Source organism: Streptomyces sp. NPDC048566 (assembly GCF_043199735.1).
In the GTDB taxonomy this organism is placed as follows: domain Bacteria; phylum Actinomycetota; class Actinomycetes; order Streptomycetales; family Streptomycetaceae; genus Streptomyces.
This window is the reverse complement of the sequence record NZ_JBICWL010000002.1, coordinates 225,986-282,181: the sequence shown is the minus strand read 5'-3', so window position 1 is coordinate 282,181 and position 56,196 is coordinate 225,986. Positions and strand designations below refer to the sequence as shown.

Sequence of the window (56,196 nt, the reverse complement as noted above, 5' to 3'; positions counted from 1 at the left end):
TCCTCCCGGCGGGGCCGCGGCGCGGGCCGACGCCTTCGGGCCCATTTTCACCCGGACGGACGCGGTTCGCCAGGGGCGGGCGCCGGTCCCGTCCGGTCCGCCTCAGCGGCTGCGGGCCTGGAGCGAGGCGAGATAGGCGTTGTACGCCTCCAGCTCCTTGTCGCCGTCCCGGTCCGCCGCCCGGTCCTGGCGCTTGGCCTGCCGCTGCTCGGAGCCGTACCACTGGAAGAGCAGGGCGAGCAGCACCAGGACGGACGGGACCTCGCTGAACGCCCAGGCGATACCGCCGGCGGCGGTCTGATCGGCGAGCGCCTCGATGCCGAGGGAGGCGGGCGGATGCTCGTACGTCGCGATCATCGGCTGCGAGGCCATCATCAGCGCGATGCCGAAGAACGCGTGGAAGGGCATCCCCGCGAACAGCTCCAGCATCCGCATCAGGTACCCGGGGCGGTGCGGTCCGGGGTCCACCCCCATGATCGGCCAGAAGAACACCAGGCCGACGGCGAGGAAGTGGCACATCATCGCGATGTGACCGGTCTTGGACTCCATCAGGAAATCGAAGATCGGGGTGAAGTACAGGCCGTACAGGCTCGCGATGAACAGCGGGATGGTGAAGGCCGAGTGCGTGACGATCCGCAGATAGCGGCTGTGCAGCAGCATCAGCAGCAGCTCGCGCGGTCCCTTGCTCCCTCGCCGGGCAGCCACCGGCAGCGCCCGGAGCGCCAGCGTGATCGGTGCGCCCAGCAGGATCAGGATCGGCGACAGCATGCTGATCACCATGTGCTGCACCATGTGCACGCTGAACATGACCATGCCGTAGTCGTTGAGCCCGGTGCACATCACGAGCAGGACGGTCAGCACGCCGACGACGAAGGACACCGTCCGGCCCCACGGCCAGGCGTCGCCCCGCCGTGTGAGCCGCAGCACACCCCAGCCGTACAGCCCGAGCCCGAGCAGGCAGGCGACGAGGAAGAAGGGGTCCGCGGACCACGCGAGTCCTCGTCCCAGCGTGAACGGCGGCAGGTCCATGGTCATGCCGTGCCCGCTGTGATCCATCCACCGGCTCCTGATTCTGGGCTGCCTCCCGGGCCTTTTGGGGCACTGGGGAGGGTTGTGCGCGCTCTGTCCGCACCAGACTAGAACCGCCCCCGGTCGCACCGGCGACCGGGGGCGGTTCTCGGCGCGAACGGGTCAGAGCACGCACTCCGCCTCGGCGTAGCGCTCGTCCGGAACGGTCTTCAGGGTCTCGACCGCCTCCGCGAGCGAGACCATCACGATGTCGGTCCCGCGCAGCGCGGTCATGTTCCCGAACTCGCCGCGGTGCACGGCCTCCACCGCGTGCCAGCCGAACCGGGTCGCGAGCACGCGGTCGTAGGCGGTGGGCGTGCCGCCGCGCTGCACGTGTCCGAGGATCACCGGGCGGGCCTCCTTGCCGAGCCGCTCCTCCAGTTCGATGGAGAGCTGCCGGGCGATGCCCGCGAAGCGTTCGTGGCCGTAGACGTCCCTGCCGCCCTCGTCGTACTCCATGGAGCCGGCCCGGGGCTTGGCGCCCTCGGCGGCGACGACGATGGCGAAGCGCTTCCCGGCCTCGAACCGCTCGCCGACCTTCGCGGCCAGCTCCTCGATGTCGAACGGGCGCTCCGGCACGACGATGGCGTGGGCGCCCGCCGCCATCCCGGAGTGCAGCGCGATCCAGCCGGTGTGACGGCCCATGACCTCCACGATCAGCACCCGCTGGTGCGACTCGGCGGTGGTCTTCAGCCGGTCGAGGGCCTCGGTCGCGACGCCGACGGCGGTGTCGAAGCCGAAGGTCACGTCGGTGACGGCGATGTCGTTGTCGATGGTCTTCGGCACGCCGACGATCGGCAGGCCGGCGTCCGACAGCAGGCGGGCCGCCTTGAGCGTGCCCTCGCCGCCGATCGGGATGACGGCGTCGAGCCCGAGCTCCGCGACGTGGCCGCGGGCCCGTTCCACGCCGTCACGCAGGTGTGCGGGCTGGACCCGGGAGGAGCCCAGCATGGTGCCGCCGCGAGCGAGGATGCCGCTCACCGCGTCGAGGTCGAGCTTGAGGTAGTCGCACTCCAGCAGTCCCTTCCAGCCGTCGCGGAAGCCGATCACCTCGTCGCCGTGGTCGACGACGGCGCGGTGTACGACGGACCGGATGACGGCGTTCAGGCCGGGGCAGTCGCCGCCGGACGTGAGGACACCAATGCGCATAGCCCGAAATACCTTCTCGACGTGGGCCGGGTCCGGACCACGTTGTCCGGCAGGATCCCCGCCACCCTACCGGCGGGAGGGGGCCGGGCAGCACCGTGCGTCCGCCAGCTGGACGCACCCGCTCACCTGTGCGGACGAGGTGTCAGACGGGCCCCCGGCGGCGCGCACCTCCGCCGTCCCCCGTGAACGCCGAGAGGAACCGTTCCGGCAGGGACGGTTCCTCTCGGCCGGCCCGCCGCAGGGCGGGCCGGGGCACTAGGCGGCGGGCTGGGTGGCCGCCGCGATGCGCTCGGTGCGCAGCGCCTCGTACCAGTGGTCGTCGATCGGCGGCAGCGCGTTGACGTCGAGCGCCAGCTTCAGCAGCAGATCGGCGATCAGCGGGTTGCGTGCCAGCACGGGCCCGTGCATGTACGTGCCGAACACGGTGTCGTTGTACGCGCCCTCCGTGCCGTCGCCCGTGCCGTTGCCCTTGCCGAGCCGCACGTTCGCGAACGGGCGGGCGGTGGGGCCGAGGTGGGTGACGCCCTGGTGGTTCTCGAAGCCCGTCAGCTGCGGCAGCCCGAGACGGGGGTCGATGTCCGCCAGCACGTCGCCGACGCAGCGCTCGCCCTCACCGCGGGTGGAGACGACGTCGAGCAGACCGAGGCCCGGCTCGCGCTCGCCGAGGTCGTTGATGAACTCGTGCCCGAGGATCTGGTACCCGGCGCACACCGAGAACACGATCGCGCCGTTGCCCACCGCCCGGTGCAGGCCGCCGTCACGGCGCAGCCGCTCGGCCGCGAGCCGCTGCGGCCGGTCCTCACCGCCGCCGATCAGGTAGATGTCGCCCGAGGTGGGGATCGGCTGGTCGCTGCGCACGTCGAGACGGGCCACGTCGAGACCGCGCTGGCGGGCGCGGCGCTCCACGACGAGGGCGTTGCCCTGGTCGCCGTAGGTGCTCAGCAGGTCCGGGTAGATCCACACCAGACGCAGGCTGTTGTCGCTCATTCTCTTCGTCCTCCGTGGCTCAGTTGCCGACACGACGCCTCAAGTCCTGGAAAGCGGTGTAGTTCGCGATGACCTCGATGCGCCCGGGCGGTGCCATCTGCACGGCCTGATCGAGGTTCTCGCACACCTGGAACTGCTGGTTCGCGACTTCGAGGCGGACGGCGAGGTCCAGCTTCCGGTCGCCGAGGACGAAGATGGGGTGCCCGGTCAGCCGGGTGTAGTCCACGTCCCACAGCCAGGAGGTGTCGGTGCCGTCGGCGCCGCGCGCGTTCACCGACAGGATCACCGGGGTCGGCCGCGGGTCGATCAGGGAGAACGTCTCCAGCCAGCCCGCCGGGTTCTTGGCGAGCAGCAGGCGCAGGTCCCGCTGCATGAACTGCACCACGTCGTAGCGTCCGGCGACGGCCTGCACCTGGTACATGCGCTCCAGGGCGACCTGTGGCGGGACCCCGAAGACGGCGGCGACGGCGGCCGAGGAGGCGGCGTTCGCCTTGTTGGCGCGGCCCGGCAGCTGGAGGTGGATCGGCCAGGCGGAGCCGTGCGGGTCGAGCACGTGGTCCCCGGACAGGGCCCAGGTCGGCGTCGGCCGGCGGAAACCGCAGTCCCCGCAGAACCAGTCGTCGCCGGGCCGCTGCATCACGCCGCCGCAGGACGGACAGGACCAGGCGTCGTCCTTCCACATCTGACCGGCCGCCACCCACAGGACGTTCGGCGAGGAGGACGCGGCCCACACGACCAGCGGGTCGTCCGCGTTGGCGACCACGACGGACTTGGAGCCGGCGAGGCCCTCGCGCCAGTGCTCGGCCATCATCCGGGTCTCGGCCGCCCGGTCGAGCTGGTCGCGCGAGAGGTTCAGCAGCGCGATGCACTTCGGGTCGGTGTCCCGGGCCACCCCGGAGAGGTACTTCTCGTCGACCTCGATGACCGCGAACTTGGCCTCCGATCCGCCGGCGAGCGCCGAGGTGATGCCCGCGGGCATGTTGGCGCCCAGTGCGTTGGACACCACCGGTCCGGCGGCGCGCAGCGCCTCCGCGATCAGCCGGGTCGTCGTGGTCTTGCCGTTGGTCGCCGACACCAGGATCACGTCCAGGTGCGTGGCGAGCCGCGCCAGCAGGTCGGGGTCCAGTTTGAGAGCGACCCGGCCGCCGATCACCGATCCGCTGCCGCGTCCGGCGGCCCGCGAGACGGCCGCGGCCGCCTTGCCCGCCGTCACGGCCAGCTTGGCCCGCGGCGACAGCGGGTCCGAGTTGCCTGACATCGTTTGTCGATCCTCCTTGCGTACGCGCCGCGCCCCTGCCCCCGGCACCGTGTGGGCCTCAGCCTATCGAGATCCACTCACGTGCCCGAATCGCGGCACCACCTGGGTGCCCGCGCGACATGCGCGCGCCTCACAGGACCGTACCCTTGCCGCCATGCGACAAGGCTCCATCCCGGGCACCCGCGGGCGCGTCCGGCCCCTCACCCTGCTCGGCGACCCCGTGCTGCGCACGGCATGTGCGGAGGTCGACGCCTTCGGGCCCCAACTCGCGGCACTCGTCGAGGACATGTTCGCGACGATGTACGCGGCCCAGGGCGTCGGCCTCGCCGCGAACCAGATCGGCGTCGGCCTCAGGGTCTTCGTATACGACTGCCCGGACGACGATGATGTCCGCCATGTCGGACATGTCGTGAACCCGCGGCTCGTCGCGGCGGACGGTGTGGTGCTGCGCGGCCCCGAGGGCTGCCTCTCGCTGCCGGGGCTGGAGGCCGCCACCGAGCGCTTCGACCGGGCCGTCGTCGAGGGCAGGGACGCCGCCGGGCGGCCCGTGACGGTCGAGGGCACCGGCTGGTTCGCCCGCTGCCTCCAGCACGAGTGCGATCACCTCGACGGCCTCGTCTACGCCGACCGGCTGGCCGGCCGGCGCAGGAAGCGGCTCCTGCGCCAGGTGGGCCGGGCCCCCTGGAGCGGGCGGGGGAGCGGGTGAGGCGGGGTCAGAAGCCCGGGCCGCCCGCACGGTCGCCCGCCGCCGCGAGCCGGCCCCACAGCAGGTCGGCCAGACTGCGCACCAGCTCGGCGCGCTCGCAGGGCCGTTCGCCCAGCCACCAGTCGCCCGCCGCGTGCATCATGCCGACGATGCCGTGCCCCCAGACGCGGGCCAGCTGCTGACTGCCCGGGCCGAGGTCCACGCGCTCCTCGATGACCTCGGCCAGTTCCTCGCCCATGCGGCGCAGTACGGGCGCCGAGTACTTGCCGACGTCGAACCCGGGGTCGCCCACGGGCCCGCCCTCGGACGGATGCATCAGGAAGCGGTACACCTGGGGGCGCGCCTCGATGGCCGCCAGGTAGGTGTCCAGCGTCGCCTCCACGCGCTCGCGGCGGGCGGCCGGGGCGTCCAGCGCCGCCCGCAGGGCGCCCAGCAGGGCGTCGGTGTGCCGCATGGCCAGCGCGGCGTAGAGGCCGCCCTTGTCCCCGAAGTGGCGGTACAGGATGGGCTTGGTGATGCCGGCCTCGGCGGCGATGGCGTTCATGGAGGCGCCCGGGCCGTCGCGGAGCACCACCCGGTCCGCGGCCTCCAGCAGCTCGCGCCGGCGGCGGTCGGTGGACCGCTGCTGGTCGGTCCGCTGTGTGGTGTCCATGTGCTCTCCCCACCCGTGGTGATTCGGTGACGCCTGCGCAAAGTAACACTGTCCCGTACCCGGGGATCGAACGGGCTGCCGAGCGCGAGGCGGGAGTTGACTTTTCCTACTGGGCGGTAACAGACTCCAGTTACCGCAAGTAACATTCAGGGCAGCGCTGGAGGGGACATGGCCGAGTTCACCATGGAGCTCAACGACGAACAGAAGGAGGTCCGGGACTGGCTGCACGGCTTCGCCGCCGATGTCGTCCGCCCCGCGGCCGCCGAATGGGACGAGCGTGAGGAGACTCCCTGGCCGGTCATCCAGGAGGCCGCGAAGGTCGGCATCTACTCCCTGGACTTCTACGCCCAGCAGTACTTCGACCCCACCGGCCTCGGCATCCCCATGGCCATGGAGGAACTCTTCTGGGGGGACGCCGGCATCGCGCTGTCCATCGTCGGCACCGGCCTCGCCGCCGTGGGCGTCCTCGCCAACGGGACCGAGGAGCAGATCGGCACCTGGATTCCCCAGATGTACGGTGACGCCAACGATGTCAAGGTCGCCGCCTTCTGCTCCTCGGAGCCCGACGCGGGGTCCGACGTCGCCTCGCTGCGCACCCGCGCCGTCTACGACCAGGCCAAGGACGAGTGGGTCCTGAACGGCACGAAGACCTGGGCGACCAACGGCGGCATCGCCAACGTCCACGTCGTCGTCGCCGCAGTCGACCCCGACCTCGGCTCCAAGGGGCACGCCTCCTTCATCGTGCCGCCCGGCACCCCCGGTCTCTCCCAGGGCCAGAAGTTCAAGAAGCACGGCATCCGCGCCTCCCACACCGCCGAGGTCGTCCTGGAGGACGTGCGCGTCCCCGGCTCCTGCCTGCTCGGCGGCAAGGACAGGCTCGACGAGCGGCTCGCCCGCTCGCGGGAGCGGGCCAAGGCGGGCGGCGAGCGGGTGAAGAACGCCGCGATGGCCACCTTCGAGGCCAGCCGTCCCGCCGTCGGCGCGATGGCCGTCGGCACCGCCCGCGCCGCCTACGAGGTCGCCCTCGACTACGCGAGGACGCGGGAGCAGTTCGGCCGCCCGATCATCGACAACCAGGGCGTCGCCTTCCAGCTCGCCGACATGCGCACCTCGATCGACGCGGCGCGGCTTCTGGTGTGGCGGGCCTCCTGGATGGCGGTCAACGGCAAGCCGTTCACGGCGGCCGAGGGATCGATGTCGAAGCTGTTCGCCAGCGAGACGGCGAAGAAGGTCACCGGCCAGGCCATCCAGATCCTCGGCGGCAACGGCTACACCCGGGAGTACCCGGTGGAGCGCATGCACCGGGACGCGGCCATCTACACGATCTTCGAAGGCACCAGCGAGATCCAGCGCCTGGTGATCGCCCGGACGCTGGCCGGGATGCCGATTCGCTAGAGCCGTGACCGGAGGTTCGCCGGACGGCTCGCGGCGTCCGGTGCGGTGCATCGCACGGCGGAGCGTCGCCCGCGTACGGGGATGTACTCGGGTGATGCGGCGACGCGGCGAGGTGCCGTGCCGGACGCCGGGAGCCGGTGAACCCTTCCGGTCACGGCCCCGGGGCGCCCCGGACGGAGCGGACCCGGGCCGGGCACGCGGGCGGGACGGGCCGCCGGTCAGCCGCCGGCCGGCCCGCTGCTGTGCGCGATGCAGGCGACGTCGATGCGGTCGGCCAGCTTGGCCAGCTCGATGGTCAGAGCGGCCACCGTGTCCTCGTCCAGCCCGTCCTGCCCGGCCTCCACCAGATGCAGCCACCGGCCGCCCACCGTGCGCAGCAGCTTGCTGACGTCGGCGGCCGCCACCTGCAACGTGCCGCGGTCGTCGACGATCAGGGGGAGGGTCACTTCGCGGTTCACACAGGCGATCGTAGCTGCGGAACGCTCACGCTCCGTGCCATACGGTGGTGATGTTGCAGAACTCGCGGATTCCGTGCCCCGACAGCTCCCGTCCGTAGCCGGACCGCTTCTCCCCGCCGAAGGGGAACGCCGGGTGCGAGGCCGTCATCCCGTTGAAGAAGACGCCGCCCGCCTCGATGTCCCGAACGAAGCGCTCCGTCTCCGCCTCGTCCCGCGTCCACACGTTCGAGCTCAGCCCGAACGGGGTGTCGTTGGCGAGGGCGATCGCCTCGTCGAGGTCGGCGGCGCGGTACAGCGTGGCGACCGGCCCGAAGGTCTCCTCCTGGTGGACGCGCATCGCGGGAGTGATGTCCGCGAGGACGGTCGGCGCGTAGTACCAGCCGTCGGCGAGACCCGCGGGACGTTCGCCGCCGCACAGCACCGTCGCGCCGTTCTCCACGGCGTCGTCGACGAGTTCCTCCAGATCGGCGCGGCCCTGCTCGGTGGAGAGCGGCCCCACCTCCGTGTCCTCGTCGAGCGGGTCCCCGACGGTGAGCGCCCGCATGCCCGCGGCGAAGTGCTCCGCGAAGGCGTCGAAGACGTCGGTGTGCACGATGAACCGCTTCGCGGCGATGCAGGACTGCCCGTTGTTCTGCACCCGGGCGGTCACGGCGGTCCGCGCCGCGCTCTCCACGTCCGCCGACGGCATCACGACGTACGGGTCGCTGCCGCCCAGTTCCAGCACCGTCTTCTTCACCTCGTCGCCCGCGACCGCGGCGACCGCCCGGCCCGCGGGTTCGCTGCCGGTGAGCGTGGCGGCCTTCACTCGCGGGTCGCGCAGCACGTCCTCGACGGCTCCCGAGCCGATCAGCAGGGTCTGGAAGCAGCCCTCGGGGAAGCCGGCGCGACGGAACAGCTCCTCCAGGTACAGGGCCGTCTGCGGCACGTTCGAGGCGTGCTTGAGCAGGCCCACGTTGCCCGCCATCAGCGCGGGCGCGGCGAAGCGGACCACCTGCCACAGCGGGAAGTTCCACGGCATCACGGCGAGCACCGGTCCGATCGGCCGGTAGCGCACCAGGACACGGGAGGCGCCCGAGTCCTTCGCGTCCGCCGGGTCCGGGTGCTCGTCGGCGAGCAGGCCCTCGGCGCGGTCGGCGTACCAGTGCATCGCCTTGGCGCACTTGGCCGCCTCCGCGCGGGCCTGCCGGACCGGCTTGCCCATCTCGACCGTCATCACCCGGCCGATCTCGTCCCGGTCCTGCTCCAGGAGCTCGGCGGCACGGTGCATCAGCCGGGCGCGTTCGGCGAAGGACGTCGTGCGGTACGTGCGGTAGGTGTCCTCGGCGACGGCGAGCCTGCGTTCGATCTCCTCGGCGCCGAGGGCGTCGTACGTCTTGAGCGTCTCGCCGTTCGCCGGATTCACCGTTGCGATGGCCATGGGCCGACCTCCTGGGAGCGTGCTGTTCCCCGACCCTCCCGCGCGGCGGGGTGCGGCGCAACGCGGGGGGCGGCTGGGCGAGCCGGCGCGTCTGTCCGAACGCCGGCTCTCAGCCCGAGTGCTCCGTGAGCCGGTCGAGAAACGTCGTCTGGGCGGACACGATCAGCGGCCGGGCCCGGTCCGGGGTCATCCACTCCACCCGGTCCAGCTCGGGGAACTCCTGCCGCCGCCCCGACCTCGGCGGCCACTCCATCGTGAAGGTGCCGGGGACGGCGGCCGCCGGGTCGAGGTCCGCCTCGATCCCCCAGGCCGTCACGATCTTGCCGTTCGCCTGGGTGACCTCACCCAGCGTGACGGGCTCGCCGTCGGGCGGCGGCAGCCCCAGCTCCTCGCGGAACTCGCGGCGCGCCGCGTCCCAGGCGGTCTCATCCGGCTCGTACTCGCCCTTGGGGACCGTCCAGGCACCCGCGTCGCGCCGGGCGAAGAAGGGGCCGCCCATATGGCCGAGCAGGACCTCCAGCCCGTGCCCGGAGCGCCGGAACAGCAGCAGGCCGGCGCTGCGCGCGGTCCGTCCGGAGCGCCGCGCGCTCACCGCCCGACCTCCGGGTGGGCGGCGAGCAGCGCGTCCACGGTGTCGGCCTCGGCCGGCCGTTTGTCCTCGCGGTAGCGGACCACGCGCGCGAAGCGCAGGGTGACGCCCGCGGGGTAGCGGGTGGAGCGCTGGAGACCGTCGTAGGCGATCTCCACGACCAGTTCCGGCCGCACCGTGACCACGTGGCCGTCGTCCCCGGTCGCCAGTTCCCGGAGCCGTTCGGTCTGCCAGCCGAGCATGGCGTCGGTCATGCCCTTGAACGTCTTGCCGAGCATGGCGAAGGCGCCGTCCGGCGTCCGGGCGCCCAGATGCAGGTTGGAGAGCTTGCCGGTACGCCGGCCGTGTCCCCACTCGGCCGCCAGCACCACCAGGTCGAGCGTGTGCACGGGCTTGACCTTCAGCCAGGCGGATCCCCGCCGTCCCGCGCCGTAGACGGCGTCCAGCGCCTTCACCACGACGCCCTCGTGGCCGCGGGCCAGCGTGTCGGCGAGGAACCGCTCGGCGCCCGCGGCGTCCTCCACGCCCGCCACCAGCGTCCCGCGGACCCGCATGGGCTCCGGGACCAGCCGGGCCAGCGCCGCGTGCCGCTCGGTGAACGGCAGGTCCAGCAGCTCCCGCCCGTCCACCGAGAGCGCGTCGAAGAAGACGGGGGAGACGGGCACCGTCCGGGCGGCCGCCGCCACGTCCACCCGCGAGCCGACCCGCCCGGCCGTCTCCTGGAAGGAGCGGGGCCGGCCCTGCCCGTCGAGCGCGATCACCTCGCCGTCCAGGATGAACCGCTCGCCCGGCAACTTCCGCGCCGCGGCCGTCAGCTCGGGGAGCCGGTCGGTGATGTCGTCGAGGGTGCGGGTGTACACGCGCACCTCCGGGCCGTCGCGGTGCACCTGCACCCGGATGCCGTCGAGCTTCTCCTCGACGGCGCAGGCGCCGAGTCTGCCGACCGCCTCGGACACCGACGCGGCGCTGTGCGCCAGCATCGGGAGCACGGGGCGGCCGACCGTGAGCCGGAAGCCGGACAGCGCCTCCGGGCCCTCGGCGAGCAGGCTCCGCGCCACCGTCTGGAGCGAGCCGGCGAGCATCACCGCCCGCCGCACGTCCGCGGCGGGCGCTCCGGTCGCCCCGGCGAGCCCTTCCACCGCGATCGCGTCGAGGGCGCCCTGGCGCACCTCGCCGGTGAGCAGGCCGAGCAGGAACCGCTGCTCGTCCTCGGTGGCCGCGCCCATCAACGCGCGCACCAGCCGGGCCCGTTCGGCCTGAGAACCGGTGCCGGACACCGCGCCCAGCGCGGTGAGCCGGGCATCCACCTCGCGCACGGTGAGGGTGGGGCCGGCCGCCGGGGGCACCCGGTCGCCGAGCACCTTCCAGCCGACACCGAGCCGGCCCTGCGGCAGCCGGCCCGCCAGATACGGGATCACGATCGGCACGTCCTCCGGCTCGGTCTCCCGGAACAGCTCCGCGAGCAGCGCGGTCTTGCGGGACCGCGCCGAGGTGGCGGCGACCTCCCGCGACACGTGGGCGAGCCGGCTGAGCAGCATGCAGCCATGGTGCAACGCCGAGGCCGTGTCCACACCCGTACGGCGGCGCCGCGGCCGGCGCGGCGGGCACCGGCGACCTGGCCGCGGCGCAGTCCGAGCCGCCGTTCCGGGAGGTCAGCCGCGCGCCACCGCCGCGTCGAGGTCGGCGAAGAGGAGTTCGCCGTTGAGGGTGGCCGCCGCCCGGTACCCGGCGCTCGCCGCGTTGACCACCTGTTCCGCGAAGCCGGCCGCGTTCCCGGCCGCCCAGACGCCGGGCACGCTCGTCAGCCCGGTCGGATCGGTCACCGGATAGGAGCCGAACGGGGTCTCGGACAGCTCGGCACCGAGGCGTTCGAGCAGCCCCGTCCGCGGCACGGCGCGGGGAGCGGTGAACAGCACCGACCGCGGGTGCACGGACCCGTCGCGCAGCCGGACCCCGGTGAGCCGGTCGTCCTCGACGACCAGCTCCGCGACCTCGCCGGGCACCACGGCGACACCGGCCGCCGCCAGGCGGCGCAGATCGGTGTCCGACAGCTCGGCCTCGGCGACCGTGTGGAGGAACAGCGTGACGTCCTTCGACCACTGGGTCACCATGAGGGCCTGGTGCACGCTCAGCGGCGTCGCCGCCAGCACGCCGAAGGACGCGTCGCGGACCTCCCAGCCGTGGCAGTAGGGGCAGTGCAGCACGTCGCGCCCGAAGCGCTCGGCGACGCCCGGCACGGCGGGCATCTCGTCGGCGAGGCCCGTGGTGACGATCAGCCGTCGGGCGTGCACCGCGGTGCCGGACTCCAGGGTCGCGCCGAACTCGCCCGCGCCGTCCCGGACCACGTCCACCACCCGGTCGCGGACGATCTCCACGCCGTAGCCCTCGACCTCCCGGCGGCCCGCGGCGAGGAAGGCCGCGGGCGGCATGCCGTCCCGGGTCAGATAGCCCTGCAGGTGCGCGGCCGGCGCGTTGCGCGGTTCGCCCGCGTCGACGACGAGGGCGCGGCGCCGCGCCCGGCCCAGGACCAGCGCCGCGGACAGTCCGGCCGCGCCGCCGCCGACGACGAGGGCGTCGTATGTCTCGGTCATGGTGACCACCTCCACCCCGAACGTCGCCGACGACCGGCCGGATTGACAAACGGTGTTGCCGAAACTGCAATGGAGCGATGAGTGGGCGACGGGCCGCGGGGGCCGACGACGGGACCGGGCGGGGCGCCGCCGGGGAGATCGCGACCGACGAGGTGCTCGCCGCGGTCGGGCCGCGGCTGCGCCGGCTGCGCAAGGAGCGCGGGGCGACGCTGGCGGGCCTGTCCGAGACGACGGGCATCTCGGTGAGCACCCTGTCGCGGCTGGAGTCGGGCCTGCGCAGGCCCAGTCTGGAACTGCTGCTGCCCCTCGCGCGGGCGCACCAGGTCCCGCTCGACGAACTCGTCGGCGCACCCCCGGTCGGCGACCCCCGGGTGCGCGCCGAGCCCGTCGTGCGGGGCGGTCGCACGCACTGGCCGCTGACCCGCCGGCCCGGCGGGCTCCAGGCGTACAAGGTGGTCGAACCGCAGCGGTCCATGGCTCCGGACCCGCGGACCCACGAGGGGTACGAGTGGCTGTACGTGATGTCCGGCCGGCTGCGCCTGGTGCTGGGAGAGCACGACGTCGTGCTGGGGCCGGGGGAGGCGGCCGAGTTCGACACCCGGGTGCCGCACTGGTTCGGGTCGACGGGGGAGGGGCCGGTCGAGTTCCTGAGCCTGTTCGGGCCGCAGGGGGAGCGGATGCACGTCCGGGCCCGGCCCCGCGGGCGCGACCGGGAGGACTGACCGGTCGCACCGGGCGTGGTGAAGACGACGGCCGTCCCCTGTTCCCAGAGGGGCAAGCGACCGCTTAGTATGCGATCGACCCCGGTCCGACGACGCAGTCCCCTGGAGGCCCCGCATGCAGGCATGGCAAGTGCACCAGAACGGCGAGCCCGCGGAGGCGATGCGCCTGTGCGAGGTGGACCGGCCCACGCCCGGTGACGGCCAGGTCCTGCTCGCGGTCCGCGCCGCCGCCGTCAACTTCCCCGACGCGCTGCTGTGCCGCGGCCAGTACCAGGTCAGGCCCCCGCTGCCGTTCACCCCCGGCGTGGAGATCTGCGGCGAGACCGAGGACGGACGCCGGGTGATCGCCAACCCCGTGCTGCCCCACGGCGGATTCGCCGAGTACACGGTCGCCGACGCCGCCGCCCTGCTGCCCGCCCCCGACGCCCTCGACGACGCCGAGGCCGCCGCCCTGCACATCGGCTACCAGACCGGCTGGTTCGGCCTGCACCGCCGGGCCCGGCTGGAGGCCGGCGAGACGCTCCTCGTGCACGCGGCCGCCGGCGGGGTCGGCAGCGCCGCCGTCCAGCTCGGCAAGGCCGCCGGCGCCACCGTCATCGGGGTCGTCGGCGGCGCCGACAAGGCGGCGGTGGCGCGCGACCTGGGCTGCGACGTCGTCGTCGACCGGCGCGCCGAGGACGTCATCGCCGCGGTCAAGGAGGCGACGGGCGGACGCGGTGCCGACGTGATCTACGACCCCGTCGGCGGGGACGCCTACGCCCAGTCCGCCAAGGTCGTCGCGTTCGAGGGCCGGATCGTCGTCGTCGGCTTCGCGAGCGGCACCGTGCCCAGCCCCGCGCTCAACCACGCCCTCGTGAAGAACTACGCAATCCTCGGCCTGCACTGGGGCCTGTACAACACCAAGGACCCCAAGCTCGTCCGGCACTGCCACGACCAGCTCACCGAGCTGGCGGAACGGGGCGCGATCAAACCGCTGGTGAGCGAGCGGGTCCCGCTGGGCGAGGCCGCCGCCGCCGTGCAGCGGGTCGCCGACGGGGTCACCACCGGGCGCATCGCCGTCGTGCCCGCACACCGGAACGGAGCCGCCGCATGACCGACGCAGCAGAACTGCGCCGCCGCACACAGGAGTTGCTGGCCGCTCACCCGCCCGCCGACACCACGCGCCAGGACTTCCTCACGGCGCGCTTCGACGCCGGACTGGCCTGGGTGCACTATCCGGAGGGCCTCGGCGGACTCGGCGCCCCCCGCCGGCTCCAGGCGGTCGTGGACGCCGAACTCGCCGCCGCCGGAGCGCCCGACAACGACCCGCGGCGCATCGGCATCGGCCTCGGCATGGCCGCGCCGACCATCCTCGGCTTCGGCACCGAGGAGCAGAAGCGGCGCTTCCTGCGTCCCCTGTGGGTGGGCGAGGAGGTGTGGTGCCAGCTGTTCAGCGAGCCCGGCGCCGGTTCGGACCTCGCCGCGCTCGGCACCCGCGCCGTCCGCGCCGACGGCGACGGCCCGCACGGCGGCGACTGGGTGGTCAACGGGCAGAAGGTGTGGACGTCCAGCGCCCACCTCGCCCGCTGGGCCATCCTCATCGCCCGCACCGACCCGGACGTGCCCAAGCACCGCGGCATCACGTACTTCGTCTGCGACATGACCGACCCCGGTGTCGAGGTCCGGCCGCTGCGCCAGATCACCGGCGAGGCCGAGTTCAACGAGGTGTTCCTCACCGACGTGCGCATCCCCGACGCGCACCGGCTCGGCGAGGTCGGCGACGGCTGGCGGGTCGCCCAGACCACGCTGATGAACGAGCGCGTGTCCATCGGCGGCATGCGCATCCCGCGCGAGGGCGGCATGATCGGCCCGGTCGCGAAGACCTGGCGCGAGCGGCCCGAACTGCGCACCCACGACACCCACCAGCGGCTGCTCGGGCTGTGGGTCGAGGCCGAGGTCGCCCGGCTCTCCGGCGAGCGGCTGCGCCAGCAGCTCGCGGTCGGACAGCCCGGCCACGAGGGCTCCGGCATGAAGCTCGGATTCGCCCGGCTCAACCAGGAGATCAGCGGCCTGGAGGTCGAACTCCTCGGCGAGGAGGGCCTGTTGTACGAGGACTGGACGATGCGGCGGCCGGAACTGGTCGACTTCACCGGCCGGGACGCCGGATACCGCTACCTGCGCTCCAAGGGCAACAGCATCGAGGGCGGGACCAGCGAGGTCCTGCTGAACATCGTCGCCGAACGCGTCCTCGGCCTGCCGTCCGAGCCGCGGACCGACAAGGACGTCGCATGGAAGGACCTCGCCCGATGAGCCAGGTGAGCACCGAGCCCGATCTGCTCTACACCGAGGAGGAGGAGGCGCTGCGCGCCGCCGTCCGCGCCCTCCTCGCCGACCGCTGCGCCGCCGCCGACGTGATCACCCGCAGCGAGTCCGCCACCCCGCACGACCCCGAACTGTGGAAGGCGCTCGCCGACGGCATGGGCCTCGCCGGGCTGCTGGTGCCCGAGGAGCACGGCGGCCAGGGTGCCACCCACCGCGAGGCCGCCGTCGTCCTGGAGGAGCTCGGCCGCGCCGTCGCCCCGGTCCCGTACCTGACGAGCGCCGTGGTCGCGACCGAGGCGCTGCTGGCCTGCGCGACCCCGGCTGCGGCCGAACTGGTCGCCGCGCTCGCCTCCGGCCGCACCGTCGCCGCCCTCGCCGTGCCGCTCGCCGCCGGACCCGGCACCGTCGCGCCGCCGGTCCGGCTGGAGAACGGGGTGCTGCACGGGGAGGTGAGCGGTGTCGCCGACGCGGCCGCCGCCCACGTCCTGCTCGTCCCGGCCGACGACGGCGGGCTCTACGCCGTCACCGCGGACGCCGCCGCCGTCACCCCTCAGGTCTGCCTCGACCAGACCAGGCCGCTCGCCCGGCTCACCTTCGCCGGCGCACCCGCCCGGCTGCTCGGCGACGACGCGCCCGGCGCGGTCCGGCGCGCGCTGCGCGCCGGTGCCGGGCTGCTCGCCTCCGAGCAACTCGGCCTCGCCGAATGGTCGTTGACCGAGACCGTCCGCTACCTCAAGGAACGCAAGCAGTTCAACCGGCCGGTCGGCGGATTCCAGGCGCTCAAGCACCGGCTGGCCCAGGTGTGGCTGGAGGTCGTCAACACCCGTGCCGCCGCGCGCAACGCGGCGGACGCGCTGGCCACCGGCGGTCCCGACACCGCCGTCGCGGTGGCCGTCGCCCAGGCGTACGCGGCGCCGGTCGCCGTCCACGCGGCGGAGGAGGCGCTCCAACTGCACGGCGGCATCGGCATGACGTGGGAGCACCCGGCCCACCTGTACCTGAAGCGCGCCAAGGCGGACTCGATCGCGTACGGCACGGCGGGCGCGCACCGCGAGGCCCTGGCCGCCCTGGTCGACCTCCCGGCCCCCTGACCCGTCCCCGGGCACGGCCCCGCCGACGGTCGGGGCCGCCGCGGCCCGCCGCGCCTCCCGCCTCCTCGACGACACCGGGAGCGGAGGCGCGGCGGCGCGCGGGGCGGTGACCCGCGCCGGGCCACCCGTTCGCCGTGTCCGCCCGCCGCGGGCGCACCCCACGCGGGAAGGCTCCTCGGGACACCACTCTTTCGGAGGACACGTCAGCCACCGGGACGAACCGCCCGCTGGGCCACACTTGCGGCCGAACGCCGCGCAGCGGACGCGGCGGAGGAGGTTGACGATGGCCCTTTCCATCTCTGCGGTGCTGCTGCTCCTGGTGCTGGCGGTGATCTTCCTGCGCAGCGGAGGGCTGAAGTTCTCCCACGCGCTCGTCTGCGCCCTGCTCGGATTCCTGCTGGCCGGCACGAGCATGGCGCCCACCATCCACAGCGGGCTCACCGCGACCGCGGACATCGTCGGCAGCCTCAGCCCCTGAGGCCCTGGAACGGGCGCGGCGCGGCGCCGCGCCCGGGACGGCGGCTCAGCCGCGCGAGAACACCCCGATGCCGTTCGGCACCGGGCGTTCGGCGCCGCCGCTCGGATGGTTGAGGACCCCGACCGGGCCCCCTCCGGGTCGCCGCGCCACCATCGTGGTGGACCCGCCGCCGTCCAGGCTGAACGCGTCCCGCACGCCCAGCTCCCGCATCACCGCCGTCACCTCGGCGATGGTGAGCCCGGTCCGGAACTCCGGTGAGCCGTCCAGCGCGAGGAGCCGCAGCAGCCGCCCGTGGTCGGAGACGCCGACGGCGGTCCGGACCGCGGAGGCCCTGTCGTCCAGGCCGGGCAGGGGCACCCCGCCGGTCATCATCGGATAGCCGCCGACCGCGAACCGGTACGGCACCCGGGACGACGCGGCCACCATCCGGTGCCGCACGGCGACGCGATCGCCGGGTGACAGCGCGCGCAGCCTGCGGGCACCGGCCTCCCGGCCCACCAGGACGGTGCTGCCCGGGGCGACGGGGCCCGCGCCGGGCGTGTCGGCGACGGAGAGGACCCGCCCGTCGCGGACCGTCACCTCGAAGGTGTCCGTGCTGCACGGCGCGGCCCGTTCGGTGTCCGTGCCGCAGGTGGCGCGCCGCCGCGAGGCGCCGCCCCAGTCCGAGGTGAAGGCGCCCACCGAGCCGACCGGGAGCGCGTACTGGTTGAACCCGCCGAGCGGCCAGGTCCCCTCGGCGCTGCGGACGGACCCGGCGAGGTCCAGGCGGTCCAGCCGGGCCCTGCCGTCGACGCCCACCCCGAACACGTCGTCGGTGTGGGCCCCGGGCGGCAGCGCGGGGCCGAAGCGCTGGCCGTCCGGAACGGCGGCCTTGAGCGCGTGGCCGCCGGCGATCGCCGGACCCACGGTCGCGCCCGTGGCCTCGACCCCCGGATGCTGGGACTCCTCGATGTCGAAGAAGTCGCCGTTGACCCCGGCGACGGCACCCCGCTCGCCGGCCAGCCGCGACACGGGGGCCCGCGCCGCCACGGCGCCCGGGTACAGCAGGCCGACGCGGACGCGGGGGTCGCGCAGGTCGACGGTGAGGACGTGCGCCCGTGCCGTGCCGTGGGCGCCGGGGACGTCCATCCTGCGGTACCGGACACCGGGCGCGATGGTCCCGGTGTCCTCCGCGCCGCCGGCCGGTGCCGCCCCCGCGAGGGCCGCGCCGGCCAGCGTTCCGCAGAGCGCGAGGACCGTCAGCGCCGATCCGAACCCTCCGTCGCGACGCGCCACGGCGCCCCCCCCTGATGTCTCGTCAACCGTCCCAGGACTCAGGGGGGATTGCACCAGAGGACGGCGCCCGGGCCGGTGGCTAGCGGCCGACGAGCCGGGAACGGATCAGAAAACGCACTCCTTCGGGTGCCTCGAGGGAGAAGCCGCTGCCCCGGCCGGCCACCACGTCGACGGTCAGCCGGGTGTGGCTCCACCGCTCGTACTGGCTCGCCGACATCCAGAACGCCACCGGTTCCGCGACGCCCTCGACCTCCAGCTCGGCCAGCAGGACGTCGGAGCCGCCGGTGCGGAACTCGCCCGCCGGGTAGCACATGGGCGCGCTGCCGTCGCAGCAGCCGCCGGACTGGTGGAACATCAGGGGCCCGTGCAGCCCGTGCAGGCGCCGCAGCAGCCGTGCGGCCGCGGGCGTGAGGTCCACGCGTGCGGGGTCCGTGCCCGTGCCGGTGTCCGTGTGCGCGGGGGCGTCGCCGTCCCGGCCCGCGGTCGCGTCGTCGTCCCTGCCCGTGTCCTGGTGCATCGGCACTTCCCGTCGGCTGCTCGCGGCTCCCGGCGCCGGTCGCGTCCCCCTGGCGATGGGGACGCCGGCGCCTGACACCGGTCAGCACAGCACCCGGGACGTTGCGACGGGGTTGCACGCGCCGGGCACACCGAACCGGCCCCGCCCGCGCCCGCGGAACACGGGGTGGGCGGGGCCGGTCGGCCGCGGCCGGTCAGCAGATGCGCGGCAGTTGCTCGCCGAGCGGCATGTCGACCACGCGGGTGCCGCCCAGGCCGGTGGCGGCCACGACCATGCCCGGATGGTCCGGGACGCAGTGGCCGATCGCCACGGACTCCTTGCCCAGCGGGTGCGCGCGCATCGCCGCGAGCACGGCGTCGGCGTGCTCCGGCGGCACGAAGGCCACCAGCTTGCCCTCGTTGGCCACGTACAGCGGGTCGAGACCGAGGAAGGCGCACGCGTTGGCGACCGTGTCCGGTACCGGCAGCGACCGTTCGTCGAGCCGCACGCCGACGCCCGCCGCCGCCGCGATCTCGTTCAGGGAGGTGGCCAGGCCGCCCCGGGTCGGATCGCGCAGGACGTGGAGATCGCGGCAGACCGCGAGCATGTCCGCGACCAGTCCGGCCAGTGACGCGGTGTCGCTCTCGATCTCGACGCCGAACTCCAGCCCCTCGCGCACGCTCATGATGGCCACGCCGTGCACGCCGAGGGGCCCGCTGACCAGGACCACGTCGCCGGGGGCCGCGCGCTGCGGGCGGATGTCGACGCCGTCCGGGACCAGGCCGATGCCGGCGGTGTTGATGTAGATGCCGTCGCCGTGCCCGGCGTCGACCACCTTGGTGTCGCCCGTCGCGACCTCCACGCCGGCCGTCCGGGCCGCCTCGCCGAGCGCCTCGGCCACCCGCCCCACCACCGCCACCTCGACGCCCTCTTCGAGGATGAACCCGCAGGACAGGTAGGCCGGCACCGCACCCGCCATGGCCAGGTCGTTGACCGTGCCGTTCACGGCCAGGTCGCCGATGCTGCCGCCGGGGAAGAACAGCGGCCGGACGACGAAGGAGTCGGTGGAGAACGCGAGCCGGGCACCGCCCAGCCGGAGGTGGGCGGAGTCGCCGAGTTCGGCCAGGGTGTCGCCGCCGAAGGCGGGGGCGAACAGGTGCTCCACCAGTTCGGCGGAGAGCGTGCCGCCCCCGCCGTGACCCATGACGATCCTGTCGTGGTCGCGCAGCGGAGCGGGACAGGTCCAGGACGAGAAGTCGACCGGAGCCGACGCGGAGTCACCCAACGGAACTCGCCTCCTTGTCCGGAGTCCCCAGCCGCCGGTACAGGTAGTACGCGGCACAGGCGCCCTCGCTGGAGACCATCGTCGCCCCGAGCGGATTGCGCGGGGTGCACTCCTTGCCGAACGCCGCGCACTCGTGCGGCTTGATGAGCCCCTGGAGCACCTCGCCGCTGCGGCAGACCGTCGACTCCCGCGTCTCGATGCCGGTCACCGAGAACCGGTACTCGGCGTCGAAGTCGCGGTAGGCCGGCGACAGCCGCCAGCCGCTCGCCGGGATCATGCCGATGCCGCGCCAGGCGCGGTCCGTCACCTCGAAGACGTCCGCCAGCATGGCCTTCGCCGCGGGACTGCCCTCGGCCTGCACGGCACGCGGATAGGCGTTCTCCACCGTGTGCTCGCCCGCCTCCAGCTGCCGCACCGCGCGCCGGATGCCCTCCAGGATGTCGAGCGGTTCGAAGCCCGTCACCACGATCGGCACCCGGTGCTCCGCGGCCAGTTCGGGATACTCGGCCATGCCCATCACCGTGCACACGTGCCCCGCGGCGAGGAAGCCCTGGACCCGGCAGTCCGGCGAGCGCATGATCGCGTCGATGGCCGGCGGCACCCTGACGTGCGAGACGAGCAGGCTGAAGTTGGGGATGCCCAGCTTCTTCGCCTGGTAGACCGTCATCGCGTTGGGCGGGGCCGTCGTCTCGAAGCCGATGCCGAAGAACACCACCTGCCGGTCGGGGTTCTCCTGGGCGATCCGCAGCGCGTCCAGCGGCGAGTAGACCACCCGCACGTCCGCGCCCTCGCTCTTGACCTTGAACAGGTCGCGTCCGCTGCCCGGCACCCGCAGCATGTCGCCGAACGAGCAGAAGACCACGTCCGGCCGGGAGGCGATCTCCAGCGCCTTGTCGATGATCTCCAGCGGGGTCACGCAGACCGGGCAGCCCGGTCCGTGGATCAGCTGTATCTCCTCCGGCAGGAGCTGGTCGATGCCGTGCCGGATGATCGAGTGCGTCTGGCCGCCGCAGACCTCCATGAGCGACCAGGGCCGGGTGGTGATCGCCCGGATGTCGTCGAACAACCGCTTGGCGAGGACCGGATCGCTGAACTCGTCCAGATACTTCATGGCCGCGCCTCCTTCCCGACGCCGTCCGTGCCCGGCGGACCGGTACCGGCGGGGCGTTCGGCTCCGGCGTCCCGGGCCGCCCTGCCCCACGCGTCGCCGAACTCCTCCTCCAGCACCCCGAGGTTCTCGAACAGTTCGAGGGTCTGCTTCGCCGACTCCTCGTCGAGCCGCTGCAGGGCGAACCCGACGTGGACGATGGCGTAGTCCCCGACCCGCATGTCCGGCACGTACTCCAGACACACGTCCTTGACGACACCGCCGAAGTCCACCTTGGCCATCCGCGTCGCGTCGCGTTCCTCGATCTCCAGCACTCGGCCGGGTACGGCCAGACACATGACGCGCTCCTCGCTAGTCCTGTGCTCGGGCGGCGACGATCAACTGCCCGAGGGCAAGACCGCCGTCGTTGGGGGGCACCCTGCGGTGCCGCAGCACGGTGAAGCCGTCCCGCTCCAGGGCGGTCCCGCAGCCCTCGGCGAGCAGCGTGTTGCAGAACACTCCGCCGCTGAGCGCCACCGTGCGGATTCCGGTGCGGTCTCGTGCCACCGCGCACACCTCCCGGACCAGGGCGAGGACCGCCCGGTGGAACCTGCGGGCCACCCGTCCGGCCGTGACACCGGCGCCTACGTCCGCCGCCGCGGCGGTCAGCACCGGCCCCGGATCGGCGGTCAGCGGCGTCTCGCCGGCCGCGGGGCCCGTTCCCAGGATGAACTGGTACGCGTCGTCGCGCGCGTCGTCGGCGAGCGGGCCGGACAGGTCGGCCAGCGCCGCGTTCTCCAGCTCCATCGCGGCCTGCGCCTCGTACTCGACGCGGTGGCGGACGCCCGCGAGCGAGGACACCGCGTCGAAGAGCCGCCCCATGCTGGAGGTCGGCACGCACCGGAGTCCGCGTTCGAGCTGCCGTGCGAGCAGCCGCCGCTCCTGCGGTGTGGCCGCCGCGGTGCACGGCAGGTCGTCCCCCCACGGCACGCCGGCCGCCCGCAGGTGGGACAGCGCCATCCGGTAGGGGTTGCGGACGGCCGCGTCACCGCCCGGCAGCGGCACGTACCGCAGATGGGCGAACCGCCGGAATCCGTCGTAGTCGGCGATCAGCACCTCACCGCCCCACACGGCGCCGTCGTCGCCGTAGCCCGTCCCGTCGAACGCCACCCCGATGACCGGGGCGGAGCCGTCCAGGCCGTGTTCGGCCATGGCGGAGGCGACATGGGCGTGGTGGTGCTGCACCCGGCGCAGCGGCAGCCCGCGCGCCGCGGCGGCGCGCACCGCCCAGCGGGCCGAGCGGTAGCCGGGATGGCGGTCGGCGACCAGCAGCCGCGGGCGCACGCCGGTCAGCTCCGCCAGGTGCCCGGTGGCCCGTTCGAACGCGGTCAGGGTGGCGAGGTCGTCCATGTCCCCCACGTGCGCCGACAGCCACGCGTAGCGCTCGTCCCCGGCGCAGAAGGTGTTCTTCAGGTCGCCGCCCACGGCCAGCGCCGGCACGACGGGCACCGGCAGCGCCACGGGGAACGGGGCGTAGCCGCGCGACCGGCGCACCGGCAGCTCGGCGCCCGCGCAGATCCGGACCACCGAGTCGTCGCAGGGCACATGGATCGGGCGGTCGTGCGAGAGCCAGGCGTCGGCCAGTCCCGCCAGCCGCACCAGCGCCTCCTCGTCGTCGGTCACGATCGGCTCGCCCGAGCGGTTGCCGCTGGTCATGACGAGGACGGCGGGCCCCGGAGGGTCGCCGGGCAGACCGAGCAGCAGCCGGTGCACCGGTGTGTACGGCAGCATGAAGCCCAGGTCCGGGCTGCCGGGCGCCACCCCCGCCGCGACGGCCTCCTGCGCCGCCTCGACGCGGCGCAGCAGGACCACGGGTTTGCGCGGGCCGCGGAGCAGTTCCTCCTCCGCCGGGCCGAGGCGGGCGAGGCGCCGCACGGTCGCGGGGGAGTCGGCGAGCACCGCGAAGGGCTTGCCGCCCCGGTTCTTGCGTTTGCGCAGGGTGCGGACGGCGGCGGGATCGCCCGCGTCGCAGGCCAGGTGGTAGCCGCCGATGCCCTTCACCGCCACCACCGCTCCCGCGGCCAGCAGCCGCCGAGCCTCGGCCAGCGCCTCGGCGTCGCGCGGCGCCCGTGCCGCGTCGGGTCCGGTGCGCAGGGTGAGCCGGGGCCCGCAGGCGGGGCAGGCGATCGGCTGGGCGTGGAAGCGCCGGTCGGCCGGGTCGGCGTACTCACGGGCGCAGTCCGCGCACATCGGGAAGCCGGCCATGGTGGTGCGCTGCCGGTCGTAGGGCAGCGACGTGACGATGGTGAACCGGGGCCCGCAGTGCGTGCAGGTGATGAACGGGTGCCGGTAGCGCCGGTCCGCGGGGTCGGCCAGCTCGCTCAGGCAGGCGTCGCAGGTGGCCGTGTCCGGGCAGACCAGGGTGCGGCCGGGGCCGCCGGACGACGCGAGGATGGTGAACAGCGGGCCGTCGTTGCGGGCCGGCACGGCCCGTTCCCGGACCGCGTCGACCACCGCCGTCGGCGGCGGGCGGGTGCCGATCCGCTCGCAGAACGCGGCGACGGCCGCCGCGGGTCCCTCCACCTCGGCCTCCACGCCGCGGGCGTTGTTCGCGACCCAGCCCGACAGGCCGAGTTCCTCCGCGAGCGTGTAGACGAAGGGCCGGAAGCCGACGCCCTGCACGACCCCGGTGACGGTGACGTGCCGGCGCTCGCGTCCCGCGGCCCCGGTCACGCGGGCGCTCCGGGGCCCCGGGCGGCGACGGCCGCGCCTCCCGGCCCGCGTCCGTCCGGCCCGCGTCCGTCGGGTTGCCGCCCGGCGGGCTCGTCCCTCGGGGGCCGGTTCCCATCGGCGGGGGCGGGCCCGTGGGCGTGGCCGCGCGCCGCGCGGTGCTCGTGCCCGGGCGCGCCGCCCGCGGGGTGCGCGCCGCTCTCGCCGTCGTGGCCGTGGCGGTGCAGATGCCGCTCGTGCTCCCGGGCCAGTACGGGCGTGTGCGGCTCCACCCCTTCCGCGACCCGCAGGACGTGGGCCAGCACGCCGTCCACGCCGTCACCGGTGCGCGCCGACGTGCCGAGAACGGGCACGCCCGGGTTGACCTGCTCGACACCGGACAGGAACGCCTCACGGTCGAAGCCGGCGGCGTCCGCGAGGTCCGTCTTGGTGATCACGACCAGCTGGGCGAGGCCGAACGCCGTCGGGTACTTGACCGGCTTGTCCTCGCCCTCCGTCACCGACGCCAGCGCGATCCGCAGCGTCTCGCCGAGGTCGTACGACGCGGGGCAGACGAGGTTGCCGACGTTCTCCACGAACAGCAGCCGGGTTCCCTCCGGCAGCCACCCCTCCAGCCGCCGCCGGAGCATGCCCGCCTCCAGGTGGCACAGCCCGTCGGTGAGGATCTGCCGCACCGGGGCGCCCGAGCGGGCGAGCCGGGTCGCGTCGTTCTCGGTGGCCAGGTCGGCGGTCACGGCGGCGGCCGGGGTGCCGCCGGCCACCGCCGCGGCCAGCAGCCGTTCCAGCAGGGCCGTCTTGCCGCTGCCCGGACTGGACAGCAGATTGACCGCCACGGTGCCCCGGTCACCCAGATAGCCCCGCAGGCCCAGCGCGTTCTCGTCGTTCCTCGCGAGTACGGCCTGATGCAGATCAATGGTGCGGCACATGGTGCGCCTCCTCGTCCCGTGTCGGCGGCCCGGCCACCGCGGACGCCGGCCCGCGGCCCGCGCCCCCCGTGCCCGGCGGCCCGTCGGCGAGCACCACCCGGACGATGTCCAGCTCCCGGCCGGCGAGCAGGGTGAGGGTCGCCCCGCACTCCCCGCACCACAGCACCGGGGGCATCCCGGTCGGCGCCTCCCGGCCGCAGCCGTCGCACCGCCCCCGCCCCTCGACAGTGTCGACCAGCAGCCGGGACCCCGCCAGCGCGGTGCCCTCCGTGGCCAGCGCGAACGCGAAGTCGAGGGCCTCGGGCACCACGCCCGCCAGTTCGCCGACCCGCAGGGTCACCGCTTCGACCGCGCGGCCGGTCACCGCATCCGGCCCGCCGGCCCCGCGCGGGTCCCGCCCCTCCTCGCGCAGCGCCGCCTCGACCTGCTCGACGACCGCCACGGCGATGGACAGCTCATGCACCGGACCCACCCCCCGGTTCCCCGCTCCGCGCCGGCGGGCCGCTCGAGTGGGTGCCGCGAGCCCCGCTGGCTAGGCTGGGAGGACGATGACTGGCCACGAGGTCGAGCGACGCGCGCTGCTGACCCCGGTGCTGCTCCTGCTGCTGGCGGAACGACAGGGCCACGGCTACGAGCTCGTACAGCGCCTGGGCGCCTTCGGCTGCGCCGAGGCGGACCCGGCGCACGTGTACCGGCTGCTGCGCGGCATGGAGAGCGCCGGCGAGGTCACCTCGCACTGGCACGCCTCCGAGAGCGGCCCCGCCCGCCGTGTCTACGCCATCACCCAGCAGGGCGCCATGAACCTCGCCCTGTGGTTCGTCCGCCTCGGCGACCTGCACGGCACCCTGCACCTGTTCCTGGAGCGGTACGTGCAGCTCGACGTGCCCGGCCGGGAGCCCGGGAGCCCGCAGGCCGCCGACGGCGGTTCGCCCGATCATGCGCGCACGCCGGATCACATGCGCCGCATGCGCAAGTAGCGGCGCACGTCCGAGAAGTTCCGGGCGACCCCGTAGGCCACCACGACTCCCGCGGCCACGCCGACCCATGTCCACTGCATGCCTGCCTCCTCGTCGTCGGCTCCGGTCAGTCCCGGTCAGCCTCTCTGCGGTACGGCGCTGCCGCGCCGCACCAGGTCCAGCACCCGTGTCGCGGCGGCGTCCACCGCTGCCGCGACGGGCGGCGTCAGGCCCATGCCCTCGTCCGTCGCCCCGGGCTCGCAGCCGATCACGAACACCTCGTCGGGCAGCGTGCCCCCGGCACCCGCGTGCAGGTCGTGCAGCAGGGCCAGCACGGTCGCCGGGTCCATGGCGTGGGTGTCCAGCGGTCCCGGCGCGACCCGCTCGGCGGGGGATCGCGGGCCGACGTCGATCGTGTAGAGCGTGCCCGGCGGGCCGCCCCGGCCGACGAGGTCCACGAGCACCAGGGTCCGGTAGCCCTCCAGCAGCCGGTAGGCGAGGTGCACACCGCGGATGCCGGCGTCCATCAGCTCGACGCCGGGCGGCAGTTCGGGTAGGCGGGCGGCGAGGCGCCGTACGGTCTCCACCCCGAATCCGTCGTCCCGCAGGAACACGTTGCCTACTCCGGCCACGAGCACCCGTCCGGTGTCCTCGGGCACCGCCCCGCCGGGTCCGGTCATGGCGCCGCCTCCTCGCCGTCCCGCAGCGGGGCCACCTCGTCGGGCTTGAAGTACAGGAAGCGGCCCTGGGCGCGCCGCAGGTCGGTGCCGGGGTCGTCGTCCACGACCACCGCGAGGTGGGTCTCCCCGTCGAGATCGCCGACCACCGCCTCGACCGTCGCCCGCCGGCCGGCGAGGAACGCGTCCTGGGCGTCGGTGCGGCGGGCGCCCGGAGTGAGCCGGACCCTGCTGCCGGGCCGCAGGGTCTCGCCGTCGACGACCACGGCCTCGGCGGCCTCCGGTCCGGACTCCCGGGCCGGGTCCCACCAGGGGTGCCCCGGCCCGTCCGGCAGGCTCGGTCCGGCCCGCGGCGGGGACGGCGGACCCGTCCGGCCGCCGTCCCCGGAGCCCGGGCCGTCCGCGCCGTCCCCGGTGATCTCGCGCAGTCCGCGGATCGCCCCGTGCAGCCGTTCCCGGACGGCCTCGGGCATGCCGTCGACGAGGTCGACGACCTCCGCGGCCCGGGCGTCGGTGCCCCGCGCCTCGCGCTTCTCCCGGTCGGTGAGCGCGGCGGTGCGCAGCGAGAGGATCTCGTCGATCTCGGTGGCGTCGTACAGCGGACCCGGGCTCTCGGCGGCGACGGCCGGGTGGTCCTCCAGGATGATCGGCGAGGAGAGCACGACGTCCTCGGTGCCGGCGGGGCCGGCCAGCACCGGCCAGGTGTGCTCGTTCACGCAGCCGGCCGCGGCGTCCCGGGCCCACTCCGGGGGGTCGGTCAGCGACGGGAACCGCCCGCCCGGCACCCCCAGGAGCAGGTGGGTGCCGATCATGGCGTGCGCCAGCGCCGACTCCCGGTCGCCGCCGGGATCGCCGTCGGTGCCGGTGGTGTTGTGCACCCCGACCGTGAGCCGCAGCAGCCGGCAGGGGCCGGGCACCTCCTCGACGCGAGGCCGGATCTCCCCGGTGAGGCGCTCCCTGTGCCGCACGAGCCGGCCCACGGTCCGGCCGTCGGCGTCCGTCACCGGTTCGTGCTCGACGGCCGCCGGCAGGTCGAACCGCACCGCGTGCGCGGCGGCCTGATCACCCGTCAGCGCGGAGAGCCTCTCGTGGACCAGGACCCGTTCCTCGTGGCCCTCGTCCCAGGGCACCACCACCCGGTCCGGCAGTTCGAGTTCGGCCACCTCCGTGTACCGGCCGTCCGGGCCGAGCCGTTCGACGGTACGCCTCCGGACGTGCAGGAAGCGCAGCTCGGCGTGCAGCCGGTCGCCGCTCCTCGGTTCCAGCAGGCATGCGGTGCGCTGGGCGGCGGGCTCCCCGGTCGCGGCCGTCCAGGCGGGCGGCACCAGAACGCCGAACTGCCAGCGCAGCCGGTTCTTCGCGGCCGAGGCGCGGTAGGGATAGAGCACGTAGCCCTCGAACAGCACCGCGTCCGCCACCGCGCGGGCCCGCTCGAAACCGTCCTGCACCGCTCCGGTCATCTCACTCGGCCCCCTTGGCCTCGGCGCCCGCGAGGAGTTCCTCGAAGACCCGCTCCCAGGACGGCAGCGCGCGGGCGGAGCGGTAGCGGCGCAGGGAGTCCAGCACGTCCAGCCGGACGCGCAGCCAGCCCGAGTTGGGGAAGTACTGCTCGATCATGTTCCGCCACACGTCCACCGGCATCCGGTACACGGTCTCCTTGTGCCAGGGGACCGGCTCGGCCCGGAAGCCGTCCCGGCCGGTGAACACCGTGCCCGAGAAGAGCAGCAGCAGCGGGACCTCCCCGCGCGACAGCGCCCGGAAGTACGACGCCGACGCCACCTCCGTGTCATAGGTGCAGGGCACCGGCAGATCGACCTCGGTGGTGCCGGTGAACCCGGGGACGGTGATGGAGGCATGCGCGAACTGGAGGGGCTTGAGCGTGCTGCTCCAGCGCTCCGGCTCCCCGAACAGGTCGCCCAGCATGCCGACCTCGTCCGGGGCGTAGGCGCGCCCGGCCGGCTCGATGCGGATCTGGCAGCGCAGCGCGAGGGCGTGCACCGGCTGGTGGTCGGCCTCCTCGATCCGCAGCCCGAACAGCAGCGTGGGCCCGGCGCCGAAGGGTTCGGGGCGCACACCGGTGCAGGTGAAGTGGAGGTCGGTCACGAGGCGCCCCCGGAGTGCTCTGCGCGGCCAGCGTGCTGCCCGGACCCCCCGGGCACGGGCGCGCCGTCCCGGGAGGTGGAACCGGCCGCACCCGGCGAGGCGGAGGCCGTCGGCCGGACCGGGGCCGGGGGCTCGGCAGGCCCGACGGGCCGGGCGGCGGACGCGATCCGCTCGATGAACTCCGCGATGTCCGCCCGCGCCTGCTCCCCGCCGTCGAAGCCCTTCCAGTGCAGCCGCATCCGCCCGACGAGTTCGTAGCAGACGTCGACCGGGACGAGCGTGCAGGTCGCCGGAGCGCCGCGTCCCTGGTGCAGCAACAGCGCCTCGACGTCCGGTTCGAGGACGGCGGCGAGCCGGCTGCGCCCGAGGACCGCGTCCCACACCCGCGGGTCGAGTTCGCTCTCTGTGGCGCCCGCCGGGCTCGGGTAGAAGGCCGCGAGCCGGTCCAGGCCGGAGTTGCGGAAGAGGAACGCCAGCGAGACCGGGATCTGCAGCCGGTTCCAGTCGGCCTCGCCGAGTCGGAAGCCGGGGTCGGTCAGATACCGCGCGGGCACGGCCCGGAAGCGCCCCTGGCCGGCACCGGGCCGGGTGAACAGCAGGTGGCAGGGCGGGCAGGCGCATTTCAGGGAGCGCCGGGCGGTGTCGACGAGATGCCGGTGCTCGGCCGGCAGCGGCTCGCCGCACAGGTCGCACCGTTCACCCTCCGGCGGCGGCCGCCGGGTGAACTGCTTCAGCACGTCGGCGGTCACGGTCCCGCCCCCAGCAGCGCGCCGGGCAGCGCCACCCGTATCTCGCCGTCCTCCTCCAGCAGGGGCACCGGTTCGAGGTGGGCGCGGTCGCCCCGGCCGGCCCGGTGCACGTCGAAGGCGGCGGCGCACTCCGCGCAGTGCAGCAGATCCCCGTCGAGGGCGGCCCCGGCCAGGCCGGCGGCGCACACCGGGCAGCGGTCGCGGTAGGCGTACAGGCCGCCGGGCAGCCGGACGAGCAGCAGGGCCCGGCCCGACACCTCGGCGACCGCGGTGGACCGTTCGCCCGCGGGCGGCGCGCCGGGACCGATCGGGTACCAGTGGGCCTCGTCGGGTGCCGCGCCGCCCGGTGCCGCGGGACCCGGCCCGTCGTCCGGGCGGTGCGGGAGGATCTGGAGCAGCGCCGGCTGCTCCTCCTGCGGGCCCACTCCCTCGACCTCGATGTGCGCGATCTCCGGGGCGAGGCGGGCGACCGCCTCCTCGATGGTCCAGCGGACGGTCTGGGTGGAGGACGGGCAGCCCTCGCAGCTGCCGCGCAGCCGGAGCCGCAGCGTCGGGCCGCCGTCCGTCTCCGGGTCGAGTCCGGCCACCTCGACGTCGCCGGCGTGGCTTCCGAGGTAGGGCCGGACCTTGTCGAGAGCGCGGCCCACCCGCGTCGCGGTGTCCTCGGGGTGCAGGTCGTGCAGGATCAGCAGGTCGCCGACGAGTTCGTCGGCGGTGAGCACGGCCAGCGGGTCCGCGCCCGCGGGCGCGGACCCCAGCAGCCGGACCGCCCGGGCCAGGCCCTCGCCGTAGAACTCGACCAGGGCGCGCACCAGTTCGTCCGCCGTCTCGCGCGCCCGCGGCCCCGCGCGCTGTGCCAGTTCGTCGAGCAGCGCCTCGATCCGCTCGCCCGTCTGCTGTCCGGCCATCGGCAAGCACCTCTCCTGGGGAAGGTCAGACCGCCAGTCCGCTCAGCCCGGTCGGCATGTGCGTCTCCTCGACGGTCCGTCCGCCGCCGACGTACATGTGCACGCCGCACGGCAGGCAGGGGTCGAAGCTGCGGACGGCCCGCATGATGTCGATGCCCTTGAAGGTCTCGGGCGGGTTCTCCTCGAAGACGGGCGTGTTCTGCACCGCGTCCTCGTAGGGGCCCGGGGTGCCGTAGCTGTCGCGCACACTGCCGTTCCACGGAGTCGGCGGATACGGGTGGTAGTTGGCGATCTTGCCGTCCCGGATCACCATGTGGTGGGAGAGGACGCCCCGCACGGCCTCCGTGAAGCCGCAGCCGATCGACTCGTCCGGCACGTCGAACTTCTCCCAGGTCTGGGTGCGCCCCGCCCGGATCTCCTCCATCGCCCGCTCGGCGAAGTGGAGCGCGGCCGCCGCGGCGTAGGCCTGGAAGTAGGTGCGGGCCCGGTTGCGTTCCAGGGCGTTGCTCCACCGGGGGATACGCCACTCCAGGGCCATCTCCGGCTTGGTCATGGTGCGCGGCAGGTTGATCTGCACACTGTGCCCGGTCGCCTTCACGTAGCCGATGTCGACCAGCCCGGACAGCGCCGTCGACCACAGGCGGGCGATCGGACCGCCACCCGTGTCCAGCGCGAGGTGGTCCTTGCCGTCGAACCAGCGCGGTGACATCACCCAGCTGTACTTGTCCTCGAAGTCGCGCTTCTGCGGCGCGGGGATCGTGTGCTGGTTCCAGGGGTGCCGCTCGTCGACGGGGTTGCCCAGCGGGTCCCGTTCGACGAACTTCGCCATGCCGGCCCAGTCCTCGTAGTACGAACTGCCGAGCAGGATGCGGATGCCGAGGTTGATGTCCACCAGGCTGTTGGTGACGAGTTCGCCGTCCACCACGACGCCCGGGGTGACGAACATCCTGCGGCCCCAGTCCTCCATCGTGTCGTAGCGGAAGTCGCAGTACTCCGGGTCGTTGAGCGCGCCCCAGCAGCCCAGCAGCACCCGGCGCCGGCCGACCTCCTCGTAACCGGGCAGCGCCTCGTAGAAGAAGTCGAAGAGGTCGTCGTGCAGCGGGACGACCCGCTTCATGAACTCCACGTACCGGGTGAGGCGGGTCAGGTAGTCGGTGAACAGCTGGATCGTCGCGACCGTGCCCACACCGCCCGGGTAGAGCGTGGAGGGGTGCACGTGGCGGCCCTCCATCAGGCAGAACATCTCCCGTGTGTACCGGCTGACCTGGAGGGCCTCCCGGTAGAACTCGCCCTCCAGCGGGTTGAGGGAGCGCATGATGTCGGCGATGGTGCGGTAGCCGTGGTCGCCCGCGTGCGGGGCCTCGGTGCGTTCGGCGAGTTCCAGCACGCCGGGGTTGGTCTCGCGGACCATCCGCTCGCAGTAGTCCACACCGACCAGGTTCTCCTGGAAGATGTTGTGGTCGAACATGTACTCCGCGGCCTCGCCGAGGTTGACGATCCACTCGCCGAGGGCCGGCGGTGCCACCCCGTACGCCATGTTCTGCGCGTACACCGAGCAGGTGGCGTGGTTGTCGCCGCAGATCCCGCAGATCCTGCTGGTGATGAAGTGAGCGTCGCGCGGGTCCTTGCCGCGCATGAACACGCTGTACCCGCGGAACACGGACGAGGTGCTGTAGCACTCCGCCACCCGCTTCGCCTTGAAGTCGATCTTGGTGTGGATGCCGAGACTGCCCACGATGCGGGTGATCGGGTCCCACGACATCTCCGTGAGGCCGTCACCGGCCGGCTTGTTCGTCGCCGTCGCCATGGTGCCGCGCCGCCTTCCTGTCGGTGTTCCGCTCAGCGGATGACCGTGTTCACCACGGGGCCTTGTAGCCGGTCGTGAGCTTCTCGCCCTTGCCCCGCCACCGGGGTTCCTTCTCGACGGTCTTCTCGGTGATGTGCCGCAGCCGCCGCACCACCGAGCCGTAGACGCCGCTCGCCGTCGCCGACACGTGGCCGCCCGGCGGTTCGTCCATGAACGGCATGAACTTGTCGGGGAAGCCCGGCATGGTGCAGGCGATGCAGATCCCGCCGACGTTCGGGCAGCCGCCGACGCCGTTGATCCAGCCGCGCTTGGGCACGTTGCACTTGACCACCGGACCCCAGCAGCCCAGCTTGACCAGGCACTCCGGCGAGCCGTACTCGGTGGCGAACTGCCCCTGCTCGTAGTAGCCGGCCCGGTCGCAGCCCTCGTGCACCGTGGCGCCGAACAGCCAGGTCGGCCGCAGCTCCTCGTCCAGCGGGATCATGGGTGCCGCGCCCGCCGCCTGGTAGAGCAGGTAGAGCAGGGTCTCGGAGGCGTTGTCGGGGTGCACGGGGCAGCCCGGAATGCAGACGATCGGGATGCCCGCCTTCGACGTCCAGTCCCACCCGAGGTAGTCCGGCACGCCCATCGCCCCGGTCGGGTTCCCGGCCATCGCGTGGATTCCGCCGTACGTCGCGCAGGTCCCGATGGCCACCACGGCGAGTGCCTTCGGGGTGAGCCGGTCCAGCCACTCACTGGTGGTGATCGGCTGACCCGTTTGCGGGTCGTCCCCGAAGCCGCACCAGTAGCCCTCGGGCTTGACCCGTTCGTTCGGTATGGACCCCTCGACGACCAGCACGAAGGGCTCCAGCTCTCCGCGGTCGGCCTTGAAGAACCACTCGACGAAGGTGTCGGCTCCCTCCACGGGGCCGCACTCGAAGTCGATCAGGGGCCAGTGCACCGCCACCTTGGGCAGGCCCGGCAGGGCGCCGAGAGCCAGCTCCTCGATGCTCGGCTGGGTCGCCGCGGTCAGGGACACCGAGTCCCCGTCGCAGCTCAGCCCGGCGTTGATCCAGAGGATGTGGACCGTCGGGTCGGTGTCTTCCTGCGCGGCGTCCTGTGCGACGGAATCGGTCGTCGTCGCGGTCGGGGCGTCCATGAGCCCTCCAGGGAAATCAGCCGAATCCGGCCATATGCAACCAGACTGCCTTCTCCATGGTGGCGGAGCGGGAGCCGTGAGGTAAGTGCGAACGGGCCCTATCGCCTCGGCGCACTGCGCCGTCGGGCGTGACCGCGCCCCGGGACCCGGCCCGAGGCGCGCGCCGACCCGCCCCGCTGCGGCGAGGCGGGTCGGCGCGGCGGCCCCGAGGGGCTGGAGCGTGCGCGGGGGCAGCCGCGTCAGGGCGGGGATCGGGGCCGGCCCGGGAACGGGGGCGCGGGCGGCGCAGGTGACGGAGCCCGCCCCGGCACTATGCCGGGGCCGCCTCCCGCGCGGCGCGGAGCACCAGCAGGGTGATCTCGCTCGGGGCGAAGACGCGGAACGGAGGGCCCCAGAACCCGGTGCCCCGGCTGGTGTAGAGGAGGGTCCGGGTGCCGTGGCGGCTGAGCCCGGCGAGGGCGGGCTGGTCGAGGCGGACCAGATGGTGGAAGGGCCAGATCTGGCCGCCGTGGGTGTGGCCGGAGAGCTGGAGGTCGACACCGCCTGCCGCCGCCCGGTCCACGAACGCGGGCTGGTGGGCCAGGAGCAGGACGGGCAGATCGGGGTCGGCGCCCGCCAGGGCGCCGGCGAGGTGGGCGCGGTGACCGGCCAGGCCGGAGGACTCGGCGGTGACGTCGTCCACGCCGGCCACCACGAGCGTGTCCCCGCCGCGCTCCAGGAGCAGGTGGCGGTTGCGCAGCGGCTGCCAGCCCAACTCGTCCATGAGGTCGACCCAGCCCTGGGCTTCGCTGTAGTACTCGTGGTTGCCGGTGACGTAGACGCGCGCCCGGCGGGCCCGCACCGCACCGAGCGGGGCGGCCTGGGCGTGGCGCCGTTCGGCCGTGCCGTCGGCGATGTCGCCGGTGTGGCAGACCAGATCGGCGTCCAGGCCGTTCACCGTCTCGCACACACGCGCCGACCAGCGGGCGCGGTCGAGCGGGCCGTAGTGCGTGTCGGTGATGAGGGCGACCCGTGTGCCGTCCAGCCCCGCCCCCAGACGGTCCAGGTGCACGTCGAGCCGGCGCACCCGCGGGACGCGGCGGGCCTCGGCATGGCCCCAGGCGAGGAGGGCGGCGGCCGTGCCGAGGACGGCCCAGGCGGTGATGCGTGCCCGCTCCTGGCCGTCACCGACGCCGGCCACCGCCAGCGCGGGCCGCAGCAGGACGCCGAGGAGCACGCTCCAGGTGAACAGGACCCAGCTGACACCCAGCAGCGTGTCGCCCGCGATGGCCGCCCGGTCCTGCTGCCGGCGGCCGTGGCCGCGCGCCATCGCGAGCGGCATGCCGATCAGTCCGAGGGCGAAGACCGCGGTGCCGGTCGAGGTGACGGGGACCGGCCAGTGCTGGCCGGTGTGGAACAGCACCCCGTAGGGCACGGCCCAGAGCAGGACGGGGGCGATCAGGGGCAGGTGGCGCAGCAGCCGGTGCAGCAGGTTCCGCCGCCGCGTCGTCGTCGCCTCGTCGGCGGATCGGGTGTTGTCGGTCTCGGTCACGCTTCCCCTCCCACGGCCGGATTGCCCGCGCGCACGGTGTCCGGCGGTCCACGAACGCCGGGACGGACGGGGTCGCGTGGTCCTCCTGGTGGGGAGTGCGCGGTCCTGGGGCGCCGTGGTGACGACGGTACTCCGCTGCTGCCGCACCGGGCACGGCGGTGGAGGTGTTGCGAGCGATGCGGCGGGCGAACACGTCGGGCGGTCCGAGGGCGTGGTCGAGGGGGAGCACGGCGGGAGCACGGCACGGCGTCGGCCGCACCGACCCCGAGGTGCCCCCGCTCGCTCCGGCGAGGGGGGCACCGCCTCTGCGAGGGCGCGAGGCCCGAGGGGTTGCGGGACGGCCGGCGCGCGGCGGTCGCCGGCCGCCGTGTCAGCTCTTGGCGTTGAGGACGGGGTAGAAGCCGGAGGCGTGGCCGGTGGCGGTGGGGTGGTACGACTCCCACGTCGGGGAGATCACGATGGAGTGCAGCCAGTTGTCGCCGGAGCACAGTTCGTGCCCGTTGAAGGTGGTGCGGACGTCACCGAAGGTGAACCCGTGGGCGGCGGCCCTCGTCTGGATGACGCTGTCGAGCACGTCGGAGGCCTCGTCGATCTTCCGGTGCTTGGTGTCGCTGAGTCCGATGCAGAAGACGTTGAGGGTGTACAGGTGCGGATAGCCCAGGACGACGACCTTGGCGTTGGGGGCCTTGGCCCGGATCGCGTTGTAGGTGGCGTCCAGGCGTGCGGGCAGGGTGTTGCGTGCGTAGGTCTCCGCCTGGTTGACGCGGTTGACGCAGTCGGAGTCCGAGTCCGTCGCGCAGGCCGTCATGACGTCGGAGAAGCCGGCGTCGTTGCCGCCGATCGTGATGGAGACCAGCGTGGTGGCCGAACTCAGCGGCCCGAGCTGGGAGTTCGTCACGTCCGTGGTGACGGCGCCCGAGCACGACGTGTTCGCGAACGAGGACGGGGCGTGCGCGTTCTTCCACAGGTAGGGGTAGGCGTTGAAGCTGCGGTGGCAACCGCCGCTCGCGCTGTCGTAGTTGCCCGCGCCGTTGCCCGCGGAGTACGAGTCGCCGAGCGCGACGTACACGGGTCCGGCCGCCTCGGCCGGGGTGCTCAGGCCGAGGCTGAGCAGCACCGCGGTGCCGAGGGCTGCGAGCAGGGACAGCGACTTGGTCGATCTCACGGGACCTCCATGAAGGGATGCCGCGTTCTGCCGGACGGCGGGCGGCGAGGGCTGCGGGGCGTGGGGCGCTTGACGTGACATGGCATGGGCATGACAGGTCAACCCCCGTGTTGGGCGGGGGGTGCAGGGGTGCCGCGGCCGGTAGGAGGGCAGGCCGCAGCGGTGTGGGGCAGGCGCGCGTGGGGCGTGGGTGGGCGCGCGAGCGGGTGCGGAGAGGTGGTGGGGGTGTGGTCCGGAGGGGTGTGCGGGTGGGACCGACGGGCGGCTCGTCAGTGCCTGTCGGCCTCCCGTGTGCCCGTCGTGCGGATCACGGGCCCGGAGGTGGGGGCTGGGTGCGTGCGGCCAGGCCCCGGACGCGCATGTGGTGGACGCGCTGCACGCCGGAGGGGTTCGCGGCGCGGGAGTCGGGGGTCAGGAAGGTCGAGGTGGGGGAGGGGCGGCGGACGCGGCGATCTCCTCGACCGCGCCGGCCTGCGCGCCGGTGGTTCCCGCGCTTCTCGCGGTGCCGTGCTTCGTGATCCGCATGGGTGCTCCTGAGTGTGGGGGTGCGGGTCAGAGGGGCGTGGGGGGCGAAGCGAACCATCGATGGGGTACTGGACGTGCTCCTGACAAGTTCAGTACTGCTTTGAAGTGTCGTGACTTCAACGAGTGTCGGCAAGATGTAGGACGCAGAAATTTACGCGCGTAGCAACGCGCCCACCGCCCGGAACCCGCCGGCGCGGCGGTGGGTACCGGCCGCCGGGAAGGGACGCCCTGCCGGCACCGCACCGCACCGCACCGACGCCCCGGCGCCTGGGCGCTCAGGACGAGCCCGGGTGGCTGAAGGTGAAGGCGTGCTGTGTCGAGCCGTGGTCGTGGAGGTGCTCCAGCCGGTCGACCCCGTCCCGCCAGGTGGGTGTCGCGCCGTCACGGACCCACCAGAGCACGTGCGGCGGGTGCGCCGTTCGCTCGAACCAGTCGTGACGCCTCTTCAGCGCCGCACGGTGCAGACCGGTGTGGACGGCGTCGGCGGCGGAGCGCGGATCGGTCCACAGCGAGAGGGTCGCGGCCAGCGCGATGGTCTCGCCCGTCTGGCCCTTCCGGTACCAGCCCGGGACGGCGAACGCGCCCCACGTCCCCCAGTCCAGCTCGAAGTGCGTGCCCGGGCGGGCGTCCACCGGTTCGGCGCGAGCGAGGTAGCCGGGGTGCCGGGCGATCTCCCGGTAGACGGCGCCCGCGCCGTCGTGGAACAGGCGGGTGAGGGGCGCGGGATCGGCGAGGGGCTTCTTCAGGACGCCGAACGTGTACAGCGCGACATGGGGCACGGGTTCTCCCTGGTGGCGGAGTTGGCGGGGCTGGGCACAGCGGGGCGGAGCGGGGCCTGGGCCCTGTGGGGAGGGGGCGCGTTCGACCCCGCCCTCCCGCCTGGTCGGGGGCGCACTCGGCCGACGTCCCCCCTTCCGGCGGTCGGGGATCGCCGAGGACGAGGTGGTGAACGTAGCCGCTGGTGGAGGCCCTGTCGACGTTGCGTTCGCGCCCTCCGTGTGGCCTCCGGCACCCGCCCCGCCCAAGGCCGACGACCCCAGGCGGCGGTGTCGCCGTCGAGGACGTCGTCAAGCGCATCGGCGCCGTACAGGCCCTGGGCGGCGTCACCCTGACCTTCCCCCCGCGGGGGCAGGCCACCGCCCCTCACGGGCCGTCCTGCACGGTGTGCACGTACCGCGCGAACCCGCCGAGACGGCGAAGAGCCCTCTCACCACGTGGGAGGGCCGGGCGGGGAACGAAAGCCGGGGCCGCGGCGCACGGGAGACGCGCCCGAGCCCCGGTGTCGCCGGGGGCTCCTACTCATCGGTGGGGCCGAGGTCGGGCGCGCCGCGGAAGGCGACGGTACGGCTCCGGGGGCCCGCGTGGAGTTCCAGGACGACGATCTCGTTCGTACCGGCGCACAGGACGGGGGCCGGAACGTACAGGGACCTTTGCGGGCCGCGGGACCAGTAGCGGCCGAGGGGAAAGCCGTTGACCCAGGCATTGCCCTTGGTCCAGCCGTCGAGGTGCAGGAAGGTGTCGGCCGCCTCGGCGACCTCGAAGGTGCCCCGGTGGAATGCGGGCCCCACGGGCGTCGTCGTGATGGCCGCGAAGGGAACGCCGTCCAGCGCGGTCAGCGGGAGCGGTCGGTTCGTCCAGGCCGTCGGCTCGGCGCCGTCGAGGAGGACCTTGCCGAGCAGGCCCTTGCGGTCGTGGATGCCCTGTCCGTAGTTCACCCGCCCCTGGTTCTCCACCAGGATCGAGAGCGCGCTGCCGGCCCGTGGAACGGTGAAGGCGAGGGCATGCTCGTGGTTCTCACGCTCCAGGACGCCCACCGGCTGCCCGTCGACGAAGACCTGGGCGCGGTCGCGGACGTGCTCGATCTCCAGGAGCGCCGGGCCCTGGACGGTCAGGGTGGTCTCGTACAGGACGAAGCCGAAGTCCTGCTCCAGCTCCTCCATGGTCAGCGGCCGGCGGGAGCCGATCCGCGGCGCCAGCTCGGCCGCGCTCGACAGCAGCTCGGCGCTCTCCGTCAACGTCACAGCCGGGACGGTCAGTTTGGCGCCGGGAGAAGGAACGGGGCCGTCCGGCACGGGTGCGTACGCGGCGATGATGTCGCGGAAGGCGGCGTACTTCTGCGTCGGGTCCCCGGCCTCGTCGAGCGGGGCGTCGTAGTCGTACGACGTCACGGTGGGCCGGTAGGTGTGCTTGTCGTTGGCGCCGTTGGTGAAACCGAAGTTGGTGCCGCCATGGAACATGTAGAAGTTGACCGAGGCGCCGGTGGCGAGGAGTTCGTCGAGCTCGCGGGCTGCGTCCTCGGGGTCGCGGACCACGTGGTGCGCGCCCCACCGGTCGAACCAGCCGATCCAGAACTCCGCCGTCATCAGCGGCCCCTCGGGGCGCCGCGCCCGCAGGGCGGTCAGGTGTTCGGCCGATCGGCTGCCGAAGTTGGCGGTGGCGAGGACGCCGGGTAGGGCGCCCCGCTCCAGGTCGACCGGCTGGTCGCAGGTGAAGAAGGGGACGTCGACCCCGCAGGCGCGCAGCGAGTCGGCGATGTGCTCCAAGTAGGCGGTGTCGTCGCCGTAGGCCCCGTACTCGTTCTCCACCTGCACGGCCAGGATCGGACCGCCCTGGGAGGCGAGGTACGGCCGGAGGGGGGTGAGCAAGCGGTCGAAGAAGTGGTCCACCGCCGCCAGGAACCGCGGGTCGCGGGAGCGCAGCTGGATGTCCGGCTCGGTGAGCAGCCACGAGGGCAGACCGCCGCCCTCCCACTCCGCGCAGATGTACGGGCCGGGCCGCAGCAGGACGTGGAGTCCTTCGGCGGCGGCGAGATCGAGGAAGCGGGGGAGGTCGAGCCCGCCGTCCATCACGAAACGGTCGGGGCGCGGCTGGTGCAGGTTCCAGGGGACGTAGGTCTCGACGGTGTTGAGGCCCATGAGTCGGGCCTTGCGGAGCCGATCCTGCCACTGCTCGGGGTGTACCCGGAAGTAGTGCAGCCCGCCGGCCAGGAAGCGGAAGGGCCGGCCGTCGAGCAGGAATCCGGCCTTGTCTATCTGGAGATCGGGCATGCGCTGGTGTGCTCCTGTAGGTGAAGGATCGTGCAGGGCCGGGATGTCATCCCGACCTGGCTTGTTTACGCAAACATACAGCGTATGGCGAGCCCCCTCCACGCGGTCGCCGGGGCGGAGCCGCGATGTGGCTCCGCCCCAGCGGCGTGGGATTACTTGTTGACGGTGAAGCCTTGGTCCTTGCCGTACTTGACGCTGGCGTCCTGCCAGGCCTTCAGGCCGTCGGAGAGCTTGGTCGCGGAGACGTAGGCCTTGCCGACGGTGTCGTTGAAGATCGAGTTGGCGTAGACCTGGAAGGGCAGGTAGGACCAGTCCGCGCCGACGTTGCGGGCGGACTCGGCGAAGATCTGGTTGGCCTGCTGACCGCCGAAGTACGGGAACTTGGTGTCGAGGAAGGCCTTCGACTCCAGGTCTGCGCGGGTGGCCGGGAAGGCGCCTGCGGCAACGCGGGCGCTCGCGCCGGTTCCGGTGGTGGCGTACTCGGTGAAGGCGTAGGCGAGTTCCTTGTTCTTGGCGGCCTTGGGGACGGCCAGGGAGCTGCCGCCGTTCTCGGCGCTGACCTTGTCGCCCTTGGCCCACTGGGGGAGCGGGGCGACGCGCCAGTCGCCGGAGGCGGAGGCGACGCCCGAGGTGAGGTTGGCGGGCATCCAGGCGCCGATGGACAGAGTGGCGATGGAGCCGTCGGCCAGGCCCTTGTACCAGGCGTCGCTCCAGGAGCTGACGGGCGCGAGGAGCTTGTCGTCGAGGAGCTTCTGCCAGGTGGCGGCGTACTTCCGGGTGCCCTCGTCGCCGAAGTCGACGGTGACATCGGTGCCGTCGCTCTGGTAGGGGCGGCCGCCGGCCTGCCAGATCAGGCTGGTGGTGGCGCCGGCATCGCCGGTGTCGTTGGTGATGAAGATCCTGGGGTCCGCCTTGTGCAGGGCACGGGCGGCCTCCACGTACTCGTCCCAGGTGGTCGGCACCTTGATGCCGTGCTTGTCGAACACCTTCTTGTTGTAGAAGAACGCCATCGGCCCGGAGTCCATGGGCAGCGCGTAGATCGCCTTGTTCTCGGTGACCGCGTTCCAGGGGCCGCCGGTGAAGCTGGTGCCGTACTTCCGGGCGCCGTAGGAGGAGAGGTCCTCCACGGACTTGCCGATGGTGAACTGGCCCAGCGCGTAGTACTCGACCTGGGCGACGTCGGGGGCGCCGGAGCCGGCGGCTATCGCGTTCTGCAGGGCGGTGTACTGCTTGTCGCCGGTGCCCGCGTTGACGAGTTCGACGTCGACCTTGGGGTACTTCTTCTCGAAGTCCTCCGCGACCTTCTTGAGGGTGGGTTCCCAGGCCCACACGGTAATCTTGCCGCCCTTCTCCAGTGCAGCGTTGACGTCCTTCGGACCGCTGTCGCCGGCCCCCGTGTCCGAGGCGTCGGGGCCGCAGGCCGTGGCGGTCAGCGTGAGCGTGGCGGCCACGGCGATCGCGCCGAGCAGTCTGCGGGTGGTGTGCATGCGCATGGGAGGTGCTCCTGGTCGGTGGTGCGGGTGGGCGGAACTTCCGGGAGAGGGGTGGATCAGGGAGAGGCGGTCGGCGCCCGCCCTTTCCGGCGGCCGGTCATTCCTTGACGCTGCCGGCGGCCAGGCCGGACTGCCAGTACCGCTGGAGGAGGAGGAAGACGGCCACGATCGGCACGATCGTGAGGAGGGAGCCGGTGATGATGAGGTCGAAGACGGCCTCGCCGCCGGCGGTCTGGGCCTGGGCGTTCCAGGCGTTGAGCCCGAGGGTCAGCGGGTACCAGTCGGGGTCCTTGATCATGATCAGCGGCAGGAAGTAGTTGTTCCAGGTCGCGACCATGGAGAACAGCGCGACGGTGACGATGCCCGGGGTGAGCAGCGGCAGCGCGATGGTGAAGAAGGTGCGCAACTCGCCGGAGCCGTCGATGCGGGCGGCCTCCAGGAGCTCGGTGGGGACGGCCTCGGCGGCGAAGACCCACATGAGGTAGAGGCCGAAGGGGGAGATCAGGGAGGGGATGATGACGGCCCAGGGGGTATTGGTCAGGCCCATGGAGCTGAACATCAGGAAGGTGGGGACGGCGAGCGCGGTGCCGGGCACGGCCACGGCGCCGATGACGACCGCGAAGACTGCCTTGCGGCCGGGGAACTCGTACTTGGCCAGGGCGTAGCCGCCCAGGACGGCCAGGACCGTGGCGCCGCCCGCGCCGGCGGCGACGTACAGCAGGGTGTTGAGGAACCAGCGGACGAAGACGCCGTCGTCGTAGGTGAGGGTCCGGCCGATGTTGTCCCAGAAGTGCGTGTCGTCGGCGAACCACAGGCCGAAGGAGTCGAGCAGGCCCCGCTGGTCCTTGGTGGCGTTGATGAGCAGCCAGGCCAGCGGGAGCAGGGTGTAGACGAGGACCAGGCCCGTGACGAGCGTCAGCGGCATGCTGGGGCGGGGGTTCAGGGGGGTGTGCGGGCGCCGCTTGCGGCGCTGGGGCGCGGAGGGCCCGGAGGCGGCCGCGGTCGATCGGCTGGGCCCGGCGGCTTCGGCGCCCGCCGTCATGGCGAGGGAGGTGGTCATCTGCTCAGCCCTTCCGCATGCCGCGCAACTGGACCGCGTAGGCGATGATCGCGGTGATGACACCCATCACGATGGCCACGGTCGCCGCGTAGTTGTGCTGCTGGCCCGAGAAGGACAGCGAGTAGGTGTAGAGGTTGGGGGTGAAGTCGCTGGTGATGGCGTTGGGGGCGAGCTTCTGCAGGATGCTGGGCTCGTTGAAGAGCTGGAAGCTGCCGATGATCGAGAAGATCGTGGCGATGACCAGCGCGTTTCGTATCGCCGGGAGCTTGACCGAGTGCACCACCCGCCATTCGCCCGCGCCGTCGATGGCCGCGGCCTCGTAGAGCGAGCGGGGCACGACCTTGAGCGCCGAGTAGAAGATCAGCATGTTGTAGCCGACGAACTCCCAGGTCACGATGTTGCCGATGGACGCGAGGACCAGGGACGGCGAGAGCGGATCGGGCAACGAGGTCCCGGAGATGTCGTTGATGTTTCCGACCAGGCCGAACTGTGTGCCGTACATGAAGCCCCAGATCAGGCCGGCGACGACGGCGGGCACGGCGTACGGCAGGAAGATCGCGATCCGGAAGAAGGTCTTGCCGTAGAGGCGGCCGCTGTCGATGGCCAAGGCGGCCAGGAGGGCGATGCCGAGCATGACCGGTACCTGGACCAGCAGGAAGAGGCCGACGCGCGCCAGTCCGTCCCAGAAGCGCGGATCGGTGAGCGCCTCGCCGTAGTTGTCGAGGCCGACGAACACGGTCCCGCCCACGAGCCGGTCCTGAAACAGGCTCAGGTATACGGCGTACCCGATCGGCGCGAGAAACACCAGACCGAAGACCCCGACGAACGGGCCTGCGAACCCCCATCCCACCCAGGCCTCCTTGCGGAGGCGGAAGTGGGATCTGCGGCGGGGAGGTGGGGCCGTCTGTGCTGACGTCGACAGGAGCGTCATGGCGTGGTCCTAGCGTCGGTGACCGACCGGTCGGGAGACGGGGAACGAGGTGAAGGGGCCTGAGGTCGAGAATCGACCCTGCGAAGAAGGCTGGCCGGTGCGAAATGTTTACGCAATCATCGGTAAGCTGATGGTGACATTCCCACTGGGGGGCGTCAAGCGCGAACTGGCAGCGAATGGGAGGGCGTCGGGTGACCGAGCAGCACGCGACCGGTCGGTCGATGGCCGTGAACGACGGTCGACGGGGAGCGCGGGGCAGGCCGCGCCGGGTCTCCATGGCGGATGTCGCCCGGCTGGCAGGGGTCTCCTCGCAGACGGTGTCCCGTGTATCCAACGGGGACCCGGCCGTCGTCGAGGCGACGCGCGAGAAGGTCCTCGACGCGATGAAGGAGCTGGGATATCGCCCCAACAGCGCGGCTCGCGCTCTCAAGCGGGGTGACTTCCGAGCCATCGGTGTCATCATCAGGGGGCTCACCAGCACGGGCAACGTCCGGACCCTGGATGCCGTCGCCGGCTCGGCGTCCCGCGCCGGCTACGCGGTCACCCTGATCCCACTCGACGCGCCCACGCAGGACAACGTCAAGGGGGCCTTCACCCGCCTCGACGAGTTGGCCGTCGACGCCGTCGTGCTGATCATGGAGGTGCACCTCCTCGATGCCGCGGCCCTCACCCTGCCGCCACATGTCAAGGTGGTCGTGGTGGACTCGGACGCCACGGGGCGCTTCCCGGTGGTGGACACGGACCAGCGGCAGGGCGCCCGCTCCGCGGTGCGGCATCTGCTCGGCCTCGGCCATTCCACGGTGTGGCACGTCGCGGGACCGCAGGAGTCCTTCGCCGCAGGCCGTCGCGCCGAGGCGTGGGAGGTGGCGCTGCGCGAGGAAGGGTGCGCGGTGCCTCCCGTGCTGCACGGCGACTGGACTCCCGCATCGGGTTACGAAGCGGGTCTGAGGCTCGCCGACGAGGATTCCTGCACGGCGGTCTTCGTGGCCAACGACCAGATGGCCCTCGGTGTGCTGCGGGCCTTCCATGAACGCGGCGTGCGGGTCCCCGAAGACGTCAGCGTCGTCGGCTTCGACGACATCCCCGAGGCGGCCTCCTTCATCCCGCCCCTGACCACGGTCCACCAGGACTTCGCGCAGGTCGGAGCGCTGTGCGTCGACGCCGTCCTGCAGGAGTTGGCGGGCGAGACGGTGACGGGGGTTCGGCTCGTGGCGACGACCCTGGTGGAACGGAGCAGCACGGCGCCCCCCGGGGTGCGCGGACGGAAGCGGTGAGACCGCATGCCCGTGGAGGAGGGAGGGGGCCGCAGGCATCGTGCCGACCGGACACCACGGCAAGGGGGCGGCAGGAGGGTCGGACAGGCCGAGGACGGCGGGGGCGCGGGCTGGAGGAGGGCGCGCAGACCTCGGGTCTCGTCGCCTGAATGCGGTGGACCGCGCTCGGACCCGCCACGAGAGCGGGTGTCAGCGCCTCGCGTCGAGGTCCGCGTAGCGGCTTCGAGTCGGGTTGAGCCGCAGGGCTCGCGGACCGCCCGGTGCGGGCGGTCGGGGGTGGCCCGAGGGGGACGTTCGCTCTCTCCGGCTCCCGTCGTGTGACGGTGAGCCCGAGGGGCGGTGAGCCCTGTCGCCGCCCACGGGCCGGGTCGGCGGGTGTGGAGGGCGGCGGGCGCGGCGAGCCTCCGCGACCCGACCGGCACGACGCCGTCGAGGGCCCCGGCCCGGTTTTGGGGGGGGGGGGGGCGCCCGCCCCCCCCCCCCCCCCCCCCCCCCCCCCCCCCCCCCCCCCCCCCCGCCCCCCCCCCCCCCCCCCCCCCCCCCCCCCCCCCCCCCCCCCCCCCCCCCCCCCCAACGGCGTCCTCGCGCCCGGGATGCGGTGCCCGCCGCAGCCCGCCCCCCCCCCCCACCCCCCCACCCCACAACCCGGCCTCGGTCCGAGCGCGTACGCCCATGGACCTCGCCGGGAAGCCTGCCTTGCGAGCCGTGCGGGGATCGGGTCGTCCGCGCGGGTGGTGCCGAGCGGACGGTCATGGGAAACGACCGGTCGATCGCATCCTGTCGTCCGTGACCATGCGTGCGCACTCCCGTCGGGGGGACGTCGAAGACCGTTCGCACGGCAGGACCGCGCTCCATCATGTTGGCGTAAACATCGCTGATCGGTCAACTTCGACGAGTCTTGTCCGGATCCTTGACAGTCCCGGCCGCCCTCCCCAAACTCTCGTCCCAAGCGCACAAGTTAACGCGAACATGGCAAGGCGAAACCTCGCTGTAACGCAGCGTTCACCTTCCGTCGGTGATGCCGGATCCCGCCCGGCAGCCTTCACCGGCATGCGATTTCGTCGGCGCGCTTCCCGTACCCGTAGGCGCCTCGCACCGGAGGTGCGCCTACGCATGCCCCATCCGCCACACCGGACATTCCACGTTCCCCAGACCACGAGGTACGCGATCATGCGACGCACATCCTCGGGGACGGCCGCCGTGCTCACCGCACTCTGCGCCGTTCTCCTGTCCTTCTTCGGCGCCATGGGCACGGCTCATGCCGCGTCGGTGACCATCGACAACGCCACCCGGTTCACCGACCCGGCGGGCAATCCCGTCCACGCCCACGGCGGCGGAGTCGTGAAGGTGGGCGCCTACTACTACTGGTTCGGCGAGGACCGCAACGCCGACAACAGTTTCCGGTACGTGTCGGCCTACCGTTCCACCGACCTGAAGACGTGGGAGTTCCGCAAGCACGTGCTGAGCCAGGCGACGGATCCGGAGCTCCAGGGCGCGAACATCGAGCGGCCGAAGGTCATGTACAACGCCTCGACCGGTCGGTTCGTGATGTGGATGCACAAGGAGGGGAGCGCCACGGACTACTCCGAGGCGCGGGCCGCGGTGGCGGTCTCCTCGACCGTGGACGGTGACTACTCCTGGCGGGGCAGCTTCCGTCCGCTGGGTCACATGTCGCGGGACATCACCACCTTCGTCGACACCGACGGCACGGGCTACATGATCTCCGCGGCCAACGAGAACGCCGACCTGCACGTCTACCGTCTCACCGCCGACTACACGGGCATCGACGCGCAGGTGCAGAAGCTGTGGGCGGGGCAGTCGCGGGAGGCCCCCGCGATGTTCAAGCGCAACGGCGTCTACTTCCTGCTCACCTCCGGCGCGACCGGCTGGGCGCCCAACCAGCAGAAGTACGGCACCGCGACCAGCGTCACGGGCAGCTGGAGCGGTCTGAAGGACGTCGGCGACTGGAACACCTACGGTTCCCAGACCGCGTACGTCCTGCCGGTGCAGGGCGCCAGCGGGACGAGTTACCTCTACATGGGCGACCGCTGGGGCAACTCCACGGGCGGCATGGTCCAGGACTCCCGGTACGTCTGGGCGCCGCTGAAGTTCCCCACCCCCACCACCATGACCATGGACTACTACCCGAAGCTCACCATCGACACGGCCGCCGGCACGGTGCGGGGCCTGGGGACCTGGGAGACGCTCACCGCGGTCCACAGCGGAAAGTGCGCAGACGTCGCCAACCGCTCCACCGCCGACGGCGCCGCCCTCATCCAGTGGAGCTGCGGCAACCGCAGCGTCAACCAGGAGTTCTGGCTCAAGCCCGTCGGCAACGCCCGCGTGCAGATCGTGGCCCGGTACAGCGGCAAGTGCCTCGCGGCGCGGGACGGCTCGACCGCCGACGGCGTCGCGATCGTCCAGAACACCTGCAACGGCACCTCGGCCCAGCAGTGGAGGGTGATCGGCTCGGGCAGCACCGTACAGCTGTCCGCAGTCCAGAGCGGCACGTGCCTCGACGTCACCAACACGTCCACCAGCGACGGCACGCCGCTCATCCAGTGGACCTGCAACACCGGCGCCGCCAACCAGAAGTGGCTCCGCACGGCCGTCTGACCGCCGCCCGGACCGCAGCGGGCAGGCCCCGCCCCCCGTCGGGGCCTGCCCCACCCATGACCGCCCGCTCGTATCACCCGGCCGCGCGGCCCTCTCGGCGATCGACGATCAACTCAGGGAGATCGACCATGCCCTCCACCCGTGAACGACCCCCGAAGCGCATACGCCGGAGCCGCGCGCTCCAGGGCACCGTCGCCGTGGCCGCGTTCCTCGCGACCGGCCTCACGCCCATGACCCCCGCGGCGGCCGAGAGCACCGAGCAGGCGGTGACCGTCCGCCCCGACCCCAGCTACCAGCAGCAGCCGTTCCAGGGCTGGGGCACCGCCCTCGCCTGGTTCGCCAACGTGACCGGCGGCTGGCCCGACGCCCAGCGCAACGCGCTCGCGGACGCCCTCTACGGCGCCGACGGCCTCGGTTTCACCATCGCCCGCTACAACATCGGCGGCGGTGACAGCCCCGAGACCACCCCCTACATGCGCCCCGGCGGGGCCGTCCCCGGCTGGTGGAACCGGCCCGGCCCGGAGTCCCCCGACTGGTGGGACCCGAACGACCCCGCGCACTGGAACCCGAACGCCGACGCCAACCAGCGGTGGTGGCTCACTGCAGCCAAGGCGCGCGGAGCCACCACCTTCGAGGCCTTCTCCAACTCCGCCCCGTACTTCATGACCAACAGCGGCCTGGTCTCGGGCGCGACGAACGGCCGGCAGGACAACCTCCGCTCCGACCAGTACGACCGGTTCGCCGCGTACCTCTCCGGTGCCCTCCAGCGCGCGCAGAGCGCCACCGGCGTCACCTTCGACTCCCTTTCCCCCGTCAACGAACCGGGCACCGACCACTGGCACGCGGGTGGCCGGCAGGAGGGCTCGCACTGGGATCCCGCCTCCCAGGCGCGCATGATCACCGCCATGCGGGCCCGGCTGAACGCCGACGGCATCCCCACCTCCATCACCGCGATGGACGAGACCAACCCCGACGTCTTCCGTGCGAACTGGGACACCTACGACCCGGCGGTCAAGTCCGCGATCGGCAGGCTCAACACCCACACGTACGGCACCAACGGCCGCACCGGTGTCCGTGACATCGCCAAGGGGGCGGCCAAGCCGCTGTGGATGTCCGAGGTGGACCTCGGCGGAAGCGGCAGGCAGAACTTCACCGACATGAGCCCCGCCCTCGACCTCACCCGGCACCTCAACGAGGACTTCCGCGAACTGGAGCCCCGCGCCTGGGTCCTGTGGCAGGCCGTCGAGGACTACGAGAACATGACCCCGGCGCACGAGAACTCCAACTGGGGCCTCATCCAGACCGACTTCACCCCCGCGGACGCGGCCACCGAACCGCTGCGCAAGAACAAGAAGTACTGGGCGATGGCGAACTACACCAAGTTCGTCCGTCCGGGCGCCCGCGTCATCAACACCGACAACGCCGACACCTTCGCCGCCCTGCGGCCGGCCGGCCAGGGCGCGGTCGTCGTCCACACCAACCCCACCGGCGCGCCCCAGCGGCTCACCCTGAACCTCGCCGGATTCCAGTCCGTGGGCACCGGGTCGGTAGAGCGCTATACCACCGACGGCACCAAGAACCTGCAGCGCGAGAGCGACCTCGCCCCCGCCGGCAAGACGCTCACCGCGACCGTGGGCGCGGGCTCCGTCACCACCTTCGTCCTGCCCGGCACGACCGGCGTGAACGCCTCCGGCACCGTGGCTCCCACCGGCGCCGCGCGGCAACTGCTCAACGACAACAGCGGCAAGGCCCTGGCCGTCGCGACGAGCAACGGTCAGAGCACGCTGGTCCAGCGCACCTCCAGCCCCGGCAGCGCTGTGCAGCAGTGGACATTCACCAAGCTCGCCTCGACCGACTGGAGCAGCACCGCCACCTACCGCATCACGAGCGCCGCCAACGGCAAGGCGCTCGCGGCCCAGGGCGACTCCCTCGCCCTGGTGACCGCGGGCACCTCCGCCGAACAGGTCTGGATGCTCTCCACCACGGGAGAGGGGCACTACACCCTGGTCAACGGCGCCGGCGGCAAGCTCCTGGACGTCAGCGGCCACTCCACGAGCGACGGTGCGCCCGTCGGGGTCTACCGTCCGACGACCGGGTCCAACCAGTCCTGGACCTTCCGCTCCGTCGCCGCGGACACCTGGACGCCGCTGCGCATGCGGCACAGCGGCAAGTGCCTGGACGTCAGTGGCGCCTCTGTCGCGGACGGCGCCCCGGTCGTCCAGTACACCTGCGGCGACGCGACCAACCAGCAGTGGTCCATGCGCCCCGCTGGAGGTGGCTACGTCAACGTCGTCGCCCGGAACAGCGGCAAGTGCCTCGACGTCACCAACGAGTCGACGGCGGACGGCGCGGTCGTCTTCCAGTACGGCTGCAACGGCGGTGCCAACCAGCAGTGGGTGGTGCTCGGGTCGGCGGACGGCACCATCGCCCTGCTGGCCCGCCACAGCGGCAAGTGCCTGGACGTGAGCGGCGCCTCCACGGCGAACGGTGCCGAGGTCATCCAGTACACCTGCGGCACGGCGGCGAACCAGCGGCTGACCACCGCCTGACGTGATCTTCGACGTGGTGTCTCGAATGCTGTGTCGAACCTGATCGCTCGGCCAGGGAAGCGGCGGACACCAGGGCGGCCTTCGCCTGACCATGTGCTCCGACCAAGGAACACATCTTCAGAACGAAGGCGTGAGGATGAGTGTGGTGCAGCCGTGGGAGGAATCGGGAGTCGGCGCGCAAGCCGGGCCCGGTCGAGAACGGGGTGCACGAAGGGCGCCTGACGGGTGACAACCCCGGTCAGGCGCCTTTCCTCGTGCCTCTAGAAGAAGCCGAGCCTCTTCGGCGAGTATGACACCAGCAGATTCTTCGTCTGCTGGTAGTGCTCCAGCATCATCTTGTGGTTCTCGCGGCCGATGCCGGACTGCTTGTAGCCGCCGAAGGCGGCGTGCGCCGGGTAGGCGTGGTAGCAGTTCGTCCAGACGCGGCCCGCCTGGATGGAACGGCCCGCCCGGTAGGCGGTGTTGATGTCCCGCGTCCACACGCCCGCGCCGAGCCCGTACAGCGTGTCGTTCGCGATCTTGACGGCGTCGTCGAAGTCGTCGAACGACGTCACCGAGACGACCGGGCCGAAGATCTCCTCCTGGAAGATCCGCATGCGGTTGTCGCCCTCGAAGATCGTCGGCTGGACGTAGTACCCGCCCTTCAACTCGCCGTCGTGCTCGATGCGCTCACCACCCGTCAGCACCTTGGCGCCTTCCTGGCGGCCGATGTCCAGGTAGGAGAGGATCTTCTCCAGCTGGTCGTTGGACGCCTGCGCGCCGATCATCGTGTCCGTGTCGAGCGGGTTGCCGGGCTTGATCAGTTCCGTGCGGGCGACCGCCGACTCCAGGAACTCCCGGTAGTGGCCGCGCTGGATCAGGGCCCGCGACGGGCAGGTGCACACCTCGCCCTGGTTGAGCGCGAACATGGTGAAGCCTTCCAGCGCCTTGTCGCGGAAGTCGTCATTCTGCGCCCAGACGTCGTCGAAGAAGATGTTGGGGGACTTCCCGCCGAGCTCCAGCGTGACCGGCTTGATGTTCTCCGAGGCGTACTGCATGATCAGCCGGCCCGTCGTGGTCTCACCGGTGAACGCCACCTTCGCCACGCGCGGGCTGGACGCCAGCGGCTTGCCCGCCTCAACGCCGAAGCCGTTGACGATGTTCACCACGCCCGGCGGGAGGAGATCCGAGATCAGGCTCATCCAGTAGTGGATGGACGCCGGGGTCTGTTCGGCGGGCTTGATGACGACCGAGTTGCCCGCCGCCAGTGCCGGCGCGAGCTTCCACACCGCCATGAGGATGGGGAAGTTCCACGGGATGATCTGCGCGACCACGCCGAGCGGTTCGTGGAAGTGGTAGGCGACGGTGTCGTCGTCGATCTCGCCGATCGAGCCTTCCTGCGCGCGTGCCGCGCCCGCGAAGTAGCGGAAGTGGTCGATCGCCAGCGGGATGTCGGCGGCGAGGGTCTCCCGGACCGGCTTGCCGTTCTCCCAGCTCTCGGCGACCGCCAGTTTCTCCAGATTCGCCTCCATCCGGTCGGCGATCTTGAGCAGGATGTCGGCGCGTGCCGTCACCGAGGTGGCCCCCCAGGCGGGGGCGGCCGCGTGGGCCGCGTCCAGGGCGCGTTCCACGTCCTCGGCCGTCCCGCGTGCGACCTCGGTGAACGGCTGCCCGTTCACCGGGCTCGGGTTCTCGAAGTACTGTCCGCGCGCCGGTGGGACGTACTCCCCGCCGATGAAGTGGTCGTACCGCGCCTCGTAGGAGACGATCGCGCCTTCGCTGCCGGGCGCCGCGTAACGGGTCATGCTGGTCTGCCTCCCGGAGAAGCGCTGCCCGCCGTTGGGCAGCTCTCGCCGCGAGGCTAGGCAGCCGGACGTTGCAACGACGTTGCGCACACGGGCCACCCGACCCGACCTCCCGGCCGGCACCCCGGCTCCGCTGTCAGCGCGGGTCCGGCCGCAGCCGGCCGACCCGATCCGGAACCGCCCGGTGCGCAGGGTCGCGGACACGGGCAGAGGCACGGGCAGGCGCCGGCCGGGAGGCGGAGACGCCCAGCTCCGACTCCAGCTCCTCCAGCCTCGACCGGACGGCCGGAGCGGGCCGAACGGCGGACAGGGCCCGCCAGACGTCCAGATCGTCCTCGCCCCAGGGAGCCCGCGCCCAGTCGGCCAGCAGGTCGGGATCCCGCCCGGCCACGAGCGCGGTCCGCAGCCCGTCGGCCAGTCTGCGTCGCAGCCGTACGACAGCGGGTGCGGACGACGCAGGCAGCAGCGGACCGGTGTAGGCCGCGACGGCCGCCGTCACCGCACCCGTCGCGAGCCGCCGCTCCACGACCGTCACATCCGACTCGACGGGGCGGGTCAGCCGGTAGGGCCGCGAATCCAGCAGATCCGGACCGAGGGTGCGGCGCAGCCGGGCAAGCTCGGCCCGGAGCGTCACCGGCGTCACGGACTCGTCCTCGTACAGCGCGCACAGCAGTTCGTCGCCCGTGAGGCCCTCAGGGTGCCGGGCCAGCAGCACCAGGATCTCGCTGTGCCTGCGGCTGAGTCTGGTCTTTCGTCCGTCCACGACCAGCCGGGCCTCGTCCCGGCCCAGGGCGGTCAGTTCGAGGGGGCCGTCCGTCACGGCCGGCGCGGGTGCCAGCAGCGCCAGATGCGACTCGGCGGCCCGCGCCACCGCCTGGACGAACGCCAGGCTGTGCGGATGGGCCAGAGGATCCCCGCCCGTGACGTCCACGGCGCCGAGGACCCGTCCGGTCCGCGGGTCGTGCACCGGGGCCGCCGCGCACGTCCACGGCTGCACCCGCCTGCTGAAGTGCTCCGCCGCGAACACCTGCACCGGGTGGTCGACGGCGACGGCGGTCCCCGGGGCGTTCGTCCCGACGGCGGCCTCCGACCAGCGGGCCCCCGGCACGAAGTTCATCCGGCCGGCCTGCCGCCGTGTCCCGGGGTGGCCCTCCACCCACAGAAGCCGCCCCTGCGCGTCGCACACCGCCAGAAGGTGTTGCCCGTCGGACGCGAACGTGCCCATGAGTTCACGGAACAGCGGCATCACCCGGGCGAGCGGGTGCTCGGCCCGGTACGAACCGAGGTCGCCGTCCGCCATCTCGACGTCCGCCGTGGCGTCCGGGACGACGCCGGCCCGCGCCGACCGCCGCCAGGAGTCGGCGACCACCGGCCGGACGGGCAGTGCCACCGTTCCCGCCTCGGTGAAGCACGCGTGGGCGCGCCGCAACGACCGAACCCGCTCGACGGGGTCGGCTCCCGGTTCCAGAGCCACCCAAGGATCGATCACTTCGGCCTCCCGGAAGGCGATGCGGCTGGCACCATCGTCACTCCCCGTGCGGAACTGGACAAGGCGTGTGACGTTCCGCGTTCGAGGGCCCGAGTGGTGTGGTGGACCCGGGGGAGACGGAGGCCCGGCGCGCTTCAGGCGAAGTTGACGAGCCTGATGTAGCGCGTCCAGTCCCAGTTGGGCCCGGGGTCGGTGTGGTCGCTGCCCGGTACCTGGTAGTGGCCGAGGATGTGGGAGCGGTCCTTGGGGATGCCGTACCGGTCGCAGATCGCCGCGGTCAGCCGCGCCGACTCCTCGTAGAGCGCGTTGGTGAAGAAGGCCGGCTTGTCGACCCACCCCTCGTGCTCGATGCCGATGCTTCTGGTGTTGTAGTCCCAGTTCCCCGCGTGCCAGGCGACGTCGCGTTCCCGGACGCACTGGGCCACATGCCCGTCGGCGGAGCGGACGACGTAGTGAGCCGACACCTGCTTCTGCGGGTTCCTGAAGATCGACAAGGTGTCTGCGTAGGTCGCCTGCGTGACGTGGATGACCACGTAGTCGAGGCCGTAGCTGTCCGGGCGGTCGGACGCCGTGTAGTTGGAGGACGTCGCGGGGGTCCACTCGGCGCCCGGATAGTCGACGGCCGCGGTCTGTGCGGCCGCCCTGGCGTCCGGAAGCAGCGCATAGGGGAGAGCGGCGAGGGCTGCGCCCTTCAGCAGCCGTCGGCGGCTCGGGAACGACCGTGCTCGCTCCATGGAGTCCTGGCCTTTCGTCGCTGAGGTATCGAGAGGGTCGGCGGTTCGAGACCGCGGCGGGGACCTGACGGGCGGGGCGAGCGGTCAAGGCCGCGGCCGTTCGCCCGGTATGACGAGGTGTCAGGAAGAGGAGTATCACGGCACGCACGGCAGTCCGGGCACGCGCGGCGCAGCGGGTCCTCCCGACCCGCCGGCACGCGGCGGAGAACAGGTCGCCGCGCACGCCGGTCAGGCCGCTCCGCAAGCCGGAATTCGCCGGCAGCACCATGTGAACCCCCGATTCGCTCCGAACCCGAGACGACGGCCGGACGGCTGCGCCTCGCGTGAATCACCGTACGGCGCGAGCCGCTTGGCGGTGAGGACCACGGCGTGGACGGTGGACAACCCGTGACGTGTGGACAAGGTGATCACTCGCACGGGGGAAGGAGACCCCGCTCCGCGGTCCGCGGCCCGCTCGTCCGGCCCACGGGATGACCGGAGCCGGCCATCGGCCTCCGCGACGCGACGGCCCGGCCGGCCACCTGGGGCCCCGGCCGTCCACCGGGGGATCGGCCGGATCGCCGAGAGGCGGGTGACCATCGGCGGCCGCTCGTGCCGCGGCGGCCTGCGTTCGCCCCGTCGCGACGCCCGACAGGCCCTCTCGCCGTTCCGCCCGAAGTCCACGCACGTCGGGTACAAGGATTTCCGGCCGGCAGGCCGAGAGCACGCCCCGAACTCTCTGCTTCGATCGAGCAGGGGCACCCCATCACGCCGCTCCTTGACGGGCAGACGTTGCCTGCCGCGGCACTGACGGACGCCTCGGCCTCTTCACCGGCTCCCGACCCCGCCGCGACCGCCGAGCCCGCAGAGACGCCGTCCCCCGCACCGGGCTGCACGGCCGCGACGCCGGGGCAGGCCCCGCCTGCCACGGGACCGCGCGGGCGGGTGCAGGCGGCCGGTCCCGCTTGCGCCGGATGCGGCCTCGGCCCCGGCCTACGGGCGCCGGGCGAACCCCGCCGGGTCGTCGAGCACGTGCCGCACCACCGAGTGCGCGGCCCCCAGCAGGGGGCCGTCCGATCCCAGCTCGGACACGGTCACCGGGCAGGCCGGGCCCGCGGTGCGCCGGGCCAACTCGCCCTCCAGTGACGGCAGCAGCCAGGGGGCGAGCCCCGCGAGTGCTCCGCCCAGGACGACCGACTCCGGGTCGAGCAGGTTCACCGCGCCGGTCAGGGCGATGCCGAGTGCGGTCCCCGCCTCGCGCAGCGCGTTCCGCACACGCTGATCGCCCGCGGCGGCGCGCTCGGACAGGAGGTGGACGCCGTCCTCGCCCGGCTGGAGACCCGCGGCCCGCAGAACGGCTTCCTCGCCGGCGTACTGCTCCAGGCACCCGCGCCCGCCGCAGGGGCATCGGGGCCCCTCGGGCCACACCGGAACATGCCCGAGTTCACCCGCGAAGCCGCGGGATCCGCGCAGCAGCCGGCCGTCCACGACCACCGCCGCACCGATGCCGATCTCGGCCGAGACGTGCAGGAAGTCGCGCGGTGCCGACGGGCCGAGCCAGAGTTCGGCGAGCCCGCCGAAGTTGGCCTCGTTGTCCACGGCCGGCGGCAGGTCCGAGGGCAGCAGGGCGGCGAGATCCGTGTCCTGCCAGTCCAGGTTGGGGGCACGGACCACGGTGCTTCCGTCCCCGGCCACGAGTCCGGGCACGGCGACGGCGAGGCCCGCCGCCCACAGCCCGTCGCGTTCCGCCTCGGCCACGACCCGGTGGACCAGTTCCGTGAGCTCCCCGGCCACCCGTTCGGCGCTCCGGCCGCGGTTCGTCCCGTGGCGCACCGCTCGCGCGCGGACTGAGCCGCGCAGATCCACGGCGCACACGGCGAGATGGTCCACTCCCACCTCCGCGCCGATCCCCGCCGGGCCGTGTCCGCTCACGGCCAGCGCGGAGCCCGGCCGTCCCACCCTGCCCGGCCGCTCGGGCCCCAACTCCTCGAGGAGGCCGGCCCGGATCAGTTCGTCGACGAGCGTCGACACGGCGGCCCGGGTCAGGCCGATGTGCGAGGCCACGGCGGCCCGCGACAGCGGTCCCTCGGCGCTGACGGTGTACATGACCCGGGACAGGTTGCGCCGGCGCATGCCCTGCTGGGTGTCGGGCAGGCGGCGGCCGGGACCGTTCGGTCGGGGCTGGTGCGGCAGTGCGGTCATGCCTCCGTCATTCCTCGTCCGGCCGGCTCTGCCGGCCTCCTTCGGGCTGCGCGCGGGCCTTCCGCCGTACCGGCGGGAGGAGCCTCCCGGGAGACCGGGCGGTCCTCCGCCCCGCCGTCTCGCAGGGGAACGGGGGCCGGGCGCAGGTGCCGCACCCGGGTCCTCCGGCGCGAGCAACCGGGCTCTCCGGTTCCGCTCCGCTCGCTCGTGCGGTCGGGTCAGCTGCCGCTCGCCCGGCGTTCCAGCAGGGGGGCCGCGTCGGAGAGTACCCCGGTGATCCGCGCGAGCGTCTCCTCGTCCCGTTCCACGGCGTCGAGCACCGGGCCGTCGGCGGTGTTCCACCGCCGTGCGACCGCGGCCGGGTCCTCGCCCGTCAGCAGGCCGGCCGCCTGCGCTGCGGCGCCGAGCGCGACCAGCTCCCCGGCCTCGGGGACCTGCACGGGCCGCCCCGAGAGCCGGCGCACGGTCTGCTGCCAGGCTCTTCCCCGGGCGCCGCCGCCGATCAGCAGCAGCGGCGCCGAACGGTCGGCGTCGGCGTCGAGGACGAGGTCGAGGGCGCCCAACAGGGAATGCACGGCGCCCTCGTAGGCGGCTTGGAGCAACTGGCCGCCCGTGGTGTCGTGCCGCAGGCCGTGCAGCAGGCCCGAGGCGTTCGGCAGATTCGGCGTGCGCTCTCCGTCGAGGTAGGGCAGCAGTGTCACCGCCGCCCCCGGCTCGACGGCTTCCCGGTCGAGGCCGAGGAGTGCGGCGACCCGGTCCACCGCCAGGGTGCAGTTGAGCGTGCAGGCCAGGGGGAGCCAGTCCCCGCGGGCGTCGGC

49 protein-coding genes (1 of these 49 running past the window's edge) are annotated in these 56,196 nt (G+C 73.0%); 11 read left to right on the top strand and 38 right to left on the bottom strand.

What is annotated here, in order from left to right; all coding sequences use genetic code 11:
• Positions 1 to 102: 102 nt before the first annotated feature.
• The 4 genes from ACGFS9_RS05060 to ACGFS9_RS05045 form a co-directional block, all read right to left on the bottom strand.
• The gene (locus tag ACGFS9_RS05060) at positions 103 to 1,056 is read right to left on the bottom strand and encodes a cytochrome c oxidase assembly protein (RefSeq protein ID WP_393250929.1); all 954 of its coding nucleotides are present in this window, start codon (positions 1,054 to 1,056) and stop codon (positions 103 to 105) included.
• A gap of 135 nt (positions 1,057 to 1,191) precedes the next feature.
• A complete protein-coding gene (locus ACGFS9_RS05055) occupies positions 1,192 to 2,217 on the bottom strand; it encodes a 6-phosphofructokinase (RefSeq protein WP_393250928.1) in 1,026 nt (341 codons plus the stop codon).
• A 255-nt stretch (positions 2,218 to 2,472) separates the two neighbouring features.
• Entirely contained in the window at positions 2,473 to 3,204 is a 732-nt protein-coding gene (locus ACGFS9_RS05050; RefSeq protein ID WP_393250927.1) for a type 1 glutamine amidotransferase, read from the bottom strand.
• A 19-nt stretch (positions 3,205 to 3,223) separates the two neighbouring features.
• The gene (locus ACGFS9_RS05045) at positions 3,224 to 4,462 is read right to left on the bottom strand and encodes a MurT ligase domain-containing protein (protein WP_393250926.1); all 1,239 of its coding nucleotides are present in this window, start codon (positions 4,460 to 4,462) and stop codon (positions 3,224 to 3,226) included.
• 154 nt (positions 4,463 to 4,616) lie between these two features.
• Between ACGFS9_RS05045 and def the strand changes: the two genes are divergently transcribed.
• Positions 4,617 to 5,168 carry a peptide deformylase gene (gene def / locus ACGFS9_RS05040; protein ID WP_393250925.1) on the top strand — a complete coding sequence of 184 codons (552 nt, stop codon included), beginning with the start codon at positions 4,617 to 4,619 and terminating at the stop codon, positions 5,166 to 5,168.
• Between the two features lie 7 nt (positions 5,169 to 5,175).
• Here the strand turns inward: def and ACGFS9_RS05035 are convergent, their stop codons facing one another.
• Positions 5,176 to 5,820, bottom strand: a complete 645-nt coding sequence (locus tag ACGFS9_RS05035) for a TetR family transcriptional regulator (RefSeq protein WP_393250924.1) — start codon at positions 5,818 to 5,820, stop codon at positions 5,176 to 5,178.
• A gap of 168 nt (positions 5,821 to 5,988) precedes the next feature.
• On the opposite strand from ACGFS9_RS05035, the gene ACGFS9_RS05030 reads away from it, so the two are divergent.
• Entirely contained in the window at positions 5,989 to 7,215 is a 1,227-nt protein-coding gene (locus ACGFS9_RS05030; protein ID WP_393250923.1) for an acyl-CoA dehydrogenase family protein, read from the top strand.
• Between the two features lie 218 nt (positions 7,216 to 7,433).
• On the opposite strand, the gene ACGFS9_RS05025 is transcribed toward ACGFS9_RS05030, so the two are convergent.
• From ACGFS9_RS05025 to ACGFS9_RS05005, 5 genes are all read right to left on the bottom strand, one after another.
• Positions 7,434 to 7,673: a DUF6213 family protein gene (locus ACGFS9_RS05025; RefSeq protein ID WP_393250922.1), complete on the bottom strand. Its 240-nt coding sequence runs from the start codon at positions 7,671 to 7,673 to the stop codon at positions 7,434 to 7,436.
• Positions 7,674 to 7,698: 25 nt separating this feature from the next.
• On the bottom strand, positions 7,699 to 9,090 hold the full coding sequence (locus tag ACGFS9_RS05020; protein ID WP_393250921.1) for an NADP-dependent succinic semialdehyde dehydrogenase: 1,392 nt from the start codon (positions 9,088 to 9,090) through the stop codon (positions 7,699 to 7,701).
• 109 nt (positions 9,091 to 9,199) lie between these two features.
• Positions 9,200 to 9,682: an NUDIX domain-containing protein gene (locus ACGFS9_RS05015; RefSeq protein ID WP_393250920.1), complete on the bottom strand. Its 483-nt coding sequence runs from the start codon at positions 9,680 to 9,682 to the stop codon at positions 9,200 to 9,202.
• Positions 9,679 to 11,217: an ATP-dependent DNA ligase gene (locus tag ACGFS9_RS05010; RefSeq protein WP_393250919.1), complete on the bottom strand. Its 1,539-nt coding sequence runs from the start codon at positions 11,215 to 11,217 to the stop codon at positions 9,679 to 9,681. The genes ACGFS9_RS05015 and ACGFS9_RS05010 overlap by 4 nt, the downstream gene beginning before the upstream one ends.
• 114 nt (positions 11,218 to 11,331) lie before the next feature.
• Positions 11,332 to 12,270, bottom strand: a complete 939-nt coding sequence (locus ACGFS9_RS05005; protein WP_393250918.1) for an NAD(P)/FAD-dependent oxidoreductase — start codon at positions 12,268 to 12,270, stop codon at positions 11,332 to 11,334.
• A gap of 137 nt (positions 12,271 to 12,407) precedes the next feature.
• Between ACGFS9_RS05005 and ACGFS9_RS05000 the strand changes: the two genes are divergently transcribed.
• From ACGFS9_RS05000 to ACGFS9_RS04980, 5 genes are all read left to right on the top strand, one after another.
• A complete protein-coding gene (locus ACGFS9_RS05000; protein ID WP_393251270.1) occupies positions 12,408 to 12,992 on the top strand; it encodes a helix-turn-helix domain-containing protein in 585 nt (194 codons plus the stop codon).
• Positions 12,993 to 13,107: 115 nt separating this feature from the next.
• Positions 13,108 to 14,085, top strand: a complete 978-nt coding sequence (locus tag ACGFS9_RS04995; RefSeq protein ID WP_393250917.1) for an NADPH:quinone oxidoreductase family protein — start codon at positions 13,108 to 13,110, stop codon at positions 14,083 to 14,085.
• Entirely contained in the window at positions 14,082 to 15,281 is a 1,200-nt protein-coding gene (locus ACGFS9_RS04990) for an acyl-CoA dehydrogenase family protein (protein ID WP_393250916.1), read from the top strand. The genes ACGFS9_RS04995 and ACGFS9_RS04990 overlap by 4 nt, the downstream gene beginning before the upstream one ends.
• Positions 15,278 to 16,384, top strand: a complete 1,107-nt coding sequence (locus ACGFS9_RS04985) for an acyl-CoA dehydrogenase family protein (RefSeq protein WP_393250915.1) — start codon at positions 15,278 to 15,280, stop codon at positions 16,382 to 16,384. Before ACGFS9_RS04990 ends, ACGFS9_RS04985 begins: the two co-directional genes overlap by 4 nt.
• A gap of 283 nt (positions 16,385 to 16,667) precedes the next feature.
• The gene (locus ACGFS9_RS04980; RefSeq protein WP_393250914.1) at positions 16,668 to 16,862 is read left to right on the top strand and encodes a hypothetical protein; all 195 of its coding nucleotides are present in this window, start codon (positions 16,668 to 16,670) and stop codon (positions 16,860 to 16,862) included.
• A gap of 45 nt (positions 16,863 to 16,907) precedes the next feature.
• Here the strand turns inward: ACGFS9_RS04980 and ACGFS9_RS04975 are convergent, their stop codons facing one another.
• The 8 genes from ACGFS9_RS04975 to ACGFS9_RS04940 all read right to left on the bottom strand — a co-directional run bounded on the left by ACGFS9_RS04975 (position 16,908) and on the right by ACGFS9_RS04940 (position 25,124).
• On the bottom strand, positions 16,908 to 18,137 hold the full coding sequence (locus tag ACGFS9_RS04975; RefSeq protein WP_393250913.1) for a phosphodiester glycosidase family protein: 1,230 nt from the start codon (positions 18,135 to 18,137) through the stop codon (positions 16,908 to 16,910).
• Between the two features lie 79 nt (positions 18,138 to 18,216).
• Positions 18,217 to 18,654, bottom strand: coding sequence for a DUF779 domain-containing protein (locus ACGFS9_RS04970; protein ID WP_393250912.1), 438 nt, complete (start codon positions 18,652 to 18,654; stop codon positions 18,217 to 18,219).
• Positions 18,655 to 18,847: 193 nt separating this feature from the next.
• On the bottom strand, positions 18,848 to 19,837 hold the full coding sequence (hypE, locus tag ACGFS9_RS04965; RefSeq protein ID WP_393251269.1) for a hydrogenase expression/formation protein HypE: 990 nt from the start codon (positions 19,835 to 19,837) through the stop codon (positions 18,848 to 18,850).
• A gap of 73 nt (positions 19,838 to 19,910) precedes the next feature.
• Positions 19,911 to 21,029, bottom strand: coding sequence for a hydrogenase formation protein HypD (hypD, locus tag ACGFS9_RS04960; RefSeq protein WP_393250911.1), 1,119 nt, complete (start codon positions 21,027 to 21,029; stop codon positions 19,911 to 19,913).
• On the bottom strand, positions 21,026 to 21,364 hold the full coding sequence (locus ACGFS9_RS04955; protein WP_393250910.1) for a HypC/HybG/HupF family hydrogenase formation chaperone: 339 nt from the start codon (positions 21,362 to 21,364) through the stop codon (positions 21,026 to 21,028). Before ACGFS9_RS04955 ends, hypD begins: the two co-directional genes overlap by 4 nt.
• A gap of 13 nt (positions 21,365 to 21,377) precedes the next feature.
• Positions 21,378 to 23,738 carry a carbamoyltransferase HypF gene (hypF, locus tag ACGFS9_RS04950; protein WP_393250909.1) on the bottom strand — a complete coding sequence of 787 codons (2,361 nt, stop codon included), beginning with the start codon at positions 23,736 to 23,738 and terminating at the stop codon, positions 21,378 to 21,380.
• Positions 23,735 to 24,661 (bottom strand): hydrogenase nickel incorporation protein HypB, encoded by a 927-nt coding sequence (gene hypB / locus ACGFS9_RS04945; RefSeq protein ID WP_393250908.1) that lies wholly within the window; start codon positions 24,659 to 24,661, stop codon positions 23,735 to 23,737. Before hypB ends, hypF begins: the two co-directional genes overlap by 4 nt.
• Entirely contained in the window at positions 24,645 to 25,124 is a 480-nt protein-coding gene (locus ACGFS9_RS04940) for a hydrogenase maturation nickel metallochaperone HypA (RefSeq protein ID WP_393250907.1), read from the bottom strand. Before ACGFS9_RS04940 ends, hypB begins: the two co-directional genes overlap by 17 nt.
• 85 nt (positions 25,125 to 25,209) lie before the next feature.
• Here ACGFS9_RS04940 and ACGFS9_RS04935 point away from each other — a divergent pair, with 85 nt between their 5' ends.
• Positions 25,210 to 25,638: a helix-turn-helix transcriptional regulator gene (locus ACGFS9_RS04935; RefSeq protein WP_393250906.1), complete on the top strand. Its 429-nt coding sequence runs from the start codon at positions 25,210 to 25,212 to the stop codon at positions 25,636 to 25,638.
• Here the strand turns inward: ACGFS9_RS04935 and ACGFS9_RS04930 are convergent.
• The 15 genes from ACGFS9_RS04930 to ACGFS9_RS04860 form a co-directional block, all read right to left on the bottom strand.
• The gene (locus tag ACGFS9_RS04930) at positions 25,614 to 25,718 is read right to left on the bottom strand and encodes a DUF6893 family small protein (protein WP_393250905.1); all 105 of its coding nucleotides are present in this window, start codon (positions 25,716 to 25,718) and stop codon (positions 25,614 to 25,616) included. The two genes, ACGFS9_RS04935 and ACGFS9_RS04930, sit on opposite strands and share 25 nt — an antisense overlap.
• 36 nt (positions 25,719 to 25,754) lie before the next feature.
• Positions 25,755 to 26,297 (bottom strand): hydrogenase maturation protease, encoded by a 543-nt coding sequence (locus ACGFS9_RS04925; RefSeq protein ID WP_393250904.1) that lies wholly within the window; start codon positions 26,295 to 26,297, stop codon positions 25,755 to 25,757.
• Positions 26,294 to 27,754, bottom strand: coding sequence for a hypothetical protein (locus ACGFS9_RS04920; RefSeq protein ID WP_393250903.1), 1,461 nt, complete (start codon positions 27,752 to 27,754; stop codon positions 26,294 to 26,296). The genes ACGFS9_RS04925 and ACGFS9_RS04920 overlap by 4 nt, the downstream gene beginning before the upstream one ends.
• Position 27,755: 1 nt before the next feature.
• Positions 27,756 to 28,397, bottom strand: coding sequence for a DUF6084 family protein (locus tag ACGFS9_RS04915; RefSeq protein ID WP_393250902.1), 642 nt, complete (start codon positions 28,395 to 28,397; stop codon positions 27,756 to 27,758).
• Complete coding sequence (locus ACGFS9_RS04910; protein ID WP_393250901.1) at positions 28,394 to 29,146, bottom strand: DUF5947 family protein; 753 nt, start codon at positions 29,144 to 29,146, stop codon at positions 28,394 to 28,396. The genes ACGFS9_RS04915 and ACGFS9_RS04910 overlap by 4 nt, the downstream gene beginning before the upstream one ends.
• Complete coding sequence (locus tag ACGFS9_RS04905) at positions 29,143 to 30,054, bottom strand: NifU family protein (RefSeq protein ID WP_393250900.1); 912 nt, start codon at positions 30,052 to 30,054, stop codon at positions 29,143 to 29,145. The genes ACGFS9_RS04910 and ACGFS9_RS04905 overlap by 4 nt, the downstream gene beginning before the upstream one ends.
• 25 nt (positions 30,055 to 30,079) lie before the next feature.
• A complete protein-coding gene (locus tag ACGFS9_RS04900) occupies positions 30,080 to 31,861 on the bottom strand; it encodes a nickel-dependent hydrogenase large subunit (protein ID WP_393250899.1) in 1,782 nt (593 codons plus the stop codon).
• Positions 31,862 to 31,910: 49 nt separating this feature from the next.
• Positions 31,911 to 32,999: a hydrogenase expression protein HypE gene (locus ACGFS9_RS04895; protein WP_393250898.1), complete on the bottom strand. Its 1,089-nt coding sequence runs from the start codon at positions 32,997 to 32,999 to the stop codon at positions 31,911 to 31,913.
• A gap of 310 nt (positions 33,000 to 33,309) precedes the next feature.
• Positions 33,310 to 34,530, bottom strand: a complete 1,221-nt coding sequence (locus ACGFS9_RS04890) for a metallophosphoesterase (protein ID WP_393250897.1) — start codon at positions 34,528 to 34,530, stop codon at positions 33,310 to 33,312.
• Positions 34,531 to 34,900: 370 nt separating this feature from the next.
• Positions 34,901 to 35,695: an SGNH/GDSL hydrolase family protein gene (locus ACGFS9_RS04885; protein WP_393250895.1), complete on the bottom strand. Its 795-nt coding sequence runs from the start codon at positions 35,693 to 35,695 to the stop codon at positions 34,901 to 34,903.
• Between the two features lie 800 nt (positions 35,696 to 36,495).
• Positions 36,496 to 36,999, bottom strand: a complete 504-nt coding sequence (locus ACGFS9_RS04880) for a DUF3291 domain-containing protein (protein ID WP_393250894.1) — start codon at positions 36,997 to 36,999, stop codon at positions 36,496 to 36,498.
• A gap of 516 nt (positions 37,000 to 37,515) precedes the next feature.
• Positions 37,516 to 39,267, bottom strand: a complete 1,752-nt coding sequence (locus ACGFS9_RS04875; protein ID WP_393250893.1) for a beta-galactosidase family protein — start codon at positions 39,265 to 39,267, stop codon at positions 37,516 to 37,518.
• A 152-nt stretch (positions 39,268 to 39,419) separates the two neighbouring features.
• Positions 39,420 to 40,760, bottom strand: coding sequence for an ABC transporter substrate-binding protein (locus tag ACGFS9_RS04870; protein WP_393250892.1), 1,341 nt, complete (start codon positions 40,758 to 40,760; stop codon positions 39,420 to 39,422).
• Positions 40,761 to 40,857: 97 nt separating this feature from the next.
• A complete protein-coding gene (locus ACGFS9_RS04865) occupies positions 40,858 to 41,802 on the bottom strand; it encodes a carbohydrate ABC transporter permease (protein ID WP_393251268.1) in 945 nt (314 codons plus the stop codon).
• 22 nt (positions 41,803 to 41,824) lie between these two features.
• The gene (locus ACGFS9_RS04860) at positions 41,825 to 42,751 is read right to left on the bottom strand and encodes a carbohydrate ABC transporter permease (RefSeq protein ID WP_393250891.1); all 927 of its coding nucleotides are present in this window, start codon (positions 42,749 to 42,751) and stop codon (positions 41,825 to 41,827) included.
• Between the two features lie 275 nt (positions 42,752 to 43,026).
• Between ACGFS9_RS04860 and ACGFS9_RS04855 the strand changes: the two genes are divergently transcribed.
• The 3 genes from ACGFS9_RS04855 to ACGFS9_RS04845 all read left to right on the top strand — a co-directional run bounded on the left by ACGFS9_RS04855 (position 43,027) and on the right by ACGFS9_RS04845 (position 49,190).
• On the top strand, positions 43,027 to 44,025 hold the full coding sequence (locus ACGFS9_RS04855) for a LacI family DNA-binding transcriptional regulator (RefSeq protein WP_393251267.1): 999 nt from the start codon (positions 43,027 to 43,029) through the stop codon (positions 44,023 to 44,025).
• Positions 44,026 to 45,195: 1,170 nt separating this feature from the next.
• Positions 45,196 to 46,641 (top strand): RICIN domain-containing protein, encoded by a 1,446-nt coding sequence (locus ACGFS9_RS04850; RefSeq protein ID WP_393250890.1) that lies wholly within the window; start codon positions 45,196 to 45,198, stop codon positions 46,639 to 46,641.
• Positions 46,642 to 46,769: 128 nt separating this feature from the next.
• On the top strand, positions 46,770 to 49,190 hold the full coding sequence (locus ACGFS9_RS04845) for an RICIN domain-containing protein (RefSeq protein WP_393250889.1): 2,421 nt from the start codon (positions 46,770 to 46,772) through the stop codon (positions 49,188 to 49,190).
• A 260-nt stretch (positions 49,191 to 49,450) separates the two neighbouring features.
• Here ACGFS9_RS04845 and adh read toward each other — a convergent pair whose 3' ends face one another.
• The 5 genes from adh to xylB all read right to left on the bottom strand — a co-directional run.
• The gene (gene adh / locus ACGFS9_RS04840; protein WP_393250888.1) at positions 49,451 to 50,974 is read right to left on the bottom strand and encodes an aldehyde dehydrogenase; all 1,524 of its coding nucleotides are present in this window, start codon (positions 50,972 to 50,974) and stop codon (positions 49,451 to 49,453) included.
• Between the two features lie 136 nt (positions 50,975 to 51,110).
• Complete coding sequence (locus tag ACGFS9_RS04835) at positions 51,111 to 52,463, bottom strand: GAF domain-containing protein (RefSeq protein WP_393250887.1); 1,353 nt, start codon at positions 52,461 to 52,463, stop codon at positions 51,111 to 51,113.
• Positions 52,464 to 52,597: 134 nt separating this feature from the next.
• Positions 52,598 to 53,197, bottom strand: a complete 600-nt coding sequence (locus ACGFS9_RS04830; RefSeq protein ID WP_393250886.1) for an N-acetylmuramoyl-L-alanine amidase — start codon at positions 53,195 to 53,197, stop codon at positions 52,598 to 52,600.
• A gap of 972 nt (positions 53,198 to 54,169) precedes the next feature.
• Complete coding sequence (locus ACGFS9_RS04825; RefSeq protein WP_393250885.1) at positions 54,170 to 55,378, bottom strand: ROK family protein; 1,209 nt, start codon at positions 55,376 to 55,378, stop codon at positions 54,170 to 54,172.
• A gap of 218 nt (positions 55,379 to 55,596) precedes the next feature.
• Positions 55,597 to 56,196, bottom strand: the final stretch of a protein-coding gene (gene xylB / locus ACGFS9_RS04820) for a xylulokinase (RefSeq protein ID WP_393250884.1). 846 nt of this gene lie beyond the right edge of the window; the window shows 600 of its 1,446 coding nt (coding positions 847-1,446); its start codon lies beyond the right edge, outside the window; its stop codon occupies positions 55,597 to 55,599.

What these genes read in the sequence shown, in the direction of transcription:
- ACGFS9_RS04845 (WP_393250889.1), top strand. Translation starts at nt 46,770, where the DNA reads ATGCCCTCCACCCGTGAACGACCCCCGAAGCGCATACGCCGGAGCCGC.
- ACGFS9_RS05055 (WP_393250928.1), bottom strand. Translation starts at nt 2,217, where the DNA reads ATGCGCATTGGTGTCCTCACGTCCGGCGGCGACTGCCCCGGCCTGAAC.
- ACGFS9_RS05035 (WP_393250924.1), bottom strand. Translation starts at nt 5,820, where the DNA reads ATGGACACCACACAGCGGACCGACCAGCAGCGGTCCACCGACCGCCGC.
- ACGFS9_RS04860 (WP_393250891.1), bottom strand. Translation starts at nt 42,751, where the DNA reads ATGACGCTCCTGTCGACGTCAGCACAGACGGCCCCACCTCCCCGCCGC.
- ACGFS9_RS04990 (WP_393250916.1), top strand. Translation starts at nt 14,082, where the DNA reads ATGACCGACGCAGCAGAACTGCGCCGCCGCACACAGGAGTTGCTGGCC.
- ACGFS9_RS04865 (WP_393251268.1), bottom strand. Translation starts at nt 41,802, where the DNA reads ATGACGGCGGGCGCCGAAGCCGCCGGGCCCAGCCGATCGACCGCGGCC.
- ACGFS9_RS04995 (WP_393250917.1), top strand. Translation starts at nt 13,108, where the DNA reads ATGCAGGCATGGCAAGTGCACCAGAACGGCGAGCCCGCGGAGGCGATG.
- ACGFS9_RS05010 (WP_393250919.1), bottom strand. Translation starts at nt 11,217, where the DNA reads ATGCTGCTCAGCCGGCTCGCCCACGTGTCGCGGGAGGTCGCCGCCACC.
- adh (WP_393250888.1), bottom strand. Translation starts at nt 50,974, where the DNA reads ATGACCCGTTACGCGGCGCCCGGCAGCGAAGGCGCGATCGTCTCCTAC.
- ACGFS9_RS04900 (WP_393250899.1), bottom strand. Translation starts at nt 31,861, where the DNA reads ATGGCGACGGCGACGAACAAGCCGGCCGGTGACGGCCTCACGGAGATG.
- ACGFS9_RS04980 (WP_393250914.1), top strand. Translation starts at nt 16,668, where the DNA reads ATGGCCCTTTCCATCTCTGCGGTGCTGCTGCTCCTGGTGCTGGCGGTG.
- ACGFS9_RS04875 (WP_393250893.1), bottom strand. Translation starts at nt 39,267, where the DNA reads ATGCCCGATCTCCAGATAGACAAGGCCGGATTCCTGCTCGACGGCCGG.
- hypE (WP_393251269.1), bottom strand. Translation starts at nt 19,837, where the DNA reads ATGGGTCACGGCGGGGGCGGCACGCTCTCCGCCGAACTGGTGGAGCAC.
- hypB (WP_393250908.1), bottom strand. Translation starts at nt 24,661, where the DNA reads ATGTGCCGCACCATTGATCTGCATCAGGCCGTACTCGCGAGGAACGAC.
- ACGFS9_RS05050 (WP_393250927.1), bottom strand. Translation starts at nt 3,204, where the DNA reads ATGAGCGACAACAGCCTGCGTCTGGTGTGGATCTACCCGGACCTGCTG.
- ACGFS9_RS05005 (WP_393250918.1), bottom strand. Translation starts at nt 12,270, where the DNA reads ATGACCGAGACATACGACGCCCTCGTCGTCGGCGGCGGCGCGGCCGGA.
- ACGFS9_RS04905 (WP_393250900.1), bottom strand. Translation starts at nt 30,054, where the DNA reads ATGGCCGGACAGCAGACGGGCGAGCGGATCGAGGCGCTGCTCGACGAA.
- ACGFS9_RS04855 (WP_393251267.1), top strand. Translation starts at nt 43,027, where the DNA reads ATGGCGGATGTCGCCCGGCTGGCAGGGGTCTCCTCGCAGACGGTGTCC.
- ACGFS9_RS04895 (WP_393250898.1), bottom strand. Translation starts at nt 32,999, where the DNA reads ATGGACGCCCCGACCGCGACGACGACCGATTCCGTCGCACAGGACGCC.
- ACGFS9_RS04970 (WP_393250912.1), bottom strand. Translation starts at nt 18,654, where the DNA reads ATGCACCAGGACACGGGCAGGGACGACGACGCGACCGCGGGCCGGGAC.
- ACGFS9_RS04870 (WP_393250892.1), bottom strand. Translation starts at nt 40,760, where the DNA reads ATGCGCATGCACACCACCCGCAGACTGCTCGGCGCGATCGCCGTGGCC.
- ACGFS9_RS04850 (WP_393250890.1), top strand. Translation starts at nt 45,196, where the DNA reads ATGCGACGCACATCCTCGGGGACGGCCGCCGTGCTCACCGCACTCTGC.
- ACGFS9_RS04925 (WP_393250904.1), bottom strand. Translation starts at nt 26,297, where the DNA reads ATGACCGGACCCGGCGGGGCGGTGCCCGAGGACACCGGACGGGTGCTC.
- ACGFS9_RS04830 (WP_393250886.1), bottom strand. Translation starts at nt 53,197, where the DNA reads ATGGAGCGAGCACGGTCGTTCCCGAGCCGCCGACGGCTGCTGAAGGGC.
- def (WP_393250925.1), top strand. Translation starts at nt 4,617, where the DNA reads ATGCGACAAGGCTCCATCCCGGGCACCCGCGGGCGCGTCCGGCCCCTC.
- ACGFS9_RS04935 (WP_393250906.1), top strand. Translation starts at nt 25,210, where the DNA reads ATGACTGGCCACGAGGTCGAGCGACGCGCGCTGCTGACCCCGGTGCTG.
- hypD (WP_393250911.1), bottom strand. Translation starts at nt 21,029, where the DNA reads ATGAAGTATCTGGACGAGTTCAGCGATCCGGTCCTCGCCAAGCGGTTG.
- ACGFS9_RS04930 (WP_393250905.1), bottom strand. Translation starts at nt 25,718, where the DNA reads ATGCAGTGGACATGGGTCGGCGTGGCCGCGGGAGTCGTGGTGGCCTAC.
- ACGFS9_RS05020 (WP_393250921.1), bottom strand. Translation starts at nt 9,090, where the DNA reads ATGGCCATCGCAACGGTGAATCCGGCGAACGGCGAGACGCTCAAGACG.
- ACGFS9_RS04920 (WP_393250903.1), bottom strand. Translation starts at nt 27,754, where the DNA reads ATGACCGGAGCGGTGCAGGACGGTTTCGAGCGGGCCCGCGCGGTGGCG.
- ACGFS9_RS04985 (WP_393250915.1), top strand. Translation starts at nt 15,278, where the DNA reads ATGAGCCAGGTGAGCACCGAGCCCGATCTGCTCTACACCGAGGAGGAG.
- ACGFS9_RS05045 (WP_393250926.1), bottom strand. Translation starts at nt 4,462, where the DNA reads ATGTCAGGCAACTCGGACCCGCTGTCGCCGCGGGCCAAGCTGGCCGTG.
- ACGFS9_RS05060 (WP_393250929.1), bottom strand. Translation starts at nt 1,056, where the DNA reads ATGGATCACAGCGGGCACGGCATGACCATGGACCTGCCGCCGTTCACG.
- ACGFS9_RS05030 (WP_393250923.1), top strand. Translation starts at nt 5,989, where the DNA reads ATGGCCGAGTTCACCATGGAGCTCAACGACGAACAGAAGGAGGTCCGG.
- ACGFS9_RS04825 (WP_393250885.1), bottom strand. Translation starts at nt 55,378, where the DNA reads ATGACCGCACTGCCGCACCAGCCCCGACCGAACGGTCCCGGCCGCCGC.
- ACGFS9_RS04955 (WP_393250910.1), bottom strand. Translation starts at nt 21,364, where the DNA reads ATGTGTCTGGCCGTACCCGGCCGAGTGCTGGAGATCGAGGAACGCGAC.